46 protein-coding genes and 1 pseudogene are annotated in these 44,038 nt (G+C 67.0%); 21 read left to right on the top strand and 26 right to left on the bottom strand.

Annotated features, from left to right (window positions below):
• On the bottom strand, nt 1-558 hold a 558-nt coding region (locus ACT4N8_RS03955), incomplete at its 3' end, for a DUF4238 domain-containing protein (RefSeq protein WP_444856834.1).
• Nucleotides 559-749: 191 nt separating this feature from the next.
• On the bottom strand, nt 750-1,100 hold the full coding sequence (locus ACT4N8_RS03950; protein WP_444856833.1) for a hypothetical protein: 351 nt from the start codon (nt 1,098-1,100) through the stop codon (nt 750-752).
• A 235-nt stretch (nt 1,101-1,335) separates the two neighbouring features.
• Between ACT4N8_RS03950 and ACT4N8_RS03945 the strand changes: the two genes are divergently transcribed.
• Nucleotides 1,336-1,659, top strand: a complete 324-nt coding sequence (locus tag ACT4N8_RS03945; RefSeq protein ID WP_444856832.1) for a YnfA family protein — start codon at nt 1,336-1,338, stop codon at nt 1,657-1,659.
• A 67-nt stretch (nt 1,660-1,726) separates the two neighbouring features.
• Here the strand turns inward: ACT4N8_RS03945 and ACT4N8_RS03940 are convergent, their stop codons facing one another.
• From ACT4N8_RS03940 to ACT4N8_RS03915, 6 genes are all read right to left on the bottom strand, one after another.
• Nucleotides 1,727-2,131 carry a single-stranded DNA-binding protein gene (locus ACT4N8_RS03940; protein ID WP_444856831.1) on the bottom strand — a complete coding sequence of 135 codons (405 nt, stop codon included), beginning with the start codon at nt 2,129-2,131 and terminating at the stop codon, nt 1,727-1,729.
• Between the two features lie 285 nt (nt 2,132-2,416).
• Nucleotides 2,417-3,334 carry a HEPN domain-containing protein gene (locus tag ACT4N8_RS03935; RefSeq protein WP_444856830.1) on the bottom strand — a complete coding sequence of 306 codons (918 nt, stop codon included), beginning with the start codon at nt 3,332-3,334 and terminating at the stop codon, nt 2,417-2,419.
• 244 nt (nt 3,335-3,578) lie between these two features.
• Entirely contained in the window at nt 3,579-4,535 is a 957-nt protein-coding gene (locus ACT4N8_RS03930; protein WP_444856829.1) for a DUF2493 domain-containing protein, read from the bottom strand.
• Nucleotides 4,536-4,828: 293 nt separating this feature from the next.
• Nucleotides 4,829-4,981 carry a hypothetical protein gene (locus tag ACT4N8_RS03925; RefSeq protein WP_444856828.1) on the bottom strand — a complete coding sequence of 51 codons (153 nt, stop codon included), beginning with the start codon at nt 4,979-4,981 and terminating at the stop codon, nt 4,829-4,831.
• Nucleotides 4,982-5,007: 26 nt separating this feature from the next.
• The gene (locus tag ACT4N8_RS03920; RefSeq protein WP_444856827.1) at nt 5,008-5,244 is read right to left on the bottom strand and encodes a sigma-70 family RNA polymerase sigma factor; all 237 of its coding nucleotides are present in this window, start codon (nt 5,242-5,244) and stop codon (nt 5,008-5,010) included.
• A gap of 352 nt (nt 5,245-5,596) precedes the next feature.
• Nucleotides 5,597-7,615 (bottom strand): chromosome partitioning protein ParB, encoded by a 2,019-nt coding sequence (locus ACT4N8_RS03915; RefSeq protein WP_444856826.1) that lies wholly within the window; start codon nt 7,613-7,615, stop codon nt 5,597-5,599.
• Between the two features lie 279 nt (nt 7,616-7,894).
• Between ACT4N8_RS03915 and ACT4N8_RS03910 the strand changes: the two genes are divergently transcribed.
• Nucleotides 7,895-9,040 (top strand): phospholipase D family protein, encoded by a 1,146-nt coding sequence (locus tag ACT4N8_RS03910; RefSeq protein ID WP_444856825.1) that lies wholly within the window; start codon nt 7,895-7,897, stop codon nt 9,038-9,040.
• A gap of 119 nt (nt 9,041-9,159) precedes the next feature.
• Here ACT4N8_RS03910 and ACT4N8_RS03905 read toward each other — a convergent pair whose 3' ends face one another.
• Nucleotides 9,160-9,738 carry a hypothetical protein gene (locus tag ACT4N8_RS03905; protein WP_444856824.1) on the bottom strand — a complete coding sequence of 193 codons (579 nt, stop codon included), beginning with the start codon at nt 9,736-9,738 and terminating at the stop codon, nt 9,160-9,162.
• Between the two features lie 237 nt (nt 9,739-9,975).
• Between ACT4N8_RS03905 and ACT4N8_RS03900 the strand changes: the two genes are divergently transcribed.
• From ACT4N8_RS03900 to ACT4N8_RS03885, 4 genes are read left to right on the top strand one after another with little or no spacing between them, the layout of a single operon-like run.
• Nucleotides 9,976-10,170: a hypothetical protein gene (locus ACT4N8_RS03900; protein WP_444856823.1), complete on the top strand. Its 195-nt coding sequence runs from the start codon at nt 9,976-9,978 to the stop codon at nt 10,168-10,170.
• Nucleotides 10,106-11,428, top strand: a complete 1,323-nt coding sequence (locus ACT4N8_RS03895; RefSeq protein ID WP_444856822.1) for a cupin domain-containing protein — start codon at nt 10,106-10,108, stop codon at nt 11,426-11,428. Before ACT4N8_RS03900 ends, ACT4N8_RS03895 begins: the two co-directional genes overlap by 65 nt.
• 31 nt (nt 11,429-11,459) lie before the next feature.
• The gene (locus ACT4N8_RS03890; protein WP_444856821.1) at nt 11,460-12,596 is read left to right on the top strand and encodes a hypothetical protein; all 1,137 of its coding nucleotides are present in this window, start codon (nt 11,460-11,462) and stop codon (nt 12,594-12,596) included.
• Nucleotides 12,593-13,375, top strand: coding sequence for a class I SAM-dependent DNA methyltransferase (locus tag ACT4N8_RS03885; protein WP_444856820.1), 783 nt, complete (start codon nt 12,593-12,595; stop codon nt 13,373-13,375). The genes ACT4N8_RS03890 and ACT4N8_RS03885 overlap by 4 nt, the downstream gene beginning before the upstream one ends.
• Here ACT4N8_RS03885 and ACT4N8_RS03880 read toward each other — a convergent pair.
• Nucleotides 13,372-17,616: a strawberry notch-like NTP hydrolase domain-containing protein gene (locus ACT4N8_RS03880; protein ID WP_444856819.1), complete on the bottom strand. Its 4,245-nt coding sequence runs from the start codon at nt 17,614-17,616 to the stop codon at nt 13,372-13,374. The two genes, ACT4N8_RS03885 and ACT4N8_RS03880, sit on opposite strands and share 4 nt — an antisense overlap.
• 81 nt (nt 17,617-17,697) lie before the next feature.
• Nucleotides 17,698-18,600 carry a DUF7146 domain-containing protein gene (locus ACT4N8_RS03875; protein WP_444856818.1) on the bottom strand — a complete coding sequence of 301 codons (903 nt, stop codon included), beginning with the start codon at nt 18,598-18,600 and terminating at the stop codon, nt 17,698-17,700.
• A 183-nt stretch (nt 18,601-18,783) separates the two neighbouring features.
• Between ACT4N8_RS03875 and ACT4N8_RS03870 the strand changes: the two genes are divergently transcribed.
• Nucleotides 18,784-19,806, top strand: a complete 1,023-nt coding sequence (locus tag ACT4N8_RS03870; RefSeq protein ID WP_444856817.1) for an IS110 family transposase — start codon at nt 18,784-18,786, stop codon at nt 19,804-19,806.
• 206 nt (nt 19,807-20,012) lie between these two features.
• Here ACT4N8_RS03870 and ACT4N8_RS03865 read toward each other — a convergent pair whose 3' ends face one another.
• From ACT4N8_RS03865 to ACT4N8_RS03855, 3 genes are read right to left on the bottom strand one after another with little or no spacing between them, the layout of a single operon-like run.
• Nucleotides 20,013-20,675, bottom strand: coding sequence for a lytic transglycosylase domain-containing protein (locus tag ACT4N8_RS03865; RefSeq protein WP_444856816.1), 663 nt, complete (start codon nt 20,673-20,675; stop codon nt 20,013-20,015).
• Entirely contained in the window at nt 20,663-21,244 is a 582-nt protein-coding gene (locus ACT4N8_RS03860; protein ID WP_444856836.1) for a S26 family signal peptidase, read from the bottom strand. The genes ACT4N8_RS03865 and ACT4N8_RS03860 overlap by 13 nt, the downstream gene beginning before the upstream one ends.
• Nucleotides 21,237-21,458 (bottom strand): helix-turn-helix domain-containing protein, encoded by a 222-nt coding sequence (locus ACT4N8_RS03855; RefSeq protein ID WP_444856815.1) that lies wholly within the window; start codon nt 21,456-21,458, stop codon nt 21,237-21,239. Before ACT4N8_RS03855 ends, ACT4N8_RS03860 begins: the two co-directional genes overlap by 8 nt.
• Nucleotides 21,459-21,748: 290 nt before the next feature.
• Between ACT4N8_RS03855 and ACT4N8_RS03850 the strand changes: the two genes are divergently transcribed.
• Complete coding sequence (locus ACT4N8_RS03850; protein WP_444856814.1) at nt 21,749-22,948, top strand: MFS transporter; 1,200 nt, start codon at nt 21,749-21,751, stop codon at nt 22,946-22,948.
• A 135-nt stretch (nt 22,949-23,083) separates the two neighbouring features.
• Here ACT4N8_RS03850 and ACT4N8_RS03845 read toward each other — a convergent pair whose 3' ends face one another.
• Nucleotides 23,084-24,043, bottom strand: a complete 960-nt coding sequence (locus ACT4N8_RS03845; RefSeq protein ID WP_444856813.1) for a hypothetical protein — start codon at nt 24,041-24,043, stop codon at nt 23,084-23,086.
• Nucleotides 24,031-24,552, bottom strand: coding sequence for a hypothetical protein (locus ACT4N8_RS03840; protein ID WP_444856812.1), 522 nt, complete (start codon nt 24,550-24,552; stop codon nt 24,031-24,033). Before ACT4N8_RS03840 ends, ACT4N8_RS03845 begins: the two co-directional genes overlap by 13 nt.
• 180 nt (nt 24,553-24,732) lie before the next feature.
• Here ACT4N8_RS03840 and ACT4N8_RS03835 point away from each other — a divergent pair, with 180 nt between their 5' ends.
• Together ACT4N8_RS03835 and ACT4N8_RS03830 are read left to right on the top strand one after the other, a co-directional pair.
• Complete coding sequence (locus tag ACT4N8_RS03835; RefSeq protein ID WP_444856811.1) at nt 24,733-25,632, top strand: aminoglycoside phosphotransferase family protein; 900 nt, start codon at nt 24,733-24,735, stop codon at nt 25,630-25,632.
• A gap of 57 nt (nt 25,633-25,689) precedes the next feature.
• The gene (locus tag ACT4N8_RS03830; protein WP_444856810.1) at nt 25,690-27,030 is read left to right on the top strand and encodes a dihydrolipoyl dehydrogenase family protein; all 1,341 of its coding nucleotides are present in this window, start codon (nt 25,690-25,692) and stop codon (nt 27,028-27,030) included.
• On the opposite strand, the gene ACT4N8_RS03825 is transcribed toward ACT4N8_RS03830, so the two are convergent.
• Nucleotides 27,027-27,458 carry a MerR family transcriptional regulator gene (locus ACT4N8_RS03825; protein WP_444856809.1) on the bottom strand — a complete coding sequence of 144 codons (432 nt, stop codon included), beginning with the start codon at nt 27,456-27,458 and terminating at the stop codon, nt 27,027-27,029. The genes ACT4N8_RS03830 and ACT4N8_RS03825 overlap by 4 nt on opposite strands.
• Nucleotides 27,459-27,526: 68 nt before the next feature.
• Here ACT4N8_RS03825 and ACT4N8_RS03820 point away from each other — a divergent pair, with 68 nt between their 5' ends.
• Both ACT4N8_RS03820 and ACT4N8_RS03815 read left to right on the top strand, forming a co-directional pair.
• Nucleotides 27,527-27,922 carry a hypothetical protein gene (locus tag ACT4N8_RS03820; RefSeq protein ID WP_444856808.1) on the top strand — a complete coding sequence of 132 codons (396 nt, stop codon included), beginning with the start codon at nt 27,527-27,529 and terminating at the stop codon, nt 27,920-27,922.
• Nucleotides 27,919-28,146 (top strand): GDCCVxC domain-containing (seleno)protein, encoded by a 228-nt coding sequence (locus tag ACT4N8_RS03815; RefSeq protein ID WP_444856807.1) that lies wholly within the window; start codon nt 27,919-27,921, stop codon nt 28,144-28,146. The genes ACT4N8_RS03820 and ACT4N8_RS03815 overlap by 4 nt, the downstream gene beginning before the upstream one ends.
• 42 nt (nt 28,147-28,188) lie before the next feature.
• On the opposite strand, the gene ACT4N8_RS03810 is transcribed toward ACT4N8_RS03815, so the two are convergent.
• The 3 genes and pseudogenes from ACT4N8_RS03810 to ACT4N8_RS03800 all read right to left on the bottom strand — a co-directional run bounded on the left by ACT4N8_RS03810 (nt 28,189) and on the right by ACT4N8_RS03800 (nt 29,799).
• Nucleotides 28,189-28,749, bottom strand: coding sequence for a DNA -binding domain-containing protein (locus ACT4N8_RS03810; RefSeq protein ID WP_444856835.1), 561 nt, complete (start codon nt 28,747-28,749; stop codon nt 28,189-28,191).
• Nucleotides 28,750-28,779: 30 nt separating this feature from the next.
• Nucleotides 28,780-28,956 (bottom strand): annotated as a pseudogene (locus ACT4N8_RS03805) (transcriptional regulator domain-containing protein); the annotation flags it as partial.
• A gap of 36 nt (nt 28,957-28,992) precedes the next feature.
• A complete protein-coding gene (locus tag ACT4N8_RS03800) occupies nt 28,993-29,799 on the bottom strand; it encodes a LuxR family transcriptional regulator (protein WP_444856806.1) in 807 nt (268 codons plus the stop codon).
• Nucleotides 29,800-30,003: 204 nt separating this feature from the next.
• Here ACT4N8_RS03800 and ACT4N8_RS03795 point away from each other — a divergent pair, with 204 nt between their 5' ends.
• From ACT4N8_RS03795 to ACT4N8_RS03760, 8 genes are all read left to right on the top strand, one after another.
• Nucleotides 30,004-30,753 (top strand): LuxR family transcriptional regulator, encoded by a 750-nt coding sequence (locus ACT4N8_RS03795; protein WP_444856805.1) that lies wholly within the window; start codon nt 30,004-30,006, stop codon nt 30,751-30,753.
• Nucleotides 30,754-30,829: 76 nt separating this feature from the next.
• Nucleotides 30,830-31,450 (top strand): acyl-homoserine-lactone synthase, encoded by a 621-nt coding sequence (locus tag ACT4N8_RS03790; RefSeq protein ID WP_444856804.1) that lies wholly within the window; start codon nt 30,830-30,832, stop codon nt 31,448-31,450.
• 16 nt (nt 31,451-31,466) lie between these two features.
• On the top strand, nt 31,467-32,354 hold the full coding sequence (locus ACT4N8_RS03785) for a phytanoyl-CoA dioxygenase family protein (protein WP_444856803.1): 888 nt from the start codon (nt 31,467-31,469) through the stop codon (nt 32,352-32,354).
• Nucleotides 32,355-32,385: 31 nt separating this feature from the next.
• Nucleotides 32,386-33,027: a GntR family transcriptional regulator gene (locus ACT4N8_RS03780; RefSeq protein WP_444856802.1), complete on the top strand. Its 642-nt coding sequence runs from the start codon at nt 32,386-32,388 to the stop codon at nt 33,025-33,027.
• Nucleotides 33,028-33,108: 81 nt separating this feature from the next.
• A complete protein-coding gene (locus ACT4N8_RS03775; protein WP_444856801.1) occupies nt 33,109-33,243 on the top strand; it encodes a hypothetical protein in 135 nt (44 codons plus the stop codon).
• A 202-nt stretch (nt 33,244-33,445) separates the two neighbouring features.
• The gene (locus ACT4N8_RS03770) at nt 33,446-33,577 is read left to right on the top strand and encodes a hypothetical protein (protein ID WP_444856800.1); all 132 of its coding nucleotides are present in this window, start codon (nt 33,446-33,448) and stop codon (nt 33,575-33,577) included.
• Between the two features lie 43 nt (nt 33,578-33,620).
• On the top strand, nt 33,621-34,274 hold the full coding sequence (locus ACT4N8_RS03765; RefSeq protein ID WP_444856799.1) for a lasso peptide biosynthesis B2 protein: 654 nt from the start codon (nt 33,621-33,623) through the stop codon (nt 34,272-34,274).
• The gene (locus ACT4N8_RS03760) at nt 34,271-36,016 is read left to right on the top strand and encodes an asparagine synthase-related protein (protein ID WP_444856798.1); all 1,746 of its coding nucleotides are present in this window, start codon (nt 34,271-34,273) and stop codon (nt 36,014-36,016) included. The genes ACT4N8_RS03765 and ACT4N8_RS03760 overlap by 4 nt, the downstream gene beginning before the upstream one ends.
• On the opposite strand, the gene ACT4N8_RS03755 is transcribed toward ACT4N8_RS03760, so the two are convergent.
• The 6 genes from ACT4N8_RS03755 to ACT4N8_RS03730 all read right to left on the bottom strand — a co-directional run bounded on the left by ACT4N8_RS03755 (nt 35,959) and on the right by ACT4N8_RS03730 (nt 43,726).
• Nucleotides 35,959-38,046: an Atxe2 family lasso peptide isopeptidase gene (locus ACT4N8_RS03755; protein WP_444856797.1), complete on the bottom strand. Its 2,088-nt coding sequence runs from the start codon at nt 38,044-38,046 to the stop codon at nt 35,959-35,961. The genes ACT4N8_RS03760 and ACT4N8_RS03755 overlap by 58 nt on opposite strands.
• Nucleotides 38,040-40,637 (bottom strand): TonB-dependent receptor domain-containing protein, encoded by a 2,598-nt coding sequence (locus tag ACT4N8_RS03750; protein ID WP_444856796.1) that lies wholly within the window; start codon nt 40,635-40,637, stop codon nt 38,040-38,042. The genes ACT4N8_RS03755 and ACT4N8_RS03750 overlap by 7 nt, the downstream gene beginning before the upstream one ends.
• Nucleotides 40,638-40,780: 143 nt before the next feature.
• Nucleotides 40,781-40,969: a hypothetical protein gene (locus tag ACT4N8_RS03745; RefSeq protein WP_444856795.1), complete on the bottom strand. Its 189-nt coding sequence runs from the start codon at nt 40,967-40,969 to the stop codon at nt 40,781-40,783.
• Nucleotides 40,970-41,033: 64 nt separating this feature from the next.
• Nucleotides 41,034-42,035: a FecR family protein gene (locus ACT4N8_RS03740; RefSeq protein WP_444856794.1), complete on the bottom strand. Its 1,002-nt coding sequence runs from the start codon at nt 42,033-42,035 to the stop codon at nt 41,034-41,036.
• A gap of 6 nt (nt 42,036-42,041) precedes the next feature.
• Complete coding sequence (locus tag ACT4N8_RS03735; RefSeq protein WP_444856793.1) at nt 42,042-42,632, bottom strand: RNA polymerase sigma factor; 591 nt, start codon at nt 42,630-42,632, stop codon at nt 42,042-42,044.
• Nucleotides 42,633-43,306: 674 nt separating this feature from the next.
• Entirely contained in the window at nt 43,307-43,726 is a 420-nt protein-coding gene (locus ACT4N8_RS03730) for a MerR family transcriptional regulator (RefSeq protein ID WP_444856792.1), read from the bottom strand.
• 74 nt (nt 43,727-43,800) lie between these two features.
• On the opposite strand from ACT4N8_RS03730, the gene ACT4N8_RS03725 reads away from it, so the two are divergent.
• Nucleotides 43,801-44,038: methyltransferase (locus ACT4N8_RS03725; protein ID WP_444856791.1), on the top strand; the 238-nt coding region annotated here is incomplete at its 3' end.

Raw genomic sequence — 44,038 nt, 5'->3', positions numbered from 1 at the left:
GGCATCAGACGGCATCGCCATGGCCGGATCCTCGTCGGGATCAAATCCCATGTCGCGGACAACTTCTCGGACCCGGCCGGCCAAATGCCTGGGGGTCGAGCGAGTGAAGTGGGTGCGAAGAAGCTGGGTCGCGACAAGATCCGCAAGGGCCAGGCGGTCGTCTGACCGCAGCCATGTTATCGAGCGGCGCTCGACGATCTCGCCGATCAGCCGAGCCGAGCGCGCGTCGACCTCTGCGAACAGATGCTCGAAGTTCCACTCGCCACCGTCGAAGAGCACGGTGTTGAAATCCTTCTCCGAGCCGGCATTCAGAATAGATGGGCGAAAGGATTCACCCGATCGCTTGTCGAACACCCAGATCGAGCGACGCTCTACGTCCGCGGCGAAATGGCGGAGCTGTGCCTGCGTGACGAAGTGATGTTTTTTCGGAGGGCGGTTCATATCGCCTAGATAGGAAATGCCGCCGCCGCTTGGAGGGGCAAGGACAACGGGTGCCGCACAGCTCGACGGACCAAGCGGTCGCGCCAATCTGCGCGAGACAATCCAGCTCGCGGCCATATCGGCTGTCTCTCAAAAAAAGATGTGCAGACAATCACTTGTCGAGCATCGCGAGACAGTGCCTTTATCTTGCATTCCCCTTCCCCCTCCATCCACCTGTCCACCTTCATCCGTAGACCAACCCAAGCGAGTCAAAAAAAAGCGGAAGCGACGCGCCTGGCGCCGCTCCCGCACGATCCTTCGACATTCGCTCAGCGCGCTCTTTGGAAGCCCATTTCGGCTTCGGCGCGCTCCTCGAAATTCTGACGCCACAGCATGTCGACTGGAGCCCCTTCGCCATCGACCAGGCACACGCCAACGTGCCAGCGCCCGCCAAGTTTGCTCAGCACCGCGACCCTGGACAGCTCCATATCCTCGCCGTCCGGCGGAAAGCAGACATCGAAATGCTGCCCGAGATAGCGCTCCTTGAGGCGCGCTTCCCAGAGGAAATCCACCGCCTCGGACTCAATCATCCGGCTCGCCAGGATCGCCCCGAACTCCGCCTCGAGCGCCGAAATCCGAGCTTCGAACGCGCCGTTTCCAATCGCAGAAATCATCGTCATCGCACCGTCTCCTTCATCGTCTTCAGGATCGAAGACGGCGCTTCAGACGCGGGCGGCGGCGCGGCTGTCAGGGACGCGACAAGCGCCGCGAAGCGGGGCGTGGGGGAGCCGATTTGCGAAGCAAATTGGGGGAACCGCGCATCCTTGATCAGCCGCGCCGCCGCCCGCCACACTGGGCCGACAACGAGACAAGACCCTCCCCCCGCCGCTCGATCGCTGTTACGCGGCGGAGGTCATGACCGCCTTTGCCTATATCGGAGCGGCGCTCGCCGAGATCGCGGGATGCTTCGCATTCTGGGCCTGGTTGCGGCTGGACAAATCGCCGTGGTGGCTGGTGCCCGGCATCGCCGCCCTCGCGCTGTTCGCCTACCTCCTGACCCTGGTCGAGGTCGAGCATGCGGGGCGGGCTTATGCTGCTTATGGCGGCGTCTACATCACCGCCTCGATCTTGTGGCTATGGGTGATCGAAGGGGCGAAGCCGGACCGGTGGGATGTCATCGGCGCGCTTGTATGCCTGGGCGGCGCGGCCATTATCCTGTTCGGTCCCCGCGCCCCCTAGCGGGTCAATTCACGCCATATACGCGAGAAATGGCCCGGCGACCGAAGCCGCCGGGCCTACAGGGGCCTCAGAAGGGCACATCCTCGTCGAGCTCGCCCTGCTCTTCCGGGGCGGCGTTCTGCCGCGGCCGGCTCAGGAACTGGACGTCGTCGGCAATGATCTCGCAGCCGTAGCGCTCGATGCCCTCGCGGTCGGTCCACTTGCTGTAGTGGATGCGGCCCTTGACCGAGACCTGCATGCCCTTGACGGCGTGCTGCGCGATCACCCGGCCGAGGCCGTTGAAGCACGTGATCCGATGCCATTCGGTGTCCTTGGCGGTGAAGCCGCTGGCATCCTTGTAGGTCTTGCCCTCGCCGTCGCGCTTGGGCCGGCTGGTGCCGAGATTGAAGATGGCGATGTCGGTGCCGCCATTGGTCGAGCGAAGCTCCGGGTCGGCGCCCAGATTGCCGACGAGAAGGACGATGTTGGTCATGTTGCGTCTCCTGAATTCGTCGCCGGGACCACCCCGATCGACAGCCCCAGGAAGGCGAGGCGAAGCGGCGGCGCGCACCGCAGGCGAAGCCGCAGGGGAACCTAAGGACCAAGGCTGGCGCGGGCAGCCCGAAGGGCAACACGGGCCGCAGGGCCGCGGGTTGCGGGCCGAAGCTGCCGAGACAAAAAGGGGCTGGAAGACGGAATCGGGGAGGTCTGGCGTCCAAGGCAAGGACGCTCGCAGACCCTGACCATCGATCGGAGACGCGCTGGCGCGCCGACCAGCTCAGGTCGCTTTGGCGGCCCCAGCCGCGATCCGCAGCTCCTCCAGGCGCTCAATCGAGACCGCCTCGACAAGATCGCGGAGGCGGCGAACGCAGCTGCTCAGAACATCGAGATCCTCGCGGCTGATCTCGTAATTGGCGGAATAGCGCGCCTCGACATAGGCCCGCTTCAGCAGCTCGAAACGGCGCCGATCGAGCTTGGTGGCGCGCGGCCAGGCGTCGATCAGACGCGGCTCATTGTCCTCGGCCAGCGAGCGCAGAAACTTGATGTTGTGAGAGCGCGGAAAGTAGTGCGTCCGCACGAGCAGATAGCAGTCGTAGGCCCGTTCCGTGGCCTGGTGGAGCAAAAAGGCGGCGTCCTTGAGCACTCCCTCGGACTGCGCGAACGATGCAAGCTTGATCGCACTATCGACCTTTCCGAGCCAATCCTCGAGATACGCGGCCGCCATAGTGTAGGCGTCGGCGGGCGTCAGCGGCATGGGCGTCGCCAGCTCATGCTGCGGCAACTCGTAGAGCGCGATGCCGTCGCGAACGATGTCGACCCAGAAATATTCCCCGCGCTTGAGCGCCTGATTCACCTCGTCGATCGAGTGGACGATGATGTTGACGAGCCGGCCGATCGCCGGATCGCGCAGGATATTGTCCTCGGCGACATACCAATAATCGGCGATTTCGGTGAGATCCCGGTGGCTGACGACGATCAACAAATCGAAGTCGGATTGGTAGCCATTGTCCGGCTCGTCGACCCAATCTTCGCGGGCATAGCTGCCGAACAGGATGATCTTGTAGATTTTCCCGTTCTTCCGCCAGGGCTGCGTGGCCCGCGCCGTGGCCTCTTCGAACTCGGCCATCAGGATCCGCGAGACGCGCGCGAGCTCGTCCTGCTGAACCTGCGGCAGATGGTCGATATTGGTTCTCACGAAGCTGTCGTTCCCGTTTCCAGATCAAGATGCAAGCGAGCGATCGGCTACGCGGCGCCGCGGTCGGATGTTGAGAACATGCTTGTGAACATGCGCCATGCCTTGCGACACTGGCCATCCGGGTCCGGGCACCGCGGCCGCACAATGACGGCCAGGCCAGAGTAGGTCGCCCGCCGCGCCACAGGCAAGAGACCTCGGCGAGGGCATGCGCTGAACCGGCCGGACCCGGTCCAGCGCACGGCCTTCAGGCAGCCATGCGCGCGGCATGTTTCGGATTCGTGCCCAAAGGTCCCCGCCGATCGACGACATGGACGCCACGCTCCTTGGCCTGAATGACGAGGCGCTCGAGGACGCCATTGCCGGCGAACGCGACGACATAGCGCGGGTCGAGCGAGAGCATCTGCTCGTTGCGCCTGAAGCCGGCACGCGCGCCGAGACGGCTGTCGAGGCCGAAGGCGACCTGGGCAACCTGACGGCGTTCGGCCCAGGAGGCGGCCAGGCGATCGGCGCCTTTGCCGTCGCCACCATGGACGAGGACCATGTCGGCGACCCGATCGCGCACCTTGTCGAGCGTATCCCAGACGTTGCCGGCGAACGTCCTTGCGTCCTCGGCCGCGGGAAAGGACAGCCGTCCGCCAGCGAAGACGACCGGCGTTCCCTGCGGCATGGCGGCGGTCCGCCGGGCCTCGGAGCGGGCTTTCAGAAAGGCCCGGCCGTCGACGACGGCGGAGGTGAGGCCACGCGAATGATTGAGCCGGGAGCCGCCGGCCGGCCGCCAGGAGGAGCCGGTCTCGTTCATGTAGAGGGAGGCGGCCGCTTCGCGGAAACCCTCCAGCGCAAGCATCGCGGCTTCTGCGGCGCGGGCGCGATCGATCTGGGTTTCCAGCTCGCTGGTGTGGATTTCGGAGCCGTCGGCGGAGGCAAGCAGGCAGCGAATCTCATCGGTCGCGCGATCGATCTGCGCGCTGCGCTTGGCCGCCGCCCGGTGGAAGAGGTTCACCATTCCCCAGGCAAGCTCCTCGGCATCGTGCTCGAGCGCGGTGTCGGGGAACAAGGCGAAAAGGTCGGACCAGACCGCCGAAAGAGTCTGGGTCACGGCGTCGGGATCCGGCGGCTCCGAAATGGCCGTGGGCCCGATCCGCTCGACCTTCAGATGGCCGAGCTCGAGCTGGGCGAGCTGCGCGGCAAGGCTTGTGTGCATGATGGGTCTCCCTCGTGCGACGCCGGAAGATCCGGCGCCTGGAGCCCGACGACCCGGCCCAGCCGCCTCCCCCGCACCGTCCGCGCAGCGGCGGGGAACCCCCGGCCGAGGCTGGCGCGGGCCGCCGCGCGCAGCGTGGCAACACGGGCCGAAGGCCGCGCGGGTTGCGGGAAGGCGGAGCCGGGTCAGGGCCCCTCTGGCGCCGGATTGCGGCATCGAGAAAGACGACCCCGGTCATGCAAAAGCGGTGCTCAGGGATGCTTCAGCGGGACGCCGTCGAGGAACGGAACGCCCTAGCCGATACAGGCTCCCGGCACTCGGGCCAGCGGGACGAAGATCGGATCGATGTCCCAGCGGGCTCGCTGCTCGGCGACGTCGGCCCCGCTGAGGCCCTCCGGAAGCGCGTAGCCCTGATCGAGATAGCCGCGTTCGATGTCGGTTGGCATGGTTCGAACCTCCTTCAGAAACAGGTTCACCAGAAGCGCCACCAAAGGCGCTCCTGCCGCTCGAGGGCGCGGTCCAAGCGGACCAGTGCGCCGGCCAGGAGGCGCTCCACCCTTTCCGGCGTGATGCCGAGGCGTTCGGCAATCTCGTCGTTCGAAAGCCTCTCGCGCGCGCTGAGGATCAGCACTTCGCGCTCGGCGGGGCGGAGACTCCTCGCGGCCTGTTCGAGCCGCTCGGCGGTCAGAGTCGGGCGATCACTCGCCATCGGAATTCTCCTGTGAACTCGGCACGGGTTGGGGGCGGCGGGGAGACCGGGAGGCAATCTGTTCCGACCGTTGCGCCATGGTCGCCAATCTCCTGTGAGGCGTCGGCCGCCCGTCCGGACGGGTGCTGGCCGACAGGTCAGTGAGGCCCTCGGCTAGGCGCGTTGATCGGGGTCGATTGCGTCGGATAGTGGAGAATTGCCCGCATATCCCTTTGGACAATCCCCGTGGCCACTTTTGACTAGGTCCGGATCTCGGACAGCAAGTCCCGTTCGCCGCCCCCAGCCGGTGTCGAGGGGCAAAGCGGGCGGCCCCGGCAAAGGAGCCGCCCGTGAGGAAGAGCCTTAGGAGACCTCAGGCCGCTTCCTCGATCGGCTCGCCGACCGAGTCGCCGACCTCCGCCTGCGCGGCGTCATCGACCCCGCTTTCGTCGGAGACCGTCGCGTCGCTGACGCCATCGCCCAGTCGGCCAAACCGCATCGCGCCCGGCACCCAGGCCAAAGCCGCCTCCTTGACCTCGACCTCGCCGATGAAGTCGCCGGAAAAGATCCGCTCGCTTGACTGGGCGAGCTCGGCCTTCTTGGCGCTTGCATAGCGGGCGGCGAAGGTCGGACCGCCGATGTCCGCAAGCGCGGCGAGCGTGACGCTCTTCGGCACCCGGTCGAAGAAGTTGGCGCCGGTCGGGCGCCACCAGCGCGCCACGTCGATCCCGAGCAATCGGCCGAGATGGTCGTGGAAGGCGCAGGCGCGCGGGCCGCCGAGATTGAGGCTCGCTTCGAGCGTGCGCGCGACCGCATGGCCAAGCCAGCCCGCGCGCGCCTCGTCAGGAAGTGCCCGGAAGGCATCGAACCGCTCGGCGCGCGTCTCGGCGTCCGCCCAACCGCGATCGAGCGCGTCGGCCGCCTCGGCCCGGGCGATCGTCGCCGCCGCCTCGGGGGTCTTGAAGTCAAAGACCGGGTTGGAGGGCGGCATCGCGACCAGGGAAGAGCCGCTCTTTTCGGACGAATGACCGGCCTCTCGATCGATCATCAGGAAGATGGCGAGATCGAGCGCCAGGCCGGGGTCGGCCGCGACATGGACGGCGAGAATGTCGCGCCGCTGCATCGCGAGCTCGTCGACCAGGCGCTGCGAAAGCCCGGCCGCGCGGCCCGGCTTTTCGGCCGGTCCGGCGGAAGCGCCGCCATCATCGCCGCCGGAATCCGCTTCCTCGCCGTCCGAAGAGATTTCGGCATAGCGGCCGGAGTCCAGCCGCGGCCGGCCATGCTCGTCGAGCATCAGGAAGGCGCCGATGCGCGGCTTCAGCTCGTCGTCGATCACGGGCGGCTTGTTGACGATCGCATCGATCCGGTCGCCGAGGTCGCGGATCTTCGCTTCGGCGGCATCCCGGGCGTCCTCGCTCATCTCCTCGTCCTCGAAGCCGAGCGCGATCTCCTCGATCTCCGCCTCGAGCGCATCAACGGCGGCCGATTCCTCCTCGGCCAGCGGCGAAGTCTGGACGGGTATGCGCCGCAGTCCGGCGGTCTGGGCGCCGCCGAGCCAATGTTCGAGCGAGGGCCGGACCCAGCCGAGGCCGGTTTCGGCGGCGGCCTGCGCGGCGAGTTCGTCCATTTTCTCGCAGGCCAGCCGCTCGAGGATGGCGATGTCCAGCCAACGCGCCCCCGACTCCTCGGCGAACAGGTCGCGCTCGATCCGTCCGCCGGCCGCGACATAGGCCTCCTCGCCGACGAGGCGGGCGCGGCGGTCGCTGGCGCTCGCCGTCGCCTGCGTCATCATGCGTCGGATGGAGTCGGGATGGGCGGCGCCATAGCCTCGGCTCATCTGCTCGAACACAAAGGCCTGCCGCTCCCGGTCGGGAGTCGCGGCATAGGCCTTGGCGACGTCGAGGCTGATCTCGCCGGCGCCGAGCGCTTCGAACACAGCCGGAGCGAGCGTCGCGAGCCTGAGCCGGCCTTCGACGAAGCGCACGGTAAGTCCGAACCGCCGGGCGATGCCCTCGACGTCGGAGCCCTGCTCGATGAGAGCCGAGAAGGCGACGCATTCGTCGGCCGGGTTCATTGTCAGCCGCTGGAAATTCTCGGCGAGGCTGGCTTCCCGGGCCTCGGCCGGACCGCCTTCGAGCACGAGGCAGCAGACCTCGTGCCCCTTGGCGAGCTTGCCGTCCTCGGCCAGGCGCTGGAGCGCGCACAGCCTGCGGCCGCCGGCCTCGACGGCGAAGGTGCCGCGCGGCTTGGCCGCTTTGGTCACCACGAGATTCTGGAGACGCCCGCGGGCTTCGATGTCGGCCATAAGCTGGAGGTCGGCCTGCTCGTCCGCCGCCCGCCGCACGTTGCGTGGGCTCGGCACCAGCTTGTTGAGGGGGATGGTCCTGATCATGGGGAGACTCCGGATAAGAGCAGGCGCGGCCTTTCCGCACCCGTCGCTCACCGGCCTCCCGCCTCCTTTCCTCCAAGCTTCAGGTTCGTGATGATATTCCGGGCCGACCTCGGGCGCCCGACTTCTTCTTTGCGCTTACTGGACGCCAACCTCCGCTGAACTTTGGATTGCCCGCCAATCGCTGTACTGAATCGCATCGTTGCCCGATCCGGCAGCTCGAGGCACGGCAACGCAGGTCGCTGGAACCGGGGGGTCGGCCCGCAAAAGTGGAGGTGATCGATGTTTCGTCTGGTCAGCGAGGGGTGGGACGACGTGGTGCTGTGCGCCAGGCGGACGAGTCCTGATGGGCTTCGTATCGTCTGCCCGTTCATCAAGGAGCGGGCGGTGTCACGCATCCTTGAAGCCGGCGCGGGCGGCGTCGAGGTGATCACGCGGTTCGATCTCAACTGCTATTATGACGGCGTCAGCGACCTCGAGGCGCTTGAGGTCCTTCTCGACGCCGGCGCAAGGATTCGCGGAAAGCGGGGGCTGCATTCGAAGGTCTTCCTGTTCGGCGGCGCCAGCGCGATCGGCACGAGCGCGAACGTCACCGACGCCGGCATGCTGCGCAACCATGAGTTCGGGTTCATTTCGGACGAGGCCGAGGTGCTCGCGGCCTGCCAGAGCTATTTCGATCGCCTGTGGCTCAAGTCAGGCGAGGATCTCACGAGAGGGCGGCTCGCCGAATGGCGCAAGGTGGTCGCGGCCGCCCGCCGCAAGGGTGGTGGAGGGACGAGATCGAAGCTTCCGGACCATGGCGCCAGGGGGCCTCGCGGCCCGCTGGCGGCGAGCGCTCGCAAGCCGGACGAATATCCGAACCAGGCATTCTTGAAATTCATGGGGACCGCCGGCGAACGAGCCCCGCTCGACCTCGACATCGCCGACATGGTCGCGGAATCTGGCTGCGCCTGGGCCTGCACCTACCCCACCGCGCAACGACCGCGGCAGATCGAGGATGGCGACCTGCTCTATATGGCCAGAATCGCCGCGCCCGACGATATCCTGATCTTCGGTTACGCGACCGGCTGGCGCCACCGCGACAAGGAGGACGTGGCGACGAAGAAGGAGATCGACGCACGGTCATGGAAGTCGCGCTACAAGAATTACATTCGCGTGCATGACGCGCACTTCGTCGATGCCGAGCTTGGAGTCGGCATATCGATGGCCGAGATGCTGAGCGCTCTCGGCGCGGACGCGTGGCGGTCGACGCAGGACAACGCCCGCGCCGGGCGCGGCAACACCGATCCGTTCCTCTCTTACCTGCGCAAGCCAGGCATGCAGCTCACCGACATCTCCCGCAAATGGATTGATCGGCGGCTGCAAAGGCTGCTGCGCACGCATGGCGAGGTCGACCTGACGAGAAGGCGGTTCCGGGCGCCGAGCTAGCGACTCATCCCCGATGCCGGTCGGCAGTGCGGCGGGGCGTCTAGCCTGAACATCCGCGTTCAGGGCGCGCCAGGAGTCGAATGACGCGCGCGCCACGCTAGTCGTCTGCTGATACTCGCTTAGCCGGAGCGTTCGCCGCCGGCCTCGAGCTGCCCGGCCATGTAGGCTTCGAACTCCTTTTGATCGATCGGGACGTCGAAGAAGTCATTCACCGTCGACATGTGCGAGGCGATATCTTCGAGTTCCTTGGCGCGGGCGTTGATCTTGGCCGCATCGATGTCCTGGGCGCGCTTCACATTCTGCCCGCGACGGCGGGCGCGGACCACGTCGAACGTTCCCTCGTAGGGATCCTGATCGACGTGCCCGTGCGCCAGAATGTTGCGAAAGCCGTTCAACTCTAACAGCCTTCCCTTTCCCACGCCGCCAAGCGGCAGCTGCGGCGCAAGCTTCATCAAGAGCAAGAGATTGGTGGCGCGCTGGTGGAAGGTGCCGTCGGTGAGGCTATCGAGCGCGCCATCCGGTTCGATCTTCGCCACCGCCTTGGTCAGCAAGGCCGAGATCCAGAAATCGACTTCATTATGGGCCAGGATCAGCCGGCCGAGCGCCTTAGTGTAATCTTCGCGAATGGCCGGATCGGCAAAGGGCTCGTCGATCCAGCTTTCATCGAAATCGTCGTTGGGGCCGGTTTCGTCCGCCATGGCTGTCCTCGCGCTGCACAATGTTGAGGGTCGAAGCCGTGGCGGTCAACAATCGGCCCGGAACAGGCGCTCCAGCACTGGCGCGGCGCCGTCGATCGAGACGAACAGCCGGGTCTGATTGCGAATGATCTCCCTGGATGCGCCCTGGCCCTGCATACTCTAGTTTGTCGCATGCGAGCCGTTGACTCAGGCTTTGATCCAATGTCATCATCTAGGCGTCCAATTGAGGAGGATTTCATGGCCGCTCAGCTTGGAGTTTCGCAGTCCACGCCCCTTCCTGTCGCCGCGCTGCTTGGCGAATTGGACGTCGACTCGTTCATTACCGTTCGGGAAAAGCACCGCGTGAAATACCGGTATATGAATCACAATGACGCCGGCGAAGAAGGGAAGCCGCGTAATCCTGAAGATAAAAAGGACGACGACGGCTCGTAAGCCGCGCACGTTGCAGGCTCAAGGAACACTCGTACGGCACGTCGAGCGGGCGCTGAACGTCAGCCTTCCTGCGGAATTCTTCTCGGAGCACTATGGTCGTCGTCATTGCCTGCTGCCTGCCGCTACACCCTCTCATTCCCCCTTTGGCTGGGATGACCTCAACCAGCTCCTCAGGAGTCATCGGCTTTATCCGCCCAGAATACGCCTCGCTCATTCACGCCCGGAGAAACTAACCGGCGTCAATCTGCACGCGTGGACGGTCTCTCGATCACCCGTGGCCACTTCCTGGCTCCGCACTGACCAGCTGCAGCGAGCGTTATCCGGGGGCGGAACGCTCGTGATTGATGGGGTCGAAGAGATCTCGGACTCACTGCGCGAGTTGGCAATCGACCTTGAGGGGTTGTTGCGCGATCGTGTGCGGATGAATTGCTATGCTTCGTTCGGTAGCGATCAGGGATTTGGGGTACACTGGGACGACCATGATGTCTTCGCGCTCCAGCTTGCCGGTCGCAAGAAATGGAGCCTCTACGGATTTTCCCGTGCCGCGCCTCTCGCGTTGGACGTCGAGGCAACCGATCTTCCACCGCCAGAGCCAATCGACGAGATCGAGGTTCATCCCGGAGATGTGTTGTATGTCCCGCGAGGCGCATGGCACACCGTCTTCGGGCTGGGGGAGCCATCGCTGCATTTGGCCATTGGCGTCACCAAACGAAAAGGAGTCGATTTTCTTTCCTGGCTTATCGACAGGATGCGTGATGACCCGGTGGTGAGGAGTGACATCCCTCGGTTCGAAGGCGAAGGAAATGCACTGGCCTACGAGGCACGCCTCAAGAGCATCGTTGCCGACCTCTTGGCCCAGGAGGATCTGCTCGGGCAATTTCTCCGAGAGCAGGATGAGGATGCACCGCCGCCTCTGGTCACCAACCTTCCGTGGGTCATCTCGGCTGATGCGCTGGAGGGCGATGATCCCACCGTCATCTGGAGGGGCAGTCGCGCCAGATTTGAGCTCACTGACGATGGGCAAGTCGTCGTGCACACAGCCGGCAAGGAGTTTGAGTTCGCCGCGCCGGTCCGACCACTGATCGAGCGGTTGGTCGACCGACCTGCTCGCATCAGCGAACTTCAAGCCGAGGTGCCGGCTGCCGCGCGGGTGGTCCCGAAGCTGATACGCGAGCTCGCCCGCGCGGGACTCATCGAACTGGTGATTCGGCCACCCCCCTCGGCTCCATCTCAATCAGATTGGACGCGACGTTCCTGAACTGGCCGTCTCCGATACCAGGTTCCTGCACTTGGCTTGGTGCGATCTGTCCGGGACCGTTCGTGCCAAGATCGTGGCATCAGAAGCCTTCCATCGAAAGCGGGTGGGAACTTCAATTTCAGCGCCGGATCTGAACGGCCGCGTTGACCCCAATCGATCAGTTTGGCTCGCTGCGGACGTCTCGACATTCGCCAAGCTTCCTTGGCTTCCCGATCATGGCCGATTTCTGTGCGATCTCGAAGCAACAGATGCGGGCTGCCAGATTTGTCCTCGGTCCGCGCTGCGCCGGGTCCTTGAGCGGATCGACGAGCGCGGGTTGCACCGGCTGCAGGCGGCCGTGGAGTGCGAGTTCGTCCTGGAGGATGCAGCGCGGCCGGCGAATGTGGGATCTCACTACTGCAATGCAGCGGCGTTGAACGCCAACATTCAAGTGGTCTCGGCAATCGTGTCGGCGATTGAGCAGCAGGGTCTTGGCGTCAGCCACTATCACGCCGAAGCGGGCGAAACCCAGTTCGAGGTGGGTCTCTCTCCGATGAACCCAATGAAAATGGCCGATGCTGTCGTGATTGTGCGCGAAACTATCTCGAACGTGGCGCAAGGGTTCGGGCTTGCCGCGAACCTAAGCCCCTATGTCGAGAGCACTGGTGTAGCGAACGGGCTTCATGTCCACTGGAGCTTTGACGATTGCCCAGAAAAGAGCGGCGATCCGAATTGCCCGGACATCGAAGCGTTCGCGGACGGGTTGCTGCACCATCTCCCTGCTCTCTTGGCGATCACAGCTCCGGCGAGAATCAGTCACGAGCGGCTCAAGCGAAGCAAATGGGCCGGCGCGCGAGCGTCCGTGGAATATGAGATGAGGGGATCCGCCCTGCGAATTCCTACTTCCGTAACCGGAATCCCATCAGGACGGATCGAGTTTCGCGCGCTCGATAATCTTGCAAATCCGCACCTCGCGTTCGCCGCGATGATTCTCGCCGGTTCCATTATTGGAGCGACAGGAGCAAAGAGGAGTACCACTCTCCCCTCGACCGTCACGGAGGCCGTCTCCTGCCTTCGTGCGGACAAGGATTTGAGCGAAGGTCTCGGCGACTACCTGATCCATGTCTTCAGCGAATTGCAACTCTCAGCGGAGGCGCGCGCACCGAGCCTCGATGGCGAGCGGATATGATCCAGCGTCCGCGCAGTGCTGACGTGACAGCCGTTGCAGGCGTCTATGATCGGCTGGCCTACAGCTATCATCTTCTGTTTGACGATTGGTGGGCTCGTGCGCGCGCTTCGGCGGAGAGGATCGACCTCGTATTGCGGTCACGAGGAGTACTTCCCCGAGCCAGACTGCTCGATTGCGCCTGCGGGATTGGAACGCAATCGTTGCCGTTGGCCGCGCTGGGATATGATGTCGTTGGCGTCGATGTGAGCGGAGGATCGGTCCAGCGCGCGAGAGAAGAAAGCCGTAAGAGGGGAATTCTCGCGCGGTTCGAAGACATCGACATCCGCAATGCCCAGTTCGCGCACGAATTTGATGTGGCGATCTCAGTCGACAATTCGCTGGCTCATTTCGATCGAAATGAGCTTCCCGGAAGTTTGACGGCTATCCGGCGGCGCCTGCCTGCCGGTGCAGTTTTCCTTGCATCGATGCGAGACTATGATGCGCTCTTGAACGCGCGGCCGGGAGGATCATCACCTCGTTCAATAGTTAGCAAAGGTTCTTTCCGGATTGTCGGTCAAGGATGGGTTTGGGCGGAAGATGGAAGCGCGGTCGATGTGACGCTGTTCGTCCTTGAAAAGCGATCTGCGTGGCAGGCTAGCCTCTACGAGTTTCGACTCTATCCGCATCGACGGATGGAGATCGAACGAGCCCTTGAGGATGCAGGCTTCACGCAAGTGGCCTGGCATGAGCCTCGCGACACCGGATTCTACCAACCGATTGTAACCGGCATTGCCCGCTAGGTTTTGCGGATGAGCCGCTCCAGCACCTGGGCCGCCCGGTCCGCCGGTACGAACAACCGAGTCTGGTAGCGGACGATCTCGGTGAAGCAGCCATGCGACTTGTACCAAGGAAGCCGCGCCGCCGAGAATCCAGTCAACTCCAGCCGCTGGCTGCCGTTCACCAGCGCGCGCTTCAGGACGAGGTCCTCGACACCGCGGACCGGGAGGGATCGGCCGGAGCGCAGCACCGTCGCGGCCAGCTCGTCGGGCGGGACGTCGAGCGGGATGTCGAGGCCGAGCTTGGTGCCGAGCTCGCCGAGCGCGGCGGCCGGGATCTCGCGCCCGAGCAGCGAGCGGCCGTCGGCGGCGGCGATCCGCATCACCTGAACATGATCGTCGGGCAATTTGTCCCAGACCGGCAGCAACAGCCCGGTCGCGAGGTGCAGCGTCTCCCGGCGCAAGGTTTCCTCTGCCTGCCGGACCTCGGCCTGCCAGACGCATTCGAACGCTTCGCGAGGTGCGGCCTCCCAACTGGTCTCGTCCAGCCGGTCGCAGGGCAGATATTCGCGCTTCAGCGGGCGGATCAGCTCGAAGCGGGCGATCGGCACCCCCTCCTCCGACATCAGGCTGCGGGCTCTGACACGGAGCGCGACCTTGCCGGATCGAGCGTTCAGCATCGGCACGGCGTCCGGACGCGATGCGCTGAGCTCGCGCAGCCACTCGAGGCTCATCGGCCGCAGCCGTCGGGCAAGCTCGATGCGCAAGAGATGGGTGGTGGCGCCGGACCGCGGGTCGGTGCGGATGATCCGGTCCTCGAGGATCTCGAAACTGTCGACCGGCACGGTCTCGACCCCGAGATCGAGGGTCCCGGCCTCGCGCGCCGCCGCGACCCTCGCTTCGACCAGGCCGAGAAACTCGTCGAAGATCGAATTCTGGAGGGCGATGCGCAAGGCGAGCAGCCGGTTCAGCCAGCGCTGGATCGGCGGAAGGTCCTCGCGAAGCGCGCCGTCCTCGCCCTCGAGCTTCAATCCGGTCAGCGACTGGAACTGGCCGAGCGTGACCGAACCGAGCTTGCCGGCGGCCAGCAGATGATACCAGCTGGTGAGGGCGTCCTTGGCGTAGCGGCTTTCGAGATTGTCGGCCGGATCGAACAGATTCTGGCCGCCGGTCTGGCGCTGGCCGCGGGTGAGCGCGCCAAGCGAGTCCAGCCGCCGCGCGATCGTCGAAATGAACCGTCGTTCGCCGCGGACGTCGGTGGTCACCGGCCGGAACAAGGGCGCGGACGCCTGCCGCGTGCGGTGCGTGCGACCGAGCCCCTGGATCGCTGCGTCGGCGCGCCAGCCCGGCTCGAGCAGATAGTGGATGCGCCGGGACTGGTTCTTCGCCCCGAGGCAGGCATGATAGCTTCGGCCGGTGCCGCCGGCGTCCGAGAAGATCAGGATGCTTTTGTCGCCGCGCATGAATGCATCCGTCTCGACCAGGTTCGACCGCCCGGTCCGGTTCTCGATCTTCTGGCGTCCGTCGGCACCGACGACGAGCCGGCGCGTCCGGCCCGTGACCTCGGCGAGCGCGTCCGTTCCGAACCGCTCGATCAAGGTGTCGAGCGCGGTCCCGATCGCGGGCAGCGCGCAAAGCTGCTCGATCAGGTCGTCGCGCGCCCGGAGCGCCTCCTGGCTGTGAACGGGGCGTCCCTCCTCGTCGGACAGCGGCTCGGAGCGGACATTGCCCTCATCGTCGGTGAAGACGCGCATCTGACGGGTCGGGAAAGCGGCGCTGAGATAGTCGATCACATATTCGCGGGGGCTGAGGTCGATCTCGAGCGCCTCCCGTTCCGCCGGGCTGAGCTCGGCGAGCCTTCGGTCGAGCATCGCCTCGGCGGTGGAGACGAGCTGGACGACGACCGCCTGCCCGGCCGCCAGGTCGGCGCCGATCGCGGGGACGAGGCTCGGCAGCTTCATCGAGAGCAGCAACTGGCCGAAGAAGCGCTGCTTGCAGCCTTCGAACCGCGACAGCGCCGCGGACTTGGCGTTCGCGTTCAAGGTGGCGCCGGTCGCGTCATCGACCACTCGGGTCGCTTCGAGCGCCGTCGACAGATTGGCGTGGATGATCGCCCAGGCATCGGCATAAGCATCATAGATGGCGGTCTGTTCGCCGGTCAGCTCGTGCTCGAGCACGTCATATTCGACGCCGGCGAAGGACAGCGCCCGGGCCGTGTAGAGGCCGAGTGCTTTGAGGTCGCGCGCGACCAGCTCCATCGCGGCGATGCCGCCGTCGCGGATCGCGGCGACGAAGGCGGTGCGGTCGGCGAACGCGGTCTCCGGGCCCCAAAGGCCGAGCCGCATGGCATAAGCGAGATTGTTGACGTCCGAGGCGCCGGTCGCCGATGCGTAGAGGATGCGGGCGCGCGGCAGCAGATTCTGAAGCCTGACGCCGGCCACGCCCTGCTCGGATCCCTTGACCTTGCCCCTGCTCCCCTCGCCGCCCGCCGCATTGGCCATGGCGTGCGCCTCGTCGAACGCGATGACGCCGTCGAATTCGGCGGTCGCCCAATCGAGGAGCTGCCGCAGCCGGGTGGCGTCGGCCCGTCCGGAGCGCAGCGTCGGGTAGGTCACGAACAATATGCCCCGGTCCATGGCGATCGGGGCACCCAGCTTCCATTGCGAGAGCGGCTGGATGTCGAGCGGCAGACCGCCGAGCGCCGACCAGTCGCGGCGGGCGTCCTCAAGCAAAGTTTCGTTCTTGCTGAGCCAGATGTGGCGGCCATTGCCGCGAAGCCATTGGTCGAGGATGATGCCGGCCACCTGGCGTCCCTTGCCGGCGCCGGTGCCGTCGCCGAGAAAATAGCCGCAGCGATAAGGCGCTCCGGCCTCGTCGGCCGCCATCGCGCAGCCCTCCCGAGCGGGCAGGAAGAGGCCTGGCAGGTCGCGTTCGAACGCCGAGCCCGCATAGATCAAAGTCTCGAGCTGCGCTTCCGAGAGGCCGCCGCTCGCGACCAGCCCGGCGGGCAAGGTCGGAGCATGGGTCGGCCTCGGCGCGGCGATCGAGCCCATGGCGAGCGACTCGACGAGCGGCGTCGGATGAGCCGAAGCCCCCGGGATTGCCACCCGGCTCGGCCGATAGGGAAGATAGAGCCCGACCTGCTCCGCGACCGGCGCCGGATGGTCGAGCGACCGGTAGACGAGCGGCTCGCAGGCGCGGCCCGCGCCCGTGGCGCGCGCCGGGGAGGCAGGCATGGACGAAGCCGGACGCCGCGCGAACAGCGACAGATTTGGAATGCGCGGCGCGAGCGGCTTGAGCAGCGGCGTGCCGCGCGCCGGCAGCGCCTCGACCAGCGACAGCAGTTGGCCAAGTCGATCGGCCTGGGCCCGGGTCGGCGCGCGCGCGTCGCGCATTTTGTCATAGACGACGAACCGGACCGCGATGCCGGTGCCGTGCTTCGCGAACAGGCCCCGTGCCAGCAAGGCGTCGAGGCGCGGCGTCGCCACCCGGTCGGCTCTGGCGCGCAACGCCTTGCCCGACCCGGACTCGCAAAAGCTCTCCGGCATGATGGCGACGAGCCGTCCGCCAGGCGCGAGGCGGGTCAGCGATCCAAGAAGGTGGCGGGCGGCCGCATAACGATCTTCCCCCCGCCCGAACCCGCGCGCGAAGGGCGGGTTCATGAGGACCAGGGTCGGGCGGATGTCCGGATCGAGCAGGTCGTGGATCAGTTCGCCGTCATGCCCGGTGACCGCCGCGCGCGGATAGGCCGCGGCGAGGCAGCGTCGTCGCCCGGGGTCAATCTCGTTGAGGTGGAGGCGAGCGCCGGCGCGCGCGGCGAGAAAGGCGAGCAGCCCGGTCCCGGCCGAAGGCTCGAGGAGGAGATCGTTCGACGAGGGATGACCGGCAAGGCCGACGAGCCAGGCCAGCGGAAGCGGCGTCGAGAAGGCCTGAAGAGCGATCTGCTCCTCGCCGCGGTGGGTCTGGGTCGGGAGCGAACCGGCCAGTGATTCGAGCCGCTCCAGCGTCTCGGCGGGCTGGCGCTCGTCGAGCGGGGTGAACGATCCGGTGGCCAGCAGGACCTGGGCGAGCTCGAGCGCATCATAGGCATCGCGCAAGGTCCAGCCGCCATCGGCGTCAGAAAGTCCGGTCGCCTCGGACATCAGCGTCCGCAGGGTTTCCCGTCCGGGCGGACGGCCGGCCGCGAGCATCCCGGCGAGAATTTCGGCGGTTTGCAGGATGGGGTCGGGGGCGTCGCCGCTCCGGGGCGCAAGCGCGAGCTGCATGTCGGGTCTCCACTGGCTTGGCCGGGGCGACCATCGCCCGGCCGGTCCAGCGTCCCCCCGCTGCCTTTCCTCTCTCTCGGTTCATGCGCGGATGCGTTCGAGGAGCATGTCGTTCCAGTCGGCGCCCGGGCGCCGCGGATAGCGGGCAAGGATCTCGAGACCGGTCGCCGCAAGCGCTTCACGGGCCAGCTTCTCGGCGCGCTGTCCGCCGGGATCATTGTCCAGGAAGAGGATCAACCGGCGAACCCCAGGCGGGAGGGCGACGCGCGCGAAGCGCTCGGTGCCGAGCGTGGCCCAGCAAGCGACCCCAAAAAGCCCGGTCGCGGCCATCGCATTCTCGATGCCCTCGGCCCACCCCAACGTCCCGTTCCGGACCGGCTGGAGGCGCACGGCGCCTTGCCCCAGACGGCCGAGCGCCCGTTTCGGCAAGGGCAGGTCCGCGAGCCGGGACGTGCGCGGGTCGAGGAAGGTCCGGTGGACGCCGACCAGCCCGGCATCGTCGCGAACGGCGGCAAGCATGGCGGGGCGAAAGATGGCAAGCGCGCCGCGACCATAAGGCGTGCGCGGATGGTAGCGGAGGTCGGAGGTCGCGGGCGCCAGGCCCCGGCCTCGCAAATAGGCTTCCGCCGGCGAGCCTTCGAGCGGACGTGCGGCCGACCAGAGCCTTGCCGCCGCGCCGCGATTGCGGCGGTCTCCATCGGCAGGCGTCCCGATACTCTCGCCGCGGGCCGCGGAGGGTTCGGGCCCAAGCAGCTGCAGCGCGATCAGCGCGCGAATGATCCTGCCGCTCTCGCAGCCGGCGAAGCAGTGGAAGAGCAAGCGGCGCGCGCCCGCGCGGATGCTGAGCGAGGGCGTGCGGTCGTCATGGGCCGGACAGCGGCACATGCCGCCATTTCGCTGCCATGTGCCGCCGAGCCGCTCGACGAGGTCCCGGCCCTCCGCCTCAAGCGATTGCAAGACTTCCGCACTGTTCGGACGACGCACGTCGGCCTCCTTCGCTTCACCGGATCCGGACCCGACCGCCTCCTCCCCTCCACCACCGCCGCTTCTCCGGGGTTTCCACGACCGGCCTGCGAAAATTACTCGGTTGGGTGATGGGGTGGACGCCCCCCGACGGCATCGATGTGCCAGAGTGGCGGTGTTGAGCACCACTTGAGGGAGGCGTCCGTGTTGGAAGTTAGCATCATTGGGTTGGACATCGCCAAGCATGTTTTTCAGGTTCACGGTGCGGATGCGTTTGGCCGAGCCGTGCTTCGCAAGAAGATCAGCAGGGCGAAGCTCTTGCGGTTTTTCGCGTCGCAGCCGCGTTGCCGTGTCGTGCTGGAGGCGTGCGGTGGTGCGCATCACTGGGCGCGTGAGCTGGCGAAGCTGGGGCACGACGTTCGGCTGATCGCACCGGCCTATGTGAGGCCGTTCGTGAAGCGGCAGAAGAACGATGCGGCGGATGCCGAGGCGATCTGTGAGGCTGCACAGCGCCCGAGCATGCGGTTCGTGCCGGTGAAGACGCAAGCGCAGCAAGCGGCGGCGATGGTGTTTCGTGGGCGCGACCTGCTGGTCCGGCAGCGGACCCAGATCAGCAACGCGCTGCGCAGCCATATGGCGGAGTATGGCTGGATCGCGCCCAAGGGCCTGGCCCATCTGGACAAGCTCGCCGCGCTCCTTGCCGATCGAGAAGCTGTCCCCGAGGGCGTGCGCTCGGTTTGCATGGTGCTGCTCGACAGCCTGGCGGTGCTCGATCAGCAGATCGCCTTGCTCGACAAGGAGATCGTGCGCCGGTCGCGCGAAGACGAGGTCGCGCGCCGGCTGATGACCATCCCCGGCATCGGCCCGATCACGGCGACCGCGATCACCGCGCTGGCGCCACCGCCGGGGACCTTCGCCAAAGGCCGCGATTTTGCCGCCTGGATCGGACTCACGCCGCGTCAGCACTCGACCGGCGGCAAGCAGAAGCTCGGCGCGATCTCGAAGATGGGCGAACGCACGCTGCGAAGGCTGCTGATCATCGGCAGTAGCGCGGTCGTCCTTCAGGCGAGCAAGCGCGGCGCGCCCAAGGGCTCATGGCTCGAACAGATGCTGGCGCGCAAACCGCGGATGCTGGTCACGGTCGCGCTCGCCAACAAGACAGCACGCATCGTCTGGGCGCTGCTGACGAGGCAAGAGGATTACAGGGCTCCGGTCGCGGTGGCATAGCCATCGGGACCAGAGGTCGTCGGGAGGCGTAGTCGGTCGAAGGAGGGTATGGCGCAACAGTCGGCGAGACGGGATCGGAAGAACCAGGGCTTTCCACCGTGCCCCATCAGCACGCTTAGGGTGATGTGGTTCCGATCCGCGAACTCCCATACGGGCCCGCAGCTCTCATCGCTGCATCAAGAGGCCGGACAGATGGCAGCATCCGACTACGCCAAAACCTCCGAAAATGCCGCTTGCGTCTTTAGGGGCGTCCACAGATGGGAAGCCGGGGTCAGCGGGACAAAAAGGGAGCGCGAGGGGGGCTGCGGCGGAGCCGCGATCGCGTCCCGGGGCCGCATCGCTGCAAGCACGACGAAGATACTGTCCGTGCGAGGCTCCTGGCGGAGCGTGGGTGGCTCGGGCTGCGCGCGGCCGACCGAGGCCACATAAGCCACCGTTTCCGCGGGGAGGCGCCTGCCGGTTGCGAGATGCTCCGCGTAGCGGCCCGGTCCTGCATTGTAGGCCGCGAACAGCCCTGGATAGCCGAACCGGTCGTACATCGCCCGGAGATAGGCCGTGCCGGCAAGGATATTGTCTCGCGGCTCGTGCGCGTCGTGGCCGAGGCCGAGCAGGCTCCGCATCTCCCTCCACGTGCCCGGCATGAGCTGCATCAGCCCCATCGCGCCGGCGCGGCTGACGATCGGCCGCCCGCTCACTATCGTCCGGCCCCCGCTTTCGGCGCGCATAACGCGCCGGATCCAGGCCTCGGGAACGCCGAAGCGGGCCGAGGCTTCGGCGATATAAGGCGACCAGCGGTCCAGCGGATCGGCCGCGGCGGGCGCGGCCCACAGCAACGCGGCTGCGACGATTATCGCCCTCAGCCGCGCCATATCAGCCTCGCCCGCCCCACGATCTGCCGGCGACGCGTGACGCCGAAATAGCGGCCGTCGAACGCTTCGGCGACATCGGGCGTCAGCAGGAAGAGGTCGCCATCGGCGATTTCCTCGCACCCGGTCCACCACGGCATCGGACGCCCGGACGGGTCGTGCAAGCGCCGAAGCGTTTCCATCCGGCCGTTCACGAAGATTGCCTCTCCCGCCGCGCAGACCCGGTCGCCGGCGGCCGCAGCGACGCGCTTCACCAGCGGCACGTTGCGGGGCAGATAGCGGCGCGCAGCGCCGAGCTCGCGCGCGTGGTCGGGCGGCCAGGCGATCACCATGTCGCCCGGAGCGGCATCCCCCGGAGGGCTCACATGATAGAGGCCGACCGGGCTGCTCGCGCTTGCATTCCAGAGCAGGAGCGGACGCGGAGGCCAGAGCAAAGTTCCGACCAGGGCGGTGGCCGCGGCGGCGCCTGCGGCGGCGGCGAAGATCTTGATCCGGCCCACCTGCCGCGCACGGCGATGACGGCGAAGTTCCTCGCCCCAGCGGAAAAGCGGCAGCTCGCGATGCTCAGGCATGAGCGGCACCTGAGACGCCCTTCGACCAGGCGTCGAGATCGTCGATATGGTAGCGCACGTAGCGGCTATGGCGACGGAAGCAGGGGCCGCTGCCGGCTGCGCGCATCGACTGAAGCTTGCGGGCGCTGAGCCCCAGATAGAACGCCGCCTGCTCGGTCGAGAGAAAGGGGCTTCCTTTCTTGGCCCGCGCGGCGCGGGCGATGTCGTCGTCCATTGGAGCCTCGCTGCATCGAGCGGCGCCTGTCTGCGCCTCCGTGCCGCCATGCGTGGCGCACTTCAGCTGGCGTGCAGAGGCTCGAAAACCGGGAGCGCGAAAATCGCGCCCCCAGGGGCGAGCACCCCGGTCAAGCGGCGGGACCAGGTCGTCGAGGAAGCTCACACCGTCAGCGCGGACGTTCTCGCCACGGGGCCTGTCGTCCGGACGAATTTCTCGAATGGTCCTCGGCGGCGGCACCCGTCATAGGCCGCACCGGATCGATCTACGTCTGCTATTGGCGCATTGAGATGGCCGAAAGACCGCTGACCAGGTCGCCGCGTCCGGCGATTCCCCCCACGGTTTGGGCTTTGGGAATCGTAAGTCTGTTCATGGATATCTCGTCCGAGATTATCCACGCACTGCTGCCGCTGTTCATGACCACAACGCTCGGGTTGAGCGTAGCGCTCGTCGGCCTGATCGACGGCATCGCAGAATCCACCGCCAGCATCAGCAAGGTCTTCTCCGGCTATATCTCCGACAGGCTCGGCAAGCGAAAGCCACTGATCCTGCTCGGCTACGGCCTCGGCGCGGCCTCCAAGCCGTTGTTCCCGCTCGCGGCAGGCGCTCTACCGATATTGGTCGCACGCTTTGCGGACCGCATCGGGAAGGGCATTCGTGGCGCGCCCCGGGACGCCCTGGTCGCGGATGTCACGCCGATCGAGATCCGGGGGCGCGCCTTCGGCCTTCGCCAGTCTCTGGATACGGTCGGGGCATTTGTCGGGCCGCTGCTGGCCATCGGCCTCATGGTCCTTTTCGCGAACGATATGCGGGCCGTTTTCTGGGTCGCCGTCATTCCGGGACTATTGGCTGTCCTCTGCGTCGTTTTTTGGGTCAAGGACAGTGCCGGCTCGGACGGGGAAGCCGACGCCCCGATCAACCTAAGTGAGCTGAAGCAACTGGGTCGCGCCTATTGGATCGTCGTCGTGATCGGGGTCGTGTTCACGCTCGCTCGCTTCAGCGAAGCCTTTCTCATTCTGAAGGCAACCGCGGAGGGTTTGCCGCTGTTCCTCGCGCCGCTGGTTCTGGTCGTGATGAATGTCGTTTATTCGGCGGGCGCTTATCCGGTCGGCGCGCTCTCCGACCGGATGCAGGCGCGGGCATTGTTGCTCTCGGGCCTTGCCTGCCTGATCCTCGCCGACCTCATCCTTGCCTTCACCACGGGCCTCGCCGGCGCCTTTAGCGGCATCTGCCTTTGGGGCCTTCACATGGCGCTGACTCAGGGCGTTCTGGCAAAGCTGGTTGCCGACACGGCCTCTCCGCGATTGCGCGGATCGGCCTTCGGTCTGTTCAACTTGGCCAGCGGCCTCTCCCTGCTCGCCGCTAGCGTTGCCGCGGGCCTCCTGTGGGAAGGTCTTGGCCCGAACGCGACCTTCGTCGCGGGCGCCATCTTCGCTGCGACCGCAAGCCTGATATTGCTGGCATTTCGCAGCGCCCGCCCGGCGGCCTAAAACGCCCGATCGTCCAATTGCCAATTGGCTCATGACAAAAGTACGAGCCTCTCATGAGGCACCGAAGCCCGCGCCGGGCCGCGCCGCTCGAATTCGTGGCCTTGCATCCTGCACATGCGCCTTGGATGCAGGGTATCAACGTGCGGCCAGTTCCTTCCGCAATGCTGCTGCCCGCTTCGCGACTCCAATTTTCGGATTGGCCATAAGCGCACGATCATAGGCATCGAGCGCCGCTGAGGCATTTCCCGCAGACTCTTCGATCTCGCCGAGCAGCCGCCATGCCTCGGGCTCGAACCGCTCACCGCCTTCGGCAAGCGCCCGCCGCACGCCGGAGCGCAGCGCCTCGACCGACAAGCCGGTCGCCGCCTCGCCCTCGGCCAGCGCCTTGCGGATGACGTAGAGCGTTCCTCTGTTGACCTCATCCTGCAGCCAGAGTCGGCGGTGGAGGAACGCGCCTTCGAGCGAATAGTCCAGCGAGGGCCGGTCGCCCCGGACCATCCTGATCCGGTCGCCGCCTTCCGGAAACTCATAACCTGTCGCCCAGCCGGATTCAGCGGTCCAGGCCGCGACCACCGCACCTGCCGCCAGGTCGAAGACGGTGAGGATCGAGCTGTCCGGCGATCCCGGCGCATTACAGGTCTGGCAGGCGGCCAGCCGGCCGTCGCTCGACAAGCCGTTGTTCAGCAGGTTGGCGGAGAAGCGGCGGGAGAGAAGCGGACTCCCGTCATTCCGAAAGGCATGGAACGTGCCGGAGAGCGCGTCACTGTCGCCCCAGTCGTTGAGGATGAAGGTGCCGGCGTCGGCGACCTTGCCGTCCTGCGGGCGCTCCATCTTTGCGTCGACAAAGACAGTATCGCCGTCGATCAGCAGATAACGGCCTTCGGTGACGTTGCCATCGATCCAGCGGCGGTCGTGCCAGACCAGGGTGTAGCGCCCGTTCGCCGACGCCGCGCGCTCGCCGACCATGTCGAGCTCCGGAATGGAGACGATCCGCCGGCCATGCGCGGCTAGCGTCACGCGGCTCCCATCCGTCGCCGCCTCGCGCGCCGCTGCCTCGTCGGCCTTGCCGCCGAGCAACCGCTTCAGCCAGGACATTGTCCCGCCCGTGCCGGCGCGCGCGCCAGCGCTTCGATCCCGATCCCCAGCCGCTTCAGGAGGCGGCGGACCATCTCCTCCTTCGTGTCGTAACATTGCCGGTCGGCAAAATCGCTGATGAAGGCGCGGATGGCTCGCTGCTCGTCCGTGTCGAGCTTCTGGATCTTCTTCAGGATTCTGTCTTCCTCGTCGAACAGGAGAGGCCGGCTCATCCGGAGGGGCTCGTCCCTCTGCCAATGGGTGTTGCGCTCGGCGAGCCAGGCCAATGCCTCCGCGTCCGGCACGCCCGCCCGCTCGATCGCATAGCGGATGAGCTTGAACCAGCGCGGCAGGCTCTTGAGCCGCTCCGCGCCCAGCGCCTCGATCTCGGCCGCGCTCGGGACAAGACCCTCCCAGCCCATGTCGGACGCGATGGCGTCGGCTCTGCGGGCGAGCTCCTCCACCGACCAGCCCAGCCGTTCGCGCTCCGCCCGCACCCACGCCGCCGCCGCCAGAACCTGCTTGCGCATGAAACCTCCACCGCCAGCTATATTCGCCGGAGCGGCCAAGTCTATTTGCCGCGGGAGATTTGCCGCTATCCCGGGGATCGCCCGCGGGCGCCCGGGGTATCGCGGGGCGAAGCCCCGCAGAAGGGGTCTGCCGAGACTCACGGGCTCGGCCACAGGTGAAGGCCTTCCCCCAACGCCGTCATGCCCGATCTCGACGAGAGGCCGGCTTCCTGTGCAGTGCCATGTTCTCAAGCTCCGCGCCTCGCACGGTTGCCTTGCCGGGTTATCGCTGGTCTGCTGCGGCAAATGTTCGAGCGATACATTCGCCGGTGGAGACTCGCCGCGGACGGCGCGCCTGTCCGCACGCACAGCAGCGATCTCCTGCCCGTATCGCGGAGCGGACAGCCGGCCATGCTCAAGCTTGCACGAACCTCCGAGGAGCGGCGCGGCAACCTGCTGATGGCCTGGTGGGACGGAACCGGCGCCGCCCCCATTCTGGAGCATGACGGGCCGGCGCTCCTGGTGGAACGCGCGACCGGCGAATGCTCTTTGGCGGAATTGGCGCGAAGCTCTCGGGATGACGAGGCCACCCGGATCATTTGCGGCGTCGCTTCCAGGCTGCATTCGCACGGCGCAGCGCCTCCGGCAGAGCTCGTGCCGCTGTCGGCCTGGTTCCGCGAACTCTTGGCCGGGCCGCCGGCGGGAGCCTTTCTCGATGCCGCCGCATCGACTACCGCCGAGCTGCTGGCGACGCAAAGCAGTGCCGTCGTCCTCCACGGCGACCTCCATCACGGCAACGTCCTCGATTTCGGCAGCGGAGGGTGGCGCGCGATCGATCCAAAGGGGCTTCATGGCGAACGCACGTTCGACTTCGTCAACATCCTCCGCAACCCCGATTTCGAGACGGCAACGGCTCCCGGCCGGTTCGCCCGGCAGGCGACCGTCATTGCCGATGAGGCCGAGCTCGATCGCCAACGGCTGATCCGATGGTTTGCCGCATTTTCCGGTCTCTCGGCGGCTTGGCATCTGGCGGACGGGGATCACCCGGAACTAGACCTCGCGATGCTCGAGATCGCCAAAGCGGAGCTGAGCGGGCTCTGACCATCAATCGCGGAACCTGTAGCCCGTGCAGCTTGGTTTCTGCCGCGGAGGCTCGAAATGGAATATGACCTTTTGGCCATCGGCACCGGGACGGCGGCCCAGACGGCGGTCACGCGCGTGAGGAATGCCGGCTGGCGCGCAGCGATCGTCGACGAGCGGCCGTTCGGCGGCACTTGCGCGCTGCGCGGCTGCGACCCGAAGAAGATGCTGGTCGCCGGCGCCGAAGCGATGGAGGCCAGCCTTCGGATGCGCGGGAACGGCATCGCCGGCGACATCCGGATCGACTGGCGGGCGCTGATCGCCTTCAAGCGGACCTTCACCGATCCGATCCCGGAGAAGCATGAGACCCGCTACCGCGAGCTAGGGATAACCACGCTCCACGGGCCGGCCCGCTTCACGGGCAGGAACGTACTGTCGGTCGCCGGCGAGGCGTTGACCGCGCGCCATTTCCTCATCGCTTCGGGCGCCGAGCCCGCGCCGCTTGGCATTTCCGGCGAGGAGCATCTCGCCAGCAGCGAAGACTTGATGGCGATGGACAGCCTTCCGCGCCGGATCGTCATGGTCGGCGGCGGCTATATCGCCGCCGAGTTCTCCCACATCGCCGCGAGGGCCGGCGCCGAAGTGACGGTCCTTCAGCGCGGACCCCGCCTGCTGAAGAATTTCGAGCCGGAGCTGGTCGGCTGGCTCATGGATGCGTTCGCGCGGGTCGGCGTCACCATTCGCACGAACATCGCCGTGACAGCGATCGAGAGGACCGAGCGCGCCTATCGCGTTCGCGCGGAAAGCAATGGCCGGCGGGAGGCGATCGAGGCCGATCTCGTCGTGCACGCCGCCGGTCGGGTGCCCGCGCTCGCTCGGCTTGACATTGATGCCGCCGGCGTCGCCATCGAACATGGCCGCCTGAAGCTCAACGAGCATCTCCAGAGCGTCTCCAACCCCGCCGTCTATGCGGCCGGAGACGCGGCCCAGGCCGGGCCGCCGCTGACTCCGGTCTCCGCGCACGATGCCAAGGTCGTCGCGGCCAACCTCACCGAAGGAAACAGGCGCACGCCCGACTATCGCGGCATCCCCAGCGTCGCTTTCACCCTGCCGCCGATCGCTCGCGTCGGAATGAGCGAGGCCGAGGCGTGGGAATCCGGGCTTCGCTTCCGCGCGAAATCGGAGCGGGTGTCAGGCTGGTATACGGCCCGTCGGGTGAACGAGGACGTCTACGGCTATAAGACCCTTGTTGAAGAAGGGACCGGCCGCATCCTCGGCGCCCACCTGGTCGGACCGCATGCCGACGAGGTGATCAACCTGTTCGGCCTCGCCATCCGCCACGGCCTCACGGCCGACAATCTCAAGGCGACGATGTTCGCCTATCCGACCGGCGCGTCGGACATCGGCTACATGCTTTAGCCGAATCCGCCGCCTTCGAGCATATCGATGACGGCGCAGTCGGGCGCCTCCCCGCCCGAACAATGCTCGATCGTGGCCGCAAGGAGCCGCTCGAGGCGCGAAAGATCCGCCATCTTCGCCCGAACCTGCTCCAGATGCTGAACGGCGATCTCGCGGACCTCGCCGCAACTGGCCTTTCCGGGACCGCCGAGGGCCAGGATCGCCCGAACCTCTTCCGGCGCGAAGCCGAGATCGCGCGCGCGCCGGATGAACCCCAAGGCGCGCACATGCCCCTCTCCGTAAACACGGTGCCCGCCCTGTGTGCGCGGCGGCGCGGGCAGCATGCCTATGCGCTCGAAATAGCGGATGGTCTCGAGATTGACGCCCGTGCGGCGGGCGAGCTCGCCTCGGGAGAGGCCGACACGCACACCCTCGCCCTTGGCCGGCATGATGATTTTCCTTGCTCCTGTACTCGCTACAGGTGGCAGATAGCCGCGAATCGCGCTGGAGACGATATTTGATTGACAGCACCGGGACGCCACCAGCCGTCATTACGAGGACCGCGAGCATCGCGGCAGCGGGGACCGTCGCAAGCTCTGCCGCCTTGTTCTCGGCCGCAGCCTGCTGCGTCCTGCCACTGGCGCTCGGTGCGGTCGGGCTCGGCGCAGGCGGCCTCGCGGCATTCGTTCCCTTCCACTGGCCGTTGACGATCGTTGCGGTGGTGGCGGTCGCGGCCGCGTGGCTCCTCTATCTGCGGCGGAAGCGCGCCTGTGCTCGCGACCCGAATTGCGCCATGGCGCGCCCTTCGCGCGCGACCTTTCTCATGCTCTGCCTCTCCACCACCTTCGTGGCGATCTCAGCCTCCTGGAGCTTCGTCGAGACGCCGCTTATGCGGCTATTGGGTGGCGCATGATTCAGCCGGCCTCAAGCCTGACCTGCCCGGAATGCGGCGGCGTCTCCGTCGAGACGATGCCGACCAACTCCTGCCAATATTTCTACGATTGCCGCCACTGCGGCGCCCTTCTCAAGCCGTTGAAGGGCGACTGCTGCGTCTTTTGCTCTTATGGCGACATGCCCTGCCCACCGATCCAGCAAGCGCAGGCCGGAGGCGGCCCGGGCGGCTGCTGTGCCGCCTGAGGACGGTGCGGGCTCCCGGGGGGACGCTGCCGGTCCAACAAATTATCGAAGCTGCTCTCGATAGCCGCCGGACGCCATGCATCGGGCCCCTCGGACGAGGCGCTGGACCTGCGAGCGAAGGCTCGGCGCGTCGCTGCGCCAGCGCCGTTCCCCGGCCGCCCGATTCAGCAGCGCCGCGGCGATCTCGCGCTGATCGGCACCGGCCGCGAGCGCGTCATGGGCGCGAAGCATCAGGATCCACCGCCTCGCGCGACTCTCCGGGCGATGGAGCGAGCAGCTGAACCGGCCGGTGCGCTGAAGCGCGAGCAGGCGCCTGAGCGTCATCAGCGGCCGCTCGGCTGCCTCAAAGCCCGTGAGCAGATATCGGAGCTGCACCGGACCGCCCGTCACGGTGCCGGCGAGGATGTCGAGGCGGATGGTGCGAAGCCCGTCCGAGACGAGCAGATGCTCCCGGCCGTGCGGAACCTTGAGGATCGTCGCCATCGCTGCGAAGCGCGCGAGGTCGAACGCCTCGGACGCCGGACCCGGGCGGGCGCCGAGGGCCGGAAGCACGGGGGCATGGACGTCGGCGCGCCAGAGCGGTCGCGCATCGGGTGCGGCCAAGCGAGGATTCTCGAAGGCATGGAGACCCCACCGCTCCGGCGCCGACGAACTTCCGGCCGCCGATGGGCGCTCCGCAATAGCGGCGGCGCGATAGCCGCGATCCCGGCGAAGCCATTCCCAGGCGAAGATCGAGCGGTCGGCTTCGAGGAGCGGCGCGTAAGCCTCCGCGTCCCTCCAGTCGGCCGCATGTTCCTCTTGCCCGTCCACGCGACGAGGAAAGCCCCGATCGCGCCGCTAACCTATTCACCCATATGGGGGAATTGCCTCATCAAAGCTGACCAGGGCGTCGCGCAGGCCGCAGGCGACCAGCTGGGCACGGCTCACCACATCATAAGCGGCCCTTGCCCTCTTCACATATTGGTGGGCAGTCTCGACGCTGATCCGCAAGATGGCCGCGATTTCCCAGTCCGTCTTGCCGGCGGCGACGAGGCGAACGCATTGGCGCTCGCGCCGGCTGAGCCGGGGACGGCGCGCGCAAGCGGGATAATCGTGCATTCGGCGGGCGGCGCGAAAGGCATGGGCTCCGATCAGCTCGGCGCAATGAAGGCGGTCGAACGGAAGCTCGCGGCCCGCGCGGACCGCGAACGAGCAGGAACCGCCCGGTTCGCCGGGCACATTGGCCGGCACGGTGAAGCCGTCGGCGATCCCGAATCTTCTGCCCTTCTCTAGAATCTCGCGCTGGCGACGGCCGATGACGGCAAGATCGGGAAGCTCCGCCCAGGCAAAGCCGACATTGGTGCGCGCGCACGCATGATGGACGGGGTCGGCGCCGACGAGCCCGCGGGCGGTGAGCTCCCCCTCCCATCCAGCCGGATAAGTGTCGATGCGAATGAGCCCGGCCCTGGTCGAAGCGAGACTCGCATGATGCAGAAGCGCGAAATAGTCGAATCCGAGCTCACGCGTCACATCGTCAAGCAAGCAGGAAAGGTCCCGATCGCCAGCGCAAAGACCGGCCTTCGCTTCGAAGCAATCCACGAGACGGGCATAAGGCAAGGTCCGCCGTTCATCTTGCCCTTCGAGCGAGCTATCGACAGCGACCGAAGGGATCATTGGAGGCCGTCACAAAACGCTTGCGAAATAATCGCCAAATAACATGCGGGCGAGCGTTGGATTCCGAAAAAAGGCTCCTAATATCAACGCCAACGTTAAGCGGTGCCCCTGCCGGTTGAGACCCGCGCGGAGGCCCACAAAGGACGGGAACGGAGACAGTGGCGGCTTGGAAGCGTCTCTCCGCTCGCGTGAAGACAAGAATTCATGCGCCCGTTCGAGCGTGCCCAGACATTTCTTCGCGACGTGAGCGAGACGAACACCGAAGCCGAGCTCGCCGAAGCCCTCGCCATCGTTTCCCGCGAGCTTGGGTTCACCTATTTCGCGCTCAGCCATCATGTCGACATCAGGCAGGCCGCGCAGCCGGCCATCCGGCTGCACAATTATCCGGGCGACTGGGTCGAATATTATGACGCCAACAGCCTTGGCGTCTCCGACCCCGTCCACCGGGCGAGCCATGTCACCAGCGTCGGCTTCGCCTGGTCCGAAATACCGAGCATGATCGCGATGACGCCGAAGGACCATGAGATACTGCTCCGCGGCGGAGCCAGAGGCATCGGCGACGGCTTCACCATTCCCGCGAACGTTCCGGGCGAATCGAACGGCTCCTGCTCTTTCGCCAATCCGGCGGGCACGCCGATGCGCGAGGAGGACCTGCCGCTCGCCCAGCTTGTCGGCGCGTTCGCGTTCGAGGCGGCGCGCAAGCTCTGGCGGGTGCGCGCTCCGCTCATTCAGCCGCCGCCGAGGCTCACCGATCGCCAGCGCGAATGCGTCTTGTGGGTCGCGCGCGGCAAGTCCGACTGGGAGATCAGCAGGATCCTGGGTGTCGAGCATGAGACGGTCGTTCGGCATCTCAAGCAGGCCCGCGAGCGTTATGGGGTGGGGAAGAGGACAATGCTTGCCGTCCAGGCGTTGTTCGATGGATCGATCAGCTTCACCGACATCCTCAAACGCTGACAATGCCCATTTCTGGGAATAGCGGCCGACCCGCCCGTCGGCCGATCCTGACCATGTCATCCACCAGGAGAAAGACATGGTCACCGTCGCCCAATCCATTCCGGTTCCACTGCGCCTCCCGGCGCTGCGCGAGATGTTCGAAGCGCGAAAGCGCGTCTTCGTCGATCTGCTCAAGTGGGAGATCCCGGTCCTTGAGGAACGCTACGAAGTCGATCAATTCGACGACGAGCATGCCACCTATCTGATCGTCCCCGACGAGGCCGGCGGCCATGCCGGTTCCGCGCGCCTCCTGAAGACCGGCCGGCCGCACATCCTCGACACCCTCTTTCCCGAGCTATGCGAAGCACCGCTCCCGCGCGGGCCTCAAGTGCTTGAGATCACCCGCTTCTGCCTCGGCCGCGCGTGCGGCGCCCAGGCCCGGATCGAGACCCGAAACCGCCTCGTCTCCGGCCTCGTGCATTACGCGCTCGAAAACGGCATCGGGACCTATACCGGCGTCGCCGAGATGGGCTGGCTGTCGCAGATCCTCGCCTTCGGCTGGCGCTGCCGCCCGCTCGGCCTGCCCCGCCCGATCGGCGGCAAGATGCTCGGCGCGCTCAGCATCGACATTTCGGAAGAGACGCCCGCGCTTCTCGAGGCGAACGGCATCTACCGGCCCGTACCGCTGCAGCGGCTCGAAACCCTCGCAGCGGCCTGACCGGAAAGGACCAACCATGCCCGATAAGAATGAACTGGAGTGCGCGGTCGATCGCTGGAGCGAGCGGCTGCTGGTGGACGGCTATTGCGTCATCCCGGACCTCGTCCCGTCGGTCGACGTCGCCGCCCTTGACGCCGATCTGGCGGCGGATTTCGAGGCGACGCCATTTTGCGAAGGCCGCTTCTATGGCGAGCGGACCAAGAGGTTCGGCCGCCTGCTGGCACGCTCTCCGCGCACCGCCGCATTCGTCCAGAACGAACTCGTCCTCGGGGTCGTCGAGCGCGTGCTCTCGCCCTGGTGCGACACGATCCAGCTCAATCTGACCCAGGCAACCGCGGTTCATCCGGGCGCGCTCGCCCAGATGCCGCACCGCGACCAGGATATGTGGCGCGGCCCGACCGGCGAGATCGAATATCTGGTCAATGTGATGTGGCCGTTCACGCGCTTCACGCGCGAGAATGGGGCGACGCGCGTCTGGCCGGAAAGCCATGGGCATCGGGTCCACCATGAGGTCGCCGAGTCTTCCGAGCAGGTCCCCGAGCTCGATCCGGGCTCGGCCCTGCTTTTCCTCGGCTCGACGCTCCATGCCGCCGGCGCCAACCGCAGCAGCGAGGTGCGGCGCGGCATGATCGCCGGCTACAGCCTCGGCTGGCTCAAGACTTACGAGAACCAGTTCCTCGCCTATCCGCCGGAGATCGCCCGCACCTTCGCACCCGAGCTCGCGGGGCTGGTCGGCTATCGGCAGCACCGCCCCAATCTCGGCAATTTCGAAGGCTGCTGCCCTTCGGTCCTGTTGCAGGGATCGGCGCCCGGCCATCTCGGGGCCAGGGATGCGCTCCGTCCCGATCAGGTGGAGGCGGTCGACGCGCATGCCGCGCAGGAGCGAGGACGGACAGCGGCGTGACCCAGACTAAATTGACGCAGGGAATCGTGAAATGAGTCCCGGCCCCACCTTCGATCGGGTCTATCCCGCGCTCAAGGAGCAGTTGATGAGCGGCAGGTTCGCGCCCGGCGACCATCTCGAGCCGGCCGCGATCGGCGAGGAGCTCAACTCGAGCATCACGCCTGTGCGGGACGCCCTGCACCGCCTGGTCGGCGAAAGGCTCGTCGAGGCGCCGCGCAATGACGGCTTTCGCGTGCCCGCGCCGACCGAGGCGGAGCTCCGCGATCTCTATCGGTGGAGCCGGGAGCTGCTCGAGCAGGCGCTGCGTCGGCGTCCTTCAGGGTCCGGCGCCGACACGCTCAGTCCGGGAGAGGCGGACGTCATGCCAAGCTCCACCGCCCCCGCGGCGGCGGACCTCTTCCGGTACATTGCGCGCCGCTCCGGCAATGCCGAGCTCGAGGCGGCCGTGGAGAATGTCAGCGACCGGCTGGCCGCGATGCGCACCGTCGAGAGGCGACTGTTCGCGGACCACGCCGAAGAGCTCGCCGGCCTGCGCGCCCTGCTCGCCGGTCCGGACACCGGGCCCCTCCGCCGCGCGATTGCCGCCTATCACCGCCGCCGTCAACGCTGCGTGCCGGAACTGCTCGTTGCCGCGCGCCGGCTTCACGGTGCATCCGAAACAACCGCGAAATAGCCGCCTTATTAGATTCCTATTCCGGCGCCCGCGCCTAGCCTGACGGAGCCGCGAGATCCCGCGGCTTTTAGGAGAAAGACGATGCAGCGCAACGAACAGCACAATCCGGTCGGCCCGATCGAGCTCGGCACGGTGTCCGGCGACACCAAGGGCGACGCGGCGCCCCACTGGGAGGCCGTCGGCCTTCGCTCCAATCCGGGCATCTGCGACGACTAAGCCCGTCGGCGGCCGGCAGCGGTCGCGCGCCGGGTTCTCCCGGCCAGGGATCGCCGCCGGCCCGCCTTGGCGCGCGACCGCTCGCGCTTCGCTCGCGCTCTTACAAACAACCTCCAAATATGCCGGGTATAAAGTTCCTATCCCATCCTGCTTCGCCCAGAATCGGCATGGCGGCAATGAGTCCGCAGCAAGGAGAAGTGGCATGCAGAAGGTGGAAAATCGCGATCTCGAGCTGATCGAGCTGGGCTCCGTCACGGGCGACACCCGCGGCGAGGGCGGCCCCTATCCCGAATCGTTCATCGGGATGACCAAGGGCACGATCAGCGCCGACTGACGCGCCGGGCGCGCGGCCAGCGGCCGTGCGCCCGCCCAACTCCATGGCGCGCTTCGTCCTGCCCCCGCAGATATATTATTGCGAGATCGGAGAGCAGCGGATCTTTCTCGATCTCCTCGCCGACCGCTATTTCAGCCTGCCGCAAGAAGCCGATCGCTCATTCTCGACGCTCGCGGGCGGCGGCGAGATCCCGACGGGCGCGCTCGACGCGCTGATCGCCGCCGGAGTCGTCGCCCGCTCGCCCGCCGGAAAGCCCCTGGCATCGACAACGCATGTCGCGCCCGACCGCAGCTTCCTTGAAGAGGAGTTGCGCAGCGGCGGCGGCTTGAGCGCCCTGCCCGAAGTTCTTCTTCTCACCCTTTGGGCCCGACGCTCGGTGCGAAGGAAGCGCCTGCCCCGGCTGTTGATCCCCTCCGCAAAGGGGCGCGCACCGTCTTCCGAAGCGGGACGCGAGCGCCGCGACCGGGCGGTTACGCTCTTCGTCCAGGCGCGACGCGCGGTGCCCGTGAAGCCGAACTGCCTCCATGACTCGCTGGCGCTGCTGCAATTCCTTCGGCGGCGCAGGGTCCATGCCGATCTCGTGATAGGCGCCAAGCTCGATCCCTTCGGAGCCCATTGCTGGATCCAGGACGGGACAATGGTGCTCAACGACACGCTCGCGGCCGCGCGCGGGTTCGCGCCGATTCTCGTCGCATGAATGCGCCGCGCTTTCTTGCCGCGACCGGCGAGCCCGAGGCGCTGAGAGCCTGGCTATCGGGGCTGGTTCCGCCCGAGGCGCCGCGACAACGGCTCAACCGCGTGTTCGATGGCCCCGATCTCGTCGTCTACGCGACTCCCGAAACAGATCTGCTTCCGCTCGAGGAAGAGAGAGGCCTCATCGTCGGCAGACTGTATCGCGGAACGGAAGAATGCGAGGTCGTCGGTTCGCTGACGCTGTCCGAAAGCCGGCATGCGGCCTGGAGCTGCGGCCGGTCACTGCTCGACGGCAAATGGGGTCAATATATTGGCTTCCTTCGCGACGGCGGGGCCGTCACCGTGGTCCGCGACCCGTCCGGAGCGGTCCCGGTTCATTTCAGCCGGTGCGGCGCGATCCAGCTTTATTTCTCGCACGGACAAGTGATCGACTCATTCGCTTCGTCCGACGCCGGCATCGACGAGGAATTTCTCCGGCAGTGGCTGACCTTTCCGTTCCTGCGCACCGCGCGTACCGGCATCGCGGGCCGAAGCGAGCTTCTGCCCGGGACCTTGCGAAGCTCGAGCGGCAAATCGGCCTCGATCAAGGCCATCTGGACGCCCTGGCGGTCGACCTCGGTCGAGCGCCGGATCGTCGATTTCGACGAAGCGGCCCGCCGGTTGCGCGCGGTCGCGCTCGCGACGGTTCCGGCCCAAATCGGGCATCTGACCCGGCCGATCGTCGAGCTGTCCGGGGGCCTCGATTCCTCGATCGTCGCGGCATGCCTGTTCAAGGCCGGCAAGGGCTTCGAGGCCGTCAACTTCGTCACACGCGCCCCGGACGGCGATGAGCGGGACTATGCGCGCGCGGTCGCGGATTCCCTGGACGCCGGTCTTTCCGAGCTCATGGAGGACGGCGCCCCGCTCGACCTTTCCGCGCCTTGCGCTCCGGGACTGAGGCCGCCGCTGAGCCCGGTCCTGCAGCCGCTGCGCCGCGCGCTCGCCGGCCATGCGCGCGCGATCGGAACCCACGATTTCGTGACGGGGGCCGGCGGCGACAACATCTTCTGCTATCTGACGACCGCAGCCCCGATCGTCGACGCGGTGTCGGAGGCGGGCATCCCCGCCGGGCTCGCGACGATGCAGGACGTCGCCGCCCTCGGCGATTGCACCTTATGGACCGCCGGCGGGCTCGCGCTGCGCAAGCGACTCCGGGGAAGCCGGCGTCCGCTGTGGAAGGCCGACCGGCGCTACCTCGCTCCACAGGCGGTCGCGGAACACCCGGATCCCCATCCCTGGCTCGAGCGGCCGGAGGGCGTTCCCGCGGGCAAGATCGAGCATGTCGAATCGCTCGTGCGGGTCCAGCATTTCCTCGAACCCGAATATCCGGGCGGCGACCGTGTCCATCATCCTCTGCTCAACCAGCCGCTGACCGAGCTTTGCCTCTCGATCCCGAGCTGGCTCTGGGTTCGCGGAGGCCGCAATCGCGCGGTCGCCCGCGCCGCCTTCGAAGACCTCCTCCCCGCCGCGGTGGTTCGCCGGAGGACCAAGGGCCGGCTCGAGAGCATGTGCGTTCGCGCCTTTTCGTCCAACCGCAAGAGACTTGCGGAGATCCTGCTCGACGGAGGGCTTGCCCGTCGCGGTCTGATCGATCGTTCCGCGCTCGAAGCCTATCTCCGCCGGGCGGGGCAGCCCGCGGACGATTCCTATTATCGGGTGTTCGACCTCGTCTCGCTCGAACTCTGGCTCGCGGCGCGGCGGGGCTGATCCGCCTCGCGGAAGCGCTCGGCGAGCGCGCGCCAGCGGCGATATTGTTCGGCCTTTGCGGGGTCGGGATCCTCAAGGCCGAGCAGCCAGAAGCGAAACCAGTCGAGGTTGCGCCCGTAGACCGCGACGCGATGGCGCGGCTGCACCTTGATGTGGGGTTCTTCCGGAAAGACGTAGAGCTCCGCCGGCGTCGTGGAGTTGGTGAGCCGCGCATGGAGCTCGACCGCATAGCGCGATTCCTGCTCGGCGAGCTGCATCAGCAGCGGCGCCCTGATCCGCTCCGCGTTCATCGCCGCAGAAAGCACCCGCCATTGCTCCGGCGTTTCTTCCGGCGCCCCCAGGCCCCAGACCTCGCGAAGACCCCGGTGATAGTCCCGGCCCCGGACACCGTTGAACCAGTAGCTGGCCGGCTCGAACTGAGGGGATGCGATCGACGCGGCGGCGATCAGTTCCGAATGGATCAAGGTCCAGAGAGTGACCTCCGTCCCGAAGCTGAGCCCGCCCATGCCGACCCTGGCTCGGTCGACCAGGCGGCGATCGGCGAGCAGGCCGATCAGCGCCTCAATTCCGCTCGCTGCGGCGCGATATTGCGCGACCCCGTTCTGGGCGCCGCTCGAGCGGGTCGCGTTGATGCAGACCGAAGCGATCCCGTTCGCGGCCAGAATCGCGAACGGCCATTCGTCGCCGACCCCGCCGCGCACGAAGCCGCGGCAGCGATAATAATTGACGAACAGCGGTGCCGGACGCGGAATCGCCGCGTCCGGCAGGAACAGGATCCCGGTGAACCGGCGTCCGTCCGCGCTCCAGCTCAGCCGTTCCGTTCGCGGCCAGCGAAGAGAGCGAAGCGTCCTATTGGGGTCGAACAGCGACCGCGCCCGTCCCGAGTCGAGATCGATCGCCTCGAGCCGGGGCGGCGATGCGGGCTCCGCGCGCACGCAAAGCGCATGGCCGCCGGCGATCGCGCAGGGCATGTTGTCGTCGCGCCCGCCCGCAAGCAGGCCGTCGCCGCGCATCACGAGCCGGACCCGGCCCGACGCCAGGTCCCACAGCCGAAGGCTCTGGACGAGCGACGCGTCCGAGCTCGCGAACAGGACCTCATCGCGGCCCGGCCGCCAGGCCGCCCAGGCGACGCGCTCGCTGGCGCATTCCGCAATCGGGCATTCGATTCTCACGCCGGCGGCGCCCGGCCGAACGACCGCGAGACTGCCTTGGCCTCCGTCCCAGTAGGAGAAGGCGATGTCCCCCCGCGCCGAACGGGCGGTCGCCTCGCGCCATGCGCCGTCCGGGACTGGAGGCTGGCCGGCCGCCGGCTCCTCGAGCGCGTCCGATGATTGGAGGCTGCCGAGGTCGAGCCGCCTCAGCCGCGGCGCCTCCCGCCAGAGCACATTGCCCCGGCCGAACCAGGGACCGCTCAGCCGCTGGCTCGCGCGCCTGCCGTTGACGATGGCGCCTCGAAAGATGTTCTGCGCAAGCTCGACATGCTCGTCGACCAGGATTCCGGACTCATATTCCGCGAGCTCGGCCCGCTCAATCGCCGAGCGGGCCGGCCCGACGCGATAAAGGATCGCGCGGCCCCCCGGCGCCAGCTCGAACGAGAGGACGTCGCCATCCTCCGAGGTCACCACCTCCGCGCCGGTCCCGTCGGCGGGAGCCCGCCAGATCTGCACCGCGCCCGAGCTCAGCGCTCTAAAATAGATCGAAAGGCCGTCGGGCGACCAGAGCGGCGGCTCGGCGACGAGCAGGCCGGGGTCGGCGATGATCGGCTCGCCGCCTTCCGCGATCGGGCGCACCCGGCCGGTCGAGACGTCGAGAACGTGCCAGCCGAGAGCGTAGCTGTTCCGTTCGATCGACGGGCGATCGACCCGAAACGCGACGAGCCGGCCGTCGGGCGAAGCCGTGACCCCAGATATGTCGGCCGCTTCGATCAGCGCGGACATGGACGGCGGCTCGGCCGCCGCCGCCCCCGCAAGCAGGGCGGCCAGCGCAGGGCCCAGCACCCCCGCCGCCGGACGGCGTGCCGCGGTCACCATCTCCTGCGCAGCTGAAGCGAGACGAAGCGGCCACGTCCGCTCGCATTGACCGGATCGTAGCCGGTGCCGCTCGTCGAGCCCGTGTCGGGCAGCAGAAAGGGCGGGTCGCGGTCGAACAGATTTTCAACGTTGAGGGCGATCCTGGTGCCGCGCAGCCAGGCCGGGGCGGCGCCCGGCGCGTCATAAGCGAGGCCCAGGTCGAACGTAGTGAAGGAATCGACGCGAAGGTCACGGGTCCCGCGCCTGTCGCGATAATCGTCCGCATGGTTGACGAAGAGATTCGCCGACCAGCCGTCCCGACTCCAGCCCGCCTGCGCCCTGGCTCTGAAATCGAGCGGTCCGAACGGCGTGTCCAGAGTATCGATCGTGGCGCTGGTCGGACGGAGGCGATCGGTGAAGGAGAGGATGTAGTTGACGTTCGCCGCCACGAGAAAGCGGCTCGCGCCGGCCGCGAAGCGATAGGCGAGGTTGAAGTCCAGCCCGCGCGTCTTGGTGACCGCCGTGTTGTTGAAGCGGCCATCGACGATCGCCGAGACGTCGGCGGGGGTGGCCCCGCCGTTGCTGAAGCCCGGACCGGTCACATCCGTCGCGACCTGAGCGCCGGCGATCAGCTCGCGCACCAGATCGTCGTCCGGGTCGCGCGTGACGATCGAGTCGAACGCCGGGTCGCCGACCACGGTGATGGACGGCGCCGGAAGCGCGATCCGGTCCGAGAAGCGGATCGAATAATAGTTCATCCGCAAGGTCAGTCCGGGAACCGCGCGAGGCGCTATGTCAGCCCCCAAGGTCCAGCTGCGCGACCGCTCGGGCTGGACGCCGGGATTGCTCCCGCCGAGAGCGAGCCCGACGCCCGTCGCATCGGCGGCATTGCGATAGACGAAGATCGCGGGGACGTAGATCGCGCTGTAGACGCCCGCCGTCTCCGACAGCAAAGGCGCCCGGAACGACGTGTCGTAGGTCGAGCGAAAGGCCAAGCCCGGGATCGGCGACCAGAGAATGCCAAGCTTGGGATCGAGGGTCGAGCCGAAACGGTCATAATGCTCGTAACGGCCAGCGGCGGTGACGATCAGCCGCTCGAGGCCCGGGCGACGGTTGAGCGACGAGAAGAGCGGGACCTGAAGCTCGACAAAGGCCGCCGCCACGTTGCGCGTCGGGTCGAAGGTGACGTTGATCGTATTGGTCCGAAAGCTCTCGTCATAGCGCTCCCAGCGAAGCTCTCCGCCGAGCGCGACCCGAACCGAGCCGCCGGGCAGCTCGAACAGGGTGCCGTCCAGCTTGAGCCCAAGGTCCGACACGGAATTTCGGATGAACCTTTCGTTCACCAGCGGAGTCGTCGTCGGCCTCGCCTGACGCTCGTCGGTGCGCGTGAAGCTGTGGCCGCCGGTGAGCTGGATCGACCAGCTCGCGCCGGGCTGATAGCGGAGCCCGCCGGAGAAACCGTAGGATTCGGCCTCCGCAATCAGTCCGACCGGTACCGGGTTGCCGGACAGGAAGAAGGAGCGCTCGGTGTCGCGCTGCGCATAATAGCCGGTCGCCTCCAGGCCGAGGCTGGAGGTAATGTCCTGCACGAGATTGCCGAACAGGCTGTGCCGGCGGTCCCGCGGGAACAGAAAAGTGCTCGGCGCGAGATTGATCGCGAAGGGCCGGTCGGCGACGAGGATTTCGTCCTCGAGCCGAAACTCGTAACTCAACAGCGCCCGCCCTCCGCGCCAGGAGGCCCCGGCCGTCGCGCCGAGCTGCAGCAGGTCGCCGTCGCCATTGGTCGCTGAACCGATCTGGGCGAGCGTCTCCACGCCCTCGAAATTGTCGCGAAGGATGAAATTGACGACGCCGCCCACGGCGTCCGAGCCATAGATCGCGGACGCGCCGTCGGTCAGAATCTCGACCCGCTCGACGGCGCTGAGCGGGATGAGAGAGACGTCGACGAAGGCGCCGGTATTGCTCGGCGCGACCCGGCGGCCGTTGATCAGGACCAGGGTCGCCCGCTGCCCCAGACCGCGCAGATTGAGGCCGGAGCCATGTTCGGTCGGGTCAGCGCCAGCGCCGGGGACCTGGAAGTTCTCGCGGTTCACGCCGCCCTGGGCATTCTGGGGCAGCTTGGCCATCAGCTGCTCGACCGAGCTGGCGCCGCTCTCGTCGATGTCTTGCCGCCCCAGCACGATGACGGGAGAGGTCGATTGGCCGCCCCAAATATTCGTGCCGGTGACGACGATCGGCTCGGACTGCGGCGGCTCGGTCGCCGATACCGACGGCCCTTCGGCCGATGAATCGGCGCGGCTGACCACAAGAGCCTGGCCCACGAGCGACACCCGCAGTCCGCTGCCCTGGAGGAGCAGCTCGAGCGCCTGGCGCGGGCCATAACGGCCGCGCAGCGGCGGCGCTCGCCGGCCCGCCACCAGCTCGCTCGGCGCTATGACGCTCGTTCCCGAACGGACCGAAACGTCGCGCAGCGAGCGGGACAGCGACTGCGCCGGCAGGGCGTAATCGGCTTCCCGAGCCGGTTGGGCCTGTGCGGTGGACGCGCACAGGATCGTCGCGATTGCAGTCGCCCCCAAGAAACGGGCGACCTGCGCATGTGGCTGGCCGAACATCCTACCCCCTCTTCCCGGCGCATTTTGAATGCGGCGCCGTTCGGAGGCCTTGACGACAGGCCGGCAAATCACCCCCCGATTTTTTTTGCGCGCGCGGGAGCTCGGAGAAGCGCTCGCGACCCGCGGACCAACTCCAATGACGGCTATGAGCGACGCTCCGCCTCACCTTCGCCATCGACGGCCTCGATCTTGCCCGGCACCAGCCAGGTCAGGCTCCCGCCGCCCGCGTCGATCCGCGCCTGCCCGCTGCGGACGGCGTCGGCCGCCGCTCGCCCGGGCGCTTCTCGCCATGGTCCGACCAGCACGCTCGTCCGGTACCGATACCGCCGCATCTTCCTACCCCCGTCGTGCGGACGGCGCGCCGCGCCCGCCTTGACGACGCGCGGTGGGGAATCCCTACCTTGGAAGTGGCGTTTCTCTCGGTGCGCCCGGATCGACGAGGACGATCGTACCGTCAGGCCGCGAGTCGACCCGCAGATGGAAGGCCGTCGCCAGGCTGCGCGCGAACCCGCTGACGTCGCCGGCGCGATAGGCGCCGCTGACCCGCAGATTGCCGATGCGCTCGTCGCCGAGGGCCAGCTGCACGCGGCTGTAGCGATTGACCAAGGCCACCGCCTCGCGAAGCGGGGTCTCGTCGAACTCGAGCATATGCGTCGGCCAAAGCGTCTCGCCGCGCGTCGCGCGCTGGCTCACCGCCGGCGCCTGGCCGGCGATAACGAGCTTGTGCCCGGCCGCGAGCCGATGGACGGCGGCTTCACCCCCGCCGCCGAGTCGCCGGACCTCGACCGATCCCTCGATGAGCAGCACGGCAAGCCGATCCTGAATCAGGCTCACGTCGAACACGGTGCCCGTCGCGGTCACCTCGTTCGAGGCCGCGCGCACCACGAACGGCCGCGACTCATGCGCGACGAAGAAGCGGGCGCGTCCGTCGCGCAGGATCAGCAGCCGCTGCGAAGCGGTGAATCGCGTCTCGATATGGCTGCCGGAATCCAGCACGACCCGCGAGCCGTCGGGCAGGACGACTTCCCTTATTTCGCCGACCACGGTCGCGAGCGACTGCGCCCGATCGCTCGCCGGATCCGGAAGCCAGCGCGAACCGAGCAGGATCGAGATCAGGGCGATGCCGCCGGCCAGGCAGGCCGCCAGCGCGAACCCCGCCCGCCGTCGCGACGACCGGGACGCCTGCTCCTCGTCAGCCATGTCGGCCCGCGGCGCATGGAGCCGGCCGGCGGCCGACCAGATCGCGGCCATCCGATCATAGGCCTCCGCATGCCTGGGATCAGCGTCATACCAGCGCCTGAAGGCGGCATGGCCCGCTTCGTCCGCGCCACCGCCGAGGCGCGAAAGCCAGTCCGCCGCCTCGCGGCGAATGCGCCCGCGCGTTCGAAGGAAAGCCATGCGCGATTAGGCCCGGTTCAGCAGGCGATCGAGCTGAACGAGCGCCTTGCTCATCTGCTTCTCGACGCCCTTGACGGACAAGCCGGTGCGCTCCGCGATCTCCGCGTAACTAAGCCCTTCCACCCTATGCGCCATGAACACCTCCCGCGTCCTTGGACGCAAGCGCATGATAGCCGCCTCGAGACGTCTTAACATGTCCCGTGATTCAAGAATTCTGTGTGGGTCCGGTCCGGCCAGCGTTTCTTCCTCCACGACGACATGGAGGGCGACCGACTGCCTCGACGCCGACTTGGCGCGATCCTTCAGAAGATTGGACGCGATGCGGCGAAGATAGGCCTGCGGCCGTTCCAGCAGCGCGCCTTGTCCGCGCAGCCGGGCGAGCCGGAAAAAGACATCTTGCACCAAATCATGGGCATCGTCCGTATTGCGGGTACGGCTTGCGAAAATTCGGACGAGCCTGGACGACTCACTGCGGTAAAGATCGGAGAGAAATTCATCCGTACCGATATCGGGCGCGCTGTCGGCTGGCGAAATCGGATCGCATTCGAGGTCGGCCGGATCGAGCCGCGCCCCGCTCGGTAAAGCGGGGTCGATCACCTCGAGACTCCGCGCGCACGGAGACGGCAAGCGGCCGGCCGCATCGACAATGCTCCGCCGCACTCGCATCCCATCTCCGACCTCCTCTCGCGAGGCTGCCGGCGGGAAGCCGGAATTCGAGAACATGCTTGGAAATGCGCCGCCGCACTCGACCGCGAGCGAGCCGGACACAAGCGTCGGCCGCCCGGACGAAAGCGCCGGTGACACAAGCGAGGTTCTCACGCCTCGGCGCCACGATGTGGCGCGCCTTCAGGATAGAGTCGGCGTGCGCGAGCGCAAGGGGTCCCGGCGGCTCGAACCTTCGCGACATCGAGCCGACCCGTCCAGGCTCGTCCCCGCGCCGAGGGACCAGCTCGGCAATCGCGGCGGTACGTGGCAAGCCGGGTGTTGAGAACATGCTTGGACATGCGCCGCCGCCTTTAGTCGCGAACGACCTGGACATAAGCGGCGGCCACCCGGCCGAATTGCTGCCGGCTCCACAAGCGAGGTTCGCCCGCTGCGGCGCCGGTCGGCCCTCCGCAAACATAGAATCGGGGCGAGGAAGTGCAAGCCGGCAAGTGCCCGCCAATGGCGGCGAGGCAGGCGACCGAGAAAGTGGGGTGCAGGGGCGCCAAGGCCACGCTCAGCCGGCTCGCGCATGCGGTCCTCGGCGGCCGATCCATTCTCGCCGCCGTTCAGGCCGGCGAATGATCGGCGCCGCAACGGCTGTGATCGCCGAGCGTCTCAATGATCCGGCACGAGGACACGCTGCCGCCCCTGCATTCCTGAATCATCCGGCCCAGCTCGTCGCGGAGACGCGCGAGCTGCTCCATCTTGGCTTCCACGGCCGACAGATGTCGCGAGGCAATGGCATCCGCCTCGGCGCAGTCGCGATCGGGCTGCTCCGCAAGATCGATGAACGATCGCACGTCGGTGAGATCGAAGCCGAGGCCGCGGGCGTGACGCACGAAGGCAAGTCGTTCGGCATCCTTCGGCCCATAGTCCCGATAGTTCGACTCGGTGCGTGGGGGCCGCGGCAGCAGGCCGATCCGCTCATAATAGCGGATCGTCTCGATATTTGCGCCGGTCGCCCGGGCGAGTTCGCCGATCTTCATGCAAATCCATCCTTGACCCTGTAGCGGCTACGGACCTCATATGGTGTGCCGCAACAGCAAGGGGTAGTGACAAAATGAACGATGCTGGCCGAGAGTTCGTGCCCGCGCTGGGGTGGCGGGTGCTGACCCCGCTCTATGACGGCGTCGTCCACACCCTTACTCGCGAGACGGTCTGGCGAAGCGCCTTCTTGCGGCAGGTTGCGCCCACGGCCGGCGACCAAATCCTCGACGTGGGTTGCGGCACCGGATCGCTCGCGATCCTCATGAAGCGGGCCGCGCCAGGCGCGCGGATCGTCGGCCTCGACCCCGACC

This window comes from Sphingosinicella sp. (assembly GCF_052387495.1).
In the GTDB taxonomy this organism is placed as follows: domain Bacteria; phylum Pseudomonadota; class Alphaproteobacteria; order Sphingomonadales; family Sphingomonadaceae; genus Allosphingosinicella.
Note: the sequence above shows the minus strand (reverse complement) of the source record. Positions and strands in the feature narration are given on the sequence as shown.

Coding starts and splice junctions, on each gene's coding strand:
- ACT4N8_RS03950 (WP_444856833.1), bottom strand. CDS start 1,100: ATGACGATGATTTCTGCGATTGGAAACGGCGCGTTCGAAGCTCGGATT.
- ACT4N8_RS03945 (WP_444856832.1), top strand. CDS start 1,336: ATGACCGCCTTTGCCTATATCGGAGCGGCGCTCGCCGAGATCGCGGGA.
- ACT4N8_RS03940 (WP_444856831.1), bottom strand. CDS start 2,131: ATGACCAACATCGTCCTTCTCGTCGGCAATCTGGGCGCCGACCCGGAG.
- ACT4N8_RS03930 (WP_444856829.1), bottom strand. CDS start 4,535: ATGCACACAAGCCTTGCCGCGCAGCTCGCCCAGCTCGAGCTCGGCCAT.
- ACT4N8_RS03925 (WP_444856828.1), bottom strand. CDS start 4,981: ATGCCAACCGACATCGAACGCGGCTATCTCGATCAGGGCTACGCGCTT.
- ACT4N8_RS03920 (WP_444856827.1), bottom strand. CDS start 5,244: ATGGCGAGTGATCGCCCGACTCTGACCGCCGAGCGGCTCGAACAGGCC.
- ACT4N8_RS03915 (WP_444856826.1), bottom strand. CDS start 7,615: ATGATCAGGACCATCCCCCTCAACAAGCTGGTGCCGAGCCCACGCAAC.
- ACT4N8_RS03910 (WP_444856825.1), top strand. CDS start 7,895: ATGTTTCGTCTGGTCAGCGAGGGGTGGGACGACGTGGTGCTGTGCGCC.
- ACT4N8_RS03905 (WP_444856824.1), bottom strand. CDS start 9,738: ATGGCGGACGAAACCGGCCCCAACGACGATTTCGATGAAAGCTGGATC.
- ACT4N8_RS03900 (WP_444856823.1), top strand. CDS start 9,976: ATGGCCGCTCAGCTTGGAGTTTCGCAGTCCACGCCCCTTCCTGTCGCC.
- ACT4N8_RS03895 (WP_444856822.1), top strand. CDS start 10,106: ATGACGCCGGCGAAGAAGGGAAGCCGCGTAATCCTGAAGATAAAAAGG.
- ACT4N8_RS03885 (WP_444856820.1), top strand. CDS start 12,593: ATGATCCAGCGTCCGCGCAGTGCTGACGTGACAGCCGTTGCAGGCGTC.
- ACT4N8_RS03880 (WP_444856819.1), bottom strand. CDS start 17,616: ATGCAGCTCGCGCTTGCGCCCCGGAGCGGCGACGCCCCCGACCCCATC.
- ACT4N8_RS03865 (WP_444856816.1), bottom strand. CDS start 20,675: ATGGCGCGGCTGAGGGCGATAATCGTCGCAGCCGCGTTGCTGTGGGCC.
- ACT4N8_RS03860 (WP_444856836.1), bottom strand. CDS start 21,244: ATGCCTGAGCATCGCGAGCTGCCGCTTTTCCGCTGGGGCGAGGAACTT.
- ACT4N8_RS03855 (WP_444856815.1), bottom strand. CDS start 21,458: ATGGACGACGACATCGCCCGCGCCGCGCGGGCCAAGAAAGGAAGCCCC.
- ACT4N8_RS03850 (WP_444856814.1), top strand. CDS start 21,749: ATGGCCGAAAGACCGCTGACCAGGTCGCCGCGTCCGGCGATTCCCCCC.
- ACT4N8_RS03845 (WP_444856813.1), bottom strand. CDS start 24,043: ATGTCCTGGCTGAAGCGGTTGCTCGGCGGCAAGGCCGACGAGGCAGCG.
- ACT4N8_RS03840 (WP_444856812.1), bottom strand. CDS start 24,552: ATGCGCAAGCAGGTTCTGGCGGCGGCGGCGTGGGTGCGGGCGGAGCGC.
- ACT4N8_RS03835 (WP_444856811.1), top strand. CDS start 24,733: ATGCCCGATCTCGACGAGAGGCCGGCTTCCTGTGCAGTGCCATGTTCT.
- ACT4N8_RS03830 (WP_444856810.1), top strand. CDS start 25,690: ATGGAATATGACCTTTTGGCCATCGGCACCGGGACGGCGGCCCAGACG.
- ACT4N8_RS03825 (WP_444856809.1), bottom strand. CDS start 27,458: ATGCCGGCCAAGGGCGAGGGTGTGCGTGTCGGCCTCTCCCGAGGCGAG.
- ACT4N8_RS03815 (WP_444856807.1), top strand. CDS start 27,919: ATGATTCAGCCGGCCTCAAGCCTGACCTGCCCGGAATGCGGCGGCGTC.
- ACT4N8_RS03800 (WP_444856806.1), bottom strand. CDS start 29,799: ATGATCCCTTCGGTCGCTGTCGATAGCTCGCTCGAAGGGCAAGATGAA.
- ACT4N8_RS03795 (WP_444856805.1), top strand. CDS start 30,004: ATGCGCCCGTTCGAGCGTGCCCAGACATTTCTTCGCGACGTGAGCGAG.
- ACT4N8_RS03790 (WP_444856804.1), top strand. CDS start 30,830: ATGGTCACCGTCGCCCAATCCATTCCGGTTCCACTGCGCCTCCCGGCG.
- ACT4N8_RS03785 (WP_444856803.1), top strand. CDS start 31,467: ATGCCCGATAAGAATGAACTGGAGTGCGCGGTCGATCGCTGGAGCGAG.
- ACT4N8_RS03780 (WP_444856802.1), top strand. CDS start 32,386: ATGAGTCCCGGCCCCACCTTCGATCGGGTCTATCCCGCGCTCAAGGAG.
- ACT4N8_RS03775 (WP_444856801.1), top strand. CDS start 33,109: ATGCAGCGCAACGAACAGCACAATCCGGTCGGCCCGATCGAGCTCGGC.
- ACT4N8_RS03770 (WP_444856800.1), top strand. CDS start 33,446: ATGCAGAAGGTGGAAAATCGCGATCTCGAGCTGATCGAGCTGGGCTCC.
- ACT4N8_RS03765 (WP_444856799.1), top strand. CDS start 33,621: ATGGCGCGCTTCGTCCTGCCCCCGCAGATATATTATTGCGAGATCGGA.
- ACT4N8_RS03760 (WP_444856798.1), top strand. CDS start 34,271: ATGAATGCGCCGCGCTTTCTTGCCGCGACCGGCGAGCCCGAGGCGCTG.
- ACT4N8_RS03755 (WP_444856797.1), bottom strand. CDS start 38,046: ATGGTGACCGCGGCACGCCGTCCGGCGGCGGGGGTGCTGGGCCCTGCG.
- ACT4N8_RS03750 (WP_444856796.1), bottom strand. CDS start 40,637: ATGTTCGGCCAGCCACATGCGCAGGTCGCCCGTTTCTTGGGGGCGACT.
- ACT4N8_RS03745 (WP_444856795.1), bottom strand. CDS start 40,969: ATGCGGCGGTATCGGTACCGGACGAGCGTGCTGGTCGGACCATGGCGA.
- ACT4N8_RS03740 (WP_444856794.1), bottom strand. CDS start 42,035: ATGGCTTTCCTTCGAACGCGCGGGCGCATTCGCCGCGAGGCGGCGGAC.
- ACT4N8_RS03730 (WP_444856792.1), bottom strand. CDS start 43,726: ATGAAGATCGGCGAACTCGCCCGGGCGACCGGCGCAAATATCGAGACG.